The 57,671-nt window shown below is 37.8% G+C and carries 54 protein-coding genes and 3 tRNA genes (1 of these 57 running past the window's edge); 25 read left to right on the top strand and 32 right to left on the bottom strand.

Translation table 11 applies throughout. The features are described 5' to 3' along the window. The 7 genes from ACKGJN_RS15105 to ACKGJN_RS15075 form a co-directional block, all read right to left on the bottom strand. Window positions 1–624 carry the 5' portion of a phosphoribosylanthranilate isomerase gene (locus ACKGJN_RS15105; RefSeq protein ID WP_409540385.1) on the bottom strand. Its footprint begins 96 nt before the window's first position, so the window shows 624 of its 720 coding nt (coding positions 1–624); the start codon lies at window positions 622–624; its stop codon lies off the left edge, out of view. A 9-nt stretch (window positions 625–633) separates the two neighbouring features. Further along, on the bottom strand, window positions 634–1,419 hold the full coding sequence (gene trpC / locus ACKGJN_RS15100; protein WP_409540384.1) for an indole-3-glycerol phosphate synthase TrpC: 786 nt from the start codon (window positions 1,417–1,419) through the stop codon (window positions 634–636). Between the two features lie 43 nt (window positions 1,420–1,462). Next, window positions 1,463–2,455, bottom strand: a complete 993-nt coding sequence (gene trpD / locus ACKGJN_RS15095; protein WP_409540383.1) for an anthranilate phosphoribosyltransferase — start codon at window positions 2,453–2,455, stop codon at window positions 1,463–1,465. A gap of 51 nt (window positions 2,456–2,506) precedes the next feature. Further along, window positions 2,507–3,181 carry an anthranilate synthase component II gene (locus ACKGJN_RS15090; RefSeq protein WP_409540382.1) on the bottom strand — a complete coding sequence of 225 codons (675 nt, stop codon included), beginning with the start codon at window positions 3,179–3,181 and terminating at the stop codon, window positions 2,507–2,509. Window positions 3,182–3,243: 62 nt separating this feature from the next. Then, window positions 3,244–4,638, bottom strand: coding sequence for an anthranilate synthase component I family protein (locus ACKGJN_RS15085; protein ID WP_409540381.1), 1,395 nt, complete (start codon window positions 4,636–4,638; stop codon window positions 3,244–3,246). A gap of 186 nt (window positions 4,639–4,824) precedes the next feature. Beyond that, window positions 4,825–5,394, bottom strand: a complete 570-nt coding sequence (locus tag ACKGJN_RS15080; protein ID WP_409540380.1) for a YceI family protein — start codon at window positions 5,392–5,394, stop codon at window positions 4,825–4,827. Between the two features lie 82 nt (window positions 5,395–5,476). Then, entirely contained in the window at window positions 5,477–5,956 is a 480-nt protein-coding gene (locus tag ACKGJN_RS15075) for a MarR family winged helix-turn-helix transcriptional regulator (protein WP_409540379.1), read from the bottom strand. A 271-nt stretch (window positions 5,957–6,227) separates the two neighbouring features. Here ACKGJN_RS15075 and ACKGJN_RS15070 point away from each other — a divergent pair, with 271 nt between their 5' ends. The 3 genes from ACKGJN_RS15070 to ACKGJN_RS15060 all read left to right on the top strand — a co-directional run bounded on the left by ACKGJN_RS15070 (window position 6,228) and on the right by ACKGJN_RS15060 (window position 9,243). Continuing rightward, entirely contained in the window at window positions 6,228–6,542 is a 315-nt protein-coding gene (locus ACKGJN_RS15070; RefSeq protein WP_409540378.1) for a rhodanese-like domain-containing protein, read from the top strand. A 433-nt stretch (window positions 6,543–6,975) separates the two neighbouring features. Continuing rightward, a complete protein-coding gene (locus tag ACKGJN_RS15065; RefSeq protein WP_409540377.1) occupies window positions 6,976–8,226 on the top strand; it encodes a S8 family peptidase in 1,251 nt (416 codons plus the stop codon). A gap of 294 nt (window positions 8,227–8,520) precedes the next feature. Further along, a complete protein-coding gene (locus ACKGJN_RS15060) occupies window positions 8,521–9,243 on the top strand; it encodes a hypothetical protein (protein ID WP_409540376.1) in 723 nt (240 codons plus the stop codon). A 56-nt stretch (window positions 9,244–9,299) separates the two neighbouring features. On the opposite strand, the gene ACKGJN_RS15055 is transcribed toward ACKGJN_RS15060, so the two are convergent. Genes ACKGJN_RS15055 through pepT form a run of 3 tightly spaced genes read right to left on the bottom strand, consistent with a single transcriptional unit; the run spans window position 9,300 to window position 11,144 of the window. Continuing rightward, the gene (locus tag ACKGJN_RS15055; RefSeq protein WP_409540482.1) at window positions 9,300–9,473 is read right to left on the bottom strand and encodes a YdeI/OmpD-associated family protein; all 174 of its coding nucleotides are present in this window, start codon (window positions 9,471–9,473) and stop codon (window positions 9,300–9,302) included. A 14-nt stretch (window positions 9,474–9,487) separates the two neighbouring features. Then, window positions 9,488–9,895, bottom strand: a complete 408-nt coding sequence (locus ACKGJN_RS15050; protein ID WP_409540375.1) for a DUF1801 domain-containing protein — start codon at window positions 9,893–9,895, stop codon at window positions 9,488–9,490. Between the two features lies 1 nt (window position 9,896). Then, entirely contained in the window at window positions 9,897–11,144 is a 1,248-nt protein-coding gene (gene pepT, locus ACKGJN_RS15045) for a peptidase T (protein ID WP_409540374.1), read from the bottom strand. A gap of 135 nt (window positions 11,145–11,279) precedes the next feature. Here pepT and ACKGJN_RS15040 point away from each other — a divergent pair, with 135 nt between their 5' ends. The 4 genes from ACKGJN_RS15040 to ACKGJN_RS15025 all read left to right on the top strand — a co-directional run bounded on the left by ACKGJN_RS15040 (window position 11,280) and on the right by ACKGJN_RS15025 (window position 17,004). Beyond that, the gene (locus tag ACKGJN_RS15040; RefSeq protein WP_409540373.1) at window positions 11,280–14,153 is read left to right on the top strand and encodes a TonB-dependent receptor; all 2,874 of its coding nucleotides are present in this window, start codon (window positions 11,280–11,282) and stop codon (window positions 14,151–14,153) included. A 184-nt stretch (window positions 14,154–14,337) separates the two neighbouring features. Further along, entirely contained in the window at window positions 14,338–15,360 is a 1,023-nt protein-coding gene (locus ACKGJN_RS15035; RefSeq protein ID WP_409540372.1) for a quinone-dependent dihydroorotate dehydrogenase, read from the top strand. A gap of 66 nt (window positions 15,361–15,426) precedes the next feature. Continuing rightward, window positions 15,427–16,044: a LysE family translocator gene (locus tag ACKGJN_RS15030; RefSeq protein WP_409540371.1), complete on the top strand. Its 618-nt coding sequence runs from the start codon at window positions 15,427–15,429 to the stop codon at window positions 16,042–16,044. Window positions 16,045–16,140: 96 nt separating this feature from the next. Continuing rightward, entirely contained in the window at window positions 16,141–17,004 is an 864-nt protein-coding gene (locus ACKGJN_RS15025; RefSeq protein WP_409540370.1) for a hydroxymethylglutaryl-CoA lyase, read from the top strand. Window positions 17,005–17,118: 114 nt separating this feature from the next. Here the strand turns inward: ACKGJN_RS15025 and ACKGJN_RS15020 are convergent, their stop codons facing one another. After that, window positions 17,119–19,353 (bottom strand): TonB-dependent receptor family protein, encoded by a 2,235-nt coding sequence (locus tag ACKGJN_RS15020; protein WP_409540369.1) that lies wholly within the window; start codon window positions 19,351–19,353, stop codon window positions 17,119–17,121. A gap of 306 nt (window positions 19,354–19,659) precedes the next feature. Between ACKGJN_RS15020 and ACKGJN_RS15015 the strand changes: the two genes are divergently transcribed. The 4 genes from ACKGJN_RS15015 to guaB all read left to right on the top strand — a co-directional run bounded on the left by ACKGJN_RS15015 (window position 19,660) and on the right by guaB (window position 24,895). Beyond that, the gene (locus ACKGJN_RS15015) at window positions 19,660–20,703 is read left to right on the top strand and encodes a Fe(3+) ABC transporter substrate-binding protein (protein WP_409540368.1); all 1,044 of its coding nucleotides are present in this window, start codon (window positions 19,660–19,662) and stop codon (window positions 20,701–20,703) included. Next, complete coding sequence (locus tag ACKGJN_RS15010; RefSeq protein WP_409540367.1) at window positions 20,684–22,345, top strand: ABC transporter permease; 1,662 nt, start codon at window positions 20,684–20,686, stop codon at window positions 22,343–22,345. Before ACKGJN_RS15015 ends, ACKGJN_RS15010 begins: the two co-directional genes overlap by 20 nt. A gap of 9 nt (window positions 22,346–22,354) precedes the next feature. Beyond that, window positions 22,355–23,341, top strand: a complete 987-nt coding sequence (locus tag ACKGJN_RS15005; RefSeq protein WP_409540366.1) for an ABC transporter ATP-binding protein — start codon at window positions 22,355–22,357, stop codon at window positions 23,339–23,341. Window positions 23,342–23,422: 81 nt separating this feature from the next. Continuing rightward, on the top strand, window positions 23,423–24,895 hold the full coding sequence (gene guaB / locus ACKGJN_RS15000; protein WP_409540365.1) for an IMP dehydrogenase: 1,473 nt from the start codon (window positions 23,423–23,425) through the stop codon (window positions 24,893–24,895). 70 nt (window positions 24,896–24,965) lie between these two features. Here guaB and ACKGJN_RS14995 read toward each other — a convergent pair whose 3' ends face one another. The 3 genes from ACKGJN_RS14995 to ACKGJN_RS14985 form a co-directional block, all read right to left on the bottom strand. Then, entirely contained in the window at window positions 24,966–25,475 is a 510-nt protein-coding gene (locus ACKGJN_RS14995; RefSeq protein ID WP_409540364.1) for an OmpH/Skp family outer membrane protein, read from the bottom strand. A gap of 82 nt (window positions 25,476–25,557) precedes the next feature. After that, window positions 25,558–25,797: a hypothetical protein gene (locus tag ACKGJN_RS14990; protein ID WP_409540363.1), complete on the bottom strand. Its 240-nt coding sequence runs from the start codon at window positions 25,795–25,797 to the stop codon at window positions 25,558–25,560. 12 nt (window positions 25,798–25,809) lie between these two features. Further along, window positions 25,810–26,256, bottom strand: coding sequence for an SRPBCC family protein (locus ACKGJN_RS14985; RefSeq protein ID WP_409540362.1), 447 nt, complete (start codon window positions 26,254–26,256; stop codon window positions 25,810–25,812). Between the two features lie 183 nt (window positions 26,257–26,439). Between ACKGJN_RS14985 and ACKGJN_RS14980 the strand changes: the two genes are divergently transcribed. From ACKGJN_RS14980 to ACKGJN_RS14955, 6 genes are all read left to right on the top strand, one after another. Next, entirely contained in the window at window positions 26,440–27,303 is an 864-nt protein-coding gene (locus ACKGJN_RS14980; protein WP_409540361.1) for a peptidyl-prolyl cis-trans isomerase, read from the top strand. Beyond that, the gene (locus tag ACKGJN_RS14975) at window positions 27,266–28,723 is read left to right on the top strand and encodes a peptidylprolyl isomerase (protein WP_409540360.1); all 1,458 of its coding nucleotides are present in this window, start codon (window positions 27,266–27,268) and stop codon (window positions 28,721–28,723) included. Before ACKGJN_RS14980 ends, ACKGJN_RS14975 begins: the two co-directional genes overlap by 38 nt. 10 nt (window positions 28,724–28,733) lie before the next feature. After that, window positions 28,734–29,687 carry an AAA family ATPase gene (locus ACKGJN_RS14970; protein ID WP_409540359.1) on the top strand — a complete coding sequence of 318 codons (954 nt, stop codon included), beginning with the start codon at window positions 28,734–28,736 and terminating at the stop codon, window positions 29,685–29,687. 341 nt (window positions 29,688–30,028) lie between these two features. Further along, on the top strand, window positions 30,029–32,293 hold the full coding sequence (locus tag ACKGJN_RS14965) for an aconitate hydratase (protein ID WP_409540358.1): 2,265 nt from the start codon (window positions 30,029–30,031) through the stop codon (window positions 32,291–32,293). A gap of 482 nt (window positions 32,294–32,775) precedes the next feature. Continuing rightward, window positions 32,776–33,531, top strand: a complete 756-nt coding sequence (locus ACKGJN_RS14960; protein WP_409540357.1) for an XRE family transcriptional regulator — start codon at window positions 32,776–32,778, stop codon at window positions 33,529–33,531. Window positions 33,532–33,593: 62 nt separating this feature from the next. Then, on the top strand, window positions 33,594–34,178 hold the full coding sequence (locus ACKGJN_RS14955) for a TlpA family protein disulfide reductase (RefSeq protein ID WP_409540356.1): 585 nt from the start codon (window positions 33,594–33,596) through the stop codon (window positions 34,176–34,178). A gap of 120 nt (window positions 34,179–34,298) precedes the next feature. Here ACKGJN_RS14955 and ACKGJN_RS14950 read toward each other — a convergent pair whose 3' ends face one another. The 8 genes from ACKGJN_RS14950 to ACKGJN_RS14915 all read right to left on the bottom strand — a co-directional run bounded on the left by ACKGJN_RS14950 (window position 34,299) and on the right by ACKGJN_RS14915 (window position 40,062). Further along, window positions 34,299–35,438, bottom strand: a complete 1,140-nt coding sequence (locus ACKGJN_RS14950) for a lycopene cyclase family protein (RefSeq protein ID WP_409540355.1) — start codon at window positions 35,436–35,438, stop codon at window positions 34,299–34,301. Window positions 35,439–35,451: 13 nt separating this feature from the next. Beyond that, window positions 35,452–35,901: a sterol desaturase family protein gene (locus tag ACKGJN_RS14945; protein ID WP_409540354.1), complete on the bottom strand. Its 450-nt coding sequence runs from the start codon at window positions 35,899–35,901 to the stop codon at window positions 35,452–35,454. Next, complete coding sequence (locus tag ACKGJN_RS14940; protein WP_409540353.1) at window positions 35,901–36,740, bottom strand: phytoene/squalene synthase family protein; 840 nt, start codon at window positions 36,738–36,740, stop codon at window positions 35,901–35,903. Before ACKGJN_RS14940 ends, ACKGJN_RS14945 begins: the two co-directional genes overlap by 1 nt. Beyond that, complete coding sequence (locus ACKGJN_RS14935) at window positions 36,737–38,200, bottom strand: phytoene desaturase family protein (RefSeq protein WP_409540352.1); 1,464 nt, start codon at window positions 38,198–38,200, stop codon at window positions 36,737–36,739. Before ACKGJN_RS14935 ends, ACKGJN_RS14940 begins: the two co-directional genes overlap by 4 nt. Then, window positions 38,200–39,099 carry a MerR family transcriptional regulator gene (locus ACKGJN_RS14930; protein ID WP_409540351.1) on the bottom strand — a complete coding sequence of 300 codons (900 nt, stop codon included), beginning with the start codon at window positions 39,097–39,099 and terminating at the stop codon, window positions 38,200–38,202. The genes ACKGJN_RS14935 and ACKGJN_RS14930 overlap by 1 nt, the downstream gene beginning before the upstream one ends. A gap of 336 nt (window positions 39,100–39,435) precedes the next feature. Then, a tRNA-Leu gene (locus ACKGJN_RS14925) sits at window positions 39,436–39,519 on the bottom strand. 264 nt (window positions 39,520–39,783) lie between these two features. Next, window positions 39,784–39,856 (bottom strand) — tRNA-Lys (locus ACKGJN_RS14920). A 133-nt stretch (window positions 39,857–39,989) separates the two neighbouring features. After that, window positions 39,990–40,062, bottom strand: a tRNA-Lys gene (locus ACKGJN_RS14915). 216 nt (window positions 40,063–40,278) lie between these two features. Here ACKGJN_RS14915 and ACKGJN_RS14910 point away from each other — a divergent pair. Then, on the top strand, window positions 40,279–40,800 hold the full coding sequence (locus tag ACKGJN_RS14910) for a shikimate kinase (protein ID WP_409540350.1): 522 nt from the start codon (window positions 40,279–40,281) through the stop codon (window positions 40,798–40,800). Here the strand turns inward: ACKGJN_RS14910 and ACKGJN_RS14905 are convergent. From ACKGJN_RS14905 to ACKGJN_RS14895, 3 genes are read right to left on the bottom strand one after another with little or no spacing between them, the layout of a single operon-like run. Further along, the gene (locus tag ACKGJN_RS14905) at window positions 40,792–41,292 is read right to left on the bottom strand and encodes a phosphoribosyltransferase family protein (RefSeq protein ID WP_409540349.1); all 501 of its coding nucleotides are present in this window, start codon (window positions 41,290–41,292) and stop codon (window positions 40,792–40,794) included. The two genes, ACKGJN_RS14910 and ACKGJN_RS14905, sit on opposite strands and share 9 nt — an antisense overlap. 5 nt (window positions 41,293–41,297) lie before the next feature. Then, on the bottom strand, window positions 41,298–41,894 hold the full coding sequence (locus ACKGJN_RS14900) for a methyltransferase domain-containing protein (RefSeq protein ID WP_409540348.1): 597 nt from the start codon (window positions 41,892–41,894) through the stop codon (window positions 41,298–41,300). Further along, window positions 41,866–42,291 (bottom strand): RNA-binding S4 domain-containing protein, encoded by a 426-nt coding sequence (locus ACKGJN_RS14895; RefSeq protein WP_409540347.1) that lies wholly within the window; start codon window positions 42,289–42,291, stop codon window positions 41,866–41,868. Before ACKGJN_RS14895 ends, ACKGJN_RS14900 begins: the two co-directional genes overlap by 29 nt. 79 nt (window positions 42,292–42,370) lie before the next feature. Between ACKGJN_RS14895 and ACKGJN_RS14890 the strand changes: the two genes are divergently transcribed. Beyond that, entirely contained in the window at window positions 42,371–43,300 is a 930-nt protein-coding gene (locus ACKGJN_RS14890) for an FKBP-type peptidyl-prolyl cis-trans isomerase (protein WP_409540346.1), read from the top strand. A gap of 76 nt (window positions 43,301–43,376) precedes the next feature. Here ACKGJN_RS14890 and ACKGJN_RS14885 read toward each other — a convergent pair whose 3' ends face one another. The 3 genes from ACKGJN_RS14885 to ACKGJN_RS14875 form a co-directional block, all read right to left on the bottom strand. Next, on the bottom strand, window positions 43,377–43,973 hold the full coding sequence (locus ACKGJN_RS14885; protein WP_409540345.1) for a porin family protein: 597 nt from the start codon (window positions 43,971–43,973) through the stop codon (window positions 43,377–43,379). Window positions 43,974–44,095: 122 nt separating this feature from the next. After that, window positions 44,096–45,049 carry a transketolase family protein gene (locus ACKGJN_RS14880; RefSeq protein ID WP_409540344.1) on the bottom strand — a complete coding sequence of 318 codons (954 nt, stop codon included), beginning with the start codon at window positions 45,047–45,049 and terminating at the stop codon, window positions 44,096–44,098. An 89-nt stretch (window positions 45,050–45,138) separates the two neighbouring features. Beyond that, complete coding sequence (locus ACKGJN_RS14875) at window positions 45,139–45,999, bottom strand: transketolase (RefSeq protein ID WP_409540481.1); 861 nt, start codon at window positions 45,997–45,999, stop codon at window positions 45,139–45,141. 157 nt (window positions 46,000–46,156) lie between these two features. On the opposite strand from ACKGJN_RS14875, the gene tgt reads away from it, so the two are divergent. From tgt to ACKGJN_RS14845, 6 genes are all read left to right on the top strand, one after another. After that, window positions 46,157–47,287 (top strand): tRNA guanosine(34) transglycosylase Tgt, encoded by a 1,131-nt coding sequence (gene tgt, locus ACKGJN_RS14870; protein WP_409540343.1) that lies wholly within the window; start codon window positions 46,157–46,159, stop codon window positions 47,285–47,287. 2 nt (window positions 47,288–47,289) lie between these two features. After that, on the top strand, window positions 47,290–48,366 hold the full coding sequence (locus ACKGJN_RS14865) for an LptF/LptG family permease (RefSeq protein ID WP_409540342.1): 1,077 nt from the start codon (window positions 47,290–47,292) through the stop codon (window positions 48,364–48,366). Continuing rightward, window positions 48,353–49,264: a DMT family transporter gene (locus ACKGJN_RS14860; RefSeq protein WP_409540341.1), complete on the top strand. Its 912-nt coding sequence runs from the start codon at window positions 48,353–48,355 to the stop codon at window positions 49,262–49,264. The genes ACKGJN_RS14865 and ACKGJN_RS14860 overlap by 14 nt, the downstream gene beginning before the upstream one ends. A gap of 59 nt (window positions 49,265–49,323) precedes the next feature. Continuing rightward, window positions 49,324–50,277 carry an acetyl-CoA carboxylase carboxyltransferase subunit alpha gene (locus ACKGJN_RS14855; RefSeq protein ID WP_409540340.1) on the top strand — a complete coding sequence of 318 codons (954 nt, stop codon included), beginning with the start codon at window positions 49,324–49,326 and terminating at the stop codon, window positions 50,275–50,277. 156 nt (window positions 50,278–50,433) lie between these two features. Further along, window positions 50,434–51,990: a replicative DNA helicase gene (gene dnaB / locus ACKGJN_RS14850; protein WP_409540339.1), complete on the top strand. Its 1,557-nt coding sequence runs from the start codon at window positions 50,434–50,436 to the stop codon at window positions 51,988–51,990. Window positions 51,991–52,108: 118 nt separating this feature from the next. Then, window positions 52,109–53,359: an asparagine synthetase B gene (locus ACKGJN_RS14845; protein WP_409540480.1), complete on the top strand. Its 1,251-nt coding sequence runs from the start codon at window positions 52,109–52,111 to the stop codon at window positions 53,357–53,359. 233 nt (window positions 53,360–53,592) lie between these two features. On the opposite strand, the gene rplT is transcribed toward ACKGJN_RS14845, so the two are convergent. From rplT to thrS, 4 genes are all read right to left on the bottom strand, one after another. Next, window positions 53,593–53,937 carry a 50S ribosomal protein L20 gene (rplT, locus tag ACKGJN_RS14840; RefSeq protein ID WP_409540338.1) on the bottom strand — a complete coding sequence of 115 codons (345 nt, stop codon included), beginning with the start codon at window positions 53,935–53,937 and terminating at the stop codon, window positions 53,593–53,595. Between the two features lie 122 nt (window positions 53,938–54,059). Next, the gene (gene rpmI, locus ACKGJN_RS14835; protein ID WP_409540337.1) at window positions 54,060–54,257 is read right to left on the bottom strand and encodes a 50S ribosomal protein L35; all 198 of its coding nucleotides are present in this window, start codon (window positions 54,255–54,257) and stop codon (window positions 54,060–54,062) included. Between the two features lie 27 nt (window positions 54,258–54,284). Next, the gene (infC, locus tag ACKGJN_RS14830) at window positions 54,285–54,800 is read right to left on the bottom strand and encodes a translation initiation factor IF-3 (protein WP_409540479.1); all 516 of its coding nucleotides are present in this window, start codon (window positions 54,798–54,800) and stop codon (window positions 54,285–54,287) included. A 58-nt stretch (window positions 54,801–54,858) separates the two neighbouring features. Continuing rightward, window positions 54,859–56,805, bottom strand: a complete 1,947-nt coding sequence (gene thrS, locus ACKGJN_RS14825) for a threonine--tRNA ligase (RefSeq protein WP_409540336.1) — start codon at window positions 56,803–56,805, stop codon at window positions 54,859–54,861. Window positions 56,806–57,671 lie beyond the last annotated feature (866 nt).

Raw genomic sequence — 57,671 nt, 5'->3', positions numbered from 1 at the left:
AAACTTGCTGTTTACGTCGATGGCATATAGCAAATCCTGTTTTCCTTTTTTTCGAAATTCAGCAATCAGGGATTTAATGCTTACCAGCTCTTCAATCCCTATTCCTCCGGATAGGAAAAAGGGTTTTTCTGAAGGGTATGCCTTTAAAATATCCCAGTTAAAAGCTATGCCATTTCCGCCTTTGTTTTTTCCTTTGGTATCAAACAAAAAGTAATCAACCTCATCTTCATATGGGAATAGGACCTCAAAATCGAATTCATCATTTACAGAAAAAACCTTGATGATCTCCACTTCTGAAGTTTCTTGAATTTTCTTTAATTCCGTTCTTAATTGAGTGCAAAACTGCGGATTTTCCTCTCCGTGCAGCTGAATAGCATGTAAATTATACCGACTTGCTTTTTCCAAAATAAAATTGGCAGAAGCATTTACAAAAACCCCCGTTTTCTTTGTTTCTGAAGAAATTTCCGGGATTTCATTTTCAAAATTCCTTGGAGATTTTCCATAGAAGATAAAACCCATGTAATCCGGTTTTAAGGAAGCAATTTCCAGAATATTTTCCTGAAATTTCATCCCGCATACTTTTAGTTTAGGTCTCTTTATCGCGCTGGATTTTGTATCGTTCATTCTGATTTATTAAGAATTTAAATCATTTATAAATGCCGAAGCACTTTTTCCAGGATCATTTGTTTTCATGAAATTTTCACCGATCAAAAATCCCTGAAATCCATAATTTTTTAAATCTTTTATCGCCTCTACACTGCTAATTCCGCTTTCTGAAACTTTTACAAATTCATTTGGTATCTTTTCTGAAAGTTCCTTGCTTATAGCCGTACTCACCTGGAAAGTCTTCAAATTCCTGTTGTTTACGCCCAGCATATCAAGACTTGGCATCAGCGATTTCTCAAGTTCCTCCAAATCATGGACTTCCAGTAATACATCCAGATTTAAACCCTTGGCAAATTGCGATAAATTCTTTATTTGTTTTCTGCTCAAAACCGCAGCTATCAATAAGATCACATCTGCTCCGTGAGCTTTTGCTTCCAGAATTTGATATTCGTCGATGATAAATTCCTTTCTTAACAAAGGCATTCTTACAGCGGCCCTTGATAGAATAAGGTCGTCCAGCGATCCGCCGAAATATTTACCATCAGTAAGAACCGACATTCCACAAACACCTGCATCTTCATATCCCGTAGCAACATCCTGAACATTCAAATCCTGATTGATAACAGCTTTGGAAGGAGATCGTCGTTTGTGTTCTGCAATAATACCGGTGTTGCTGTTTTTTAAAGCGGTAGCCAACGAAATTGTTTCCCGGTCAAAAAGTGGATATTGGGATAGATACCTAGAGGAGATCAATTGCTTTTTTAGGGCAACCTCTTTATATTTATCGGCTATAATTTTATCTAAAATATTCATATAAGCTGGTTGTTTTTCCGACTCTCAAATCTGTTTAAACTCCTTATTTACTCAAATCCTGTAGTTTTTTTAAGGCCTTCAGTGCTTTTCCCGAAAGCAGCGATTCTTTTGCCTTTTCAAATCCCTCTTTTGGAGACAGGTTTTTTGCCGTTGCTATTGCCATTCCCGCATTTGCGCAAACTACATTTTGCTGGGCTTGTGTTCCTTTTCCATTTAAGATATTTAGAAATATTTCAGCGGAAGCTGCTATGGAATCTCCACCTGCGATCTCAAATTCTTTAAGTGGTTCCAATCCAAAATCGGATGCCTCCAAAATCCCTTCCGTAGTATTCGAAATGGTTTTTGTTGCTCCCGTTAAGGAAATTTCATCATAGCCGTCCAATGCGTGTAAAATGGTGAAATTCTTATCGGTATTCTGATAAAGATATCCATACATCCTTGCGAGCTCCAAACTGAAAACACCCACCAGCTGATTTTTAGGAAAAGCTGGATTTACCATAGGTCCAAGCATATTAAAAAAGGTCTTGACCGCCAGGGATTTTCTAATAGGAGCAACATTTTTCATCGCAGGATGGAATAGGGGAGCGTGCAAAACACAAATTCCTGCCTGGTCGATACTTTTTTCCAAAAAATCCCGGTCACTGCTGAATTTAATGCCTAAATGTTCCATCACATTTGAGCTTCCGCTAATCGAGGAAACTCCATAATTTCCGTGCTTTGCAACATGAATTCCTGCCCCGGCAGTTATAAAGGATGAAACCGTAGAAATATTAAAAGTGTCTTTTCCGTCACCTCCTGTACCGCACAGATCTATCGGGTTATAAGGACTAAGATCTATCGCTAGACAAAGGTCTAAAAGGGCATCCCGGAAACCTTCAAGTTCTTCTATAGTGATGCTTCGCATCATATAAACCGTTAAAAATGCAGCGATTTGACTTTCGTTATATTCTCCGTTGGAAATATTGACCAAAGCTTCCCGGGCCTCTTCTTTTGAGATGGTTTCGTGGTTGATGAGCCTGTTGAGTAATTGTTTCATATAAGTTTTCTTCGGATTCCTTTTGGTGAACGCCTTAATGAGGCAGTTTTTTTATTTGATTCTGGTTTTTGCTTCAGGGTTTTGAGTTTCTTTTTGTGGTGAAGGCATTGGAGCAGGAGTATTGATCCAATTCGCTATCATCTTTTTTCCATTTGGTGTTAAAACCGATTCCGGGTGAAACTGAACGCCTCTTACATCATATTCCCGATGGCGTAAGGACATTACCTGTCCCTTTTCATCATAAGAAGTGGCTTCAAGGCAATCGGGCAAGTTTTGATCCACTACCCAGGAATGATAGCGTCCTACTTCAAATTCACTTTCAAGTCCGTAGAATAATTCTTCGTCGGTTACCGTGGTTTTTATGGAAGTAGCGATTCCATGATAAACCGATTCCAGGTTGATGAGTTTTCCGCCGAAAACTTCACCTATTGCCTGTTGACCAAGACAAACCCCTAAAATACTTTTTGTGGGCGCATATTTTTCTACAATGGCTTTTAAAAGTCCGGCTTCATCGGGAATCCCGGGACCGGGAGAAAGCAGGATCTTGTCAAATTGCTCAACAAATTCCAGGTCTAATTCATCATTTCTCCGCACCGTTACCACGCAATCGAATTCTTCAAGATAATGAACAAGATTGTACACAAAGGAATCGTAATTATCTATCACCAACACGTTAACCGGGTTTACCTGAGGTTTAGATGCTATTTTTTTAGATTTAGTATTCATTTTTCTTTCTACTTAATTTCACGTATCATTTCCCTCATTTAGAGGCGCTGCAGAAGGCTTTATTATATTTCTTCTGCAAGTTCCAGGGCTTTCGTTAAAGCTCCTAATTTGTTATAGACTTCCTGTAATTCGTTATCTTCATTGGATTCTGAAACAATTCCTGCCCCTGCCTGATAATGCAGATAATGGTTTTTGCTCACAAAAGACCGGATGATGATGGCATGATTGAAATTTCCGTCAAAATCCATAAATCCAATGGCCCCGCCATACGCGCTTCGGTTCACATTTTCATACTTTTCAATAAGGCTCATCGCGCTGTGTTTTGGCGCGCCGCTCAATGTTCCGGCGGGAAAAGTATCGGCTACAACCTGCATGGCAGCGGTGTTTTTATCCTTGGTTCCCGTTACTTTGCTCACGAGATGGATTACATGAGAGAAAAACTGGATCTCTTTGTATTTTTCAACTTTTACATGGCTGCTATGGCGGCTAAGGTCATTTCTGGCCAGGTCCACAAGCATGACATGTTCTGCATTTTCCTTTTTATCTGATGAAAGTTCTTTTGCGAGTTCAGCATCCTGTTCATCATTTCCGGTGCGTTTAAAGGTGCCTGCAATAGGATGTATTTCTGCCTGATCGCCTTTTACCACCAATTGCGCTTCGGGAGAACTTCCGAAGATCTTGAAATTTCCATAATCAAAATAGAATAGGTAGGGGGAGGGGTTTACATTTCTCAATGCCCGGTACACATTGAATTCATCCCCTTTAAAAGCCTGGGAAAACCTTCGGGACAACACGAGTTGAAATACATCTCCGCGCTGACAATGGTTTTTGCCCAGTTTCACATTTTCTTTGAATTCTTTATCCGTTAAATTTGAAACCGGTTCTTGTTGTCTTTTGAAATTATAGGTGGCAAAATTCTTCACCTTCAGCAATTGTTCTATTTCCGCGAGTCTGTTTTTGGAATCGTATGTGTGATCAAAAATATAAGCTTCGTTATTAAAATGATTTACCGCAATGATGTTTTGATATACAGCATAATAAATATCCGGAATTTGAAGATCTCCTGTCTTTTTTTCGATTTTAATATTTTCAAAATATTTCACTCCATCATACGCGATGTACCCAAAAAGTCCATTGTTTATAAATTTGAAACCTGAATTTTCGGTTTTAAATCGCTTTGAAAATTCCTGAATCTTGTTGGGAATATTTATTTCAGAAGAAATTTTGGTCTTTTGGATACTTCCGTCAGGAAAAGACTCTGTAATAATTTCATTTTCAATTTTAATCGAAGCGATTGGATTGCAACAGATGTATGAAAAACTATTGTCACTTGCATGGTAATCACTGCTCTCCAAAAGCAGACTATTAGGGTACTTGTCCCTGATTTTGAGGTAGACACTTACCGGAGTGATGGTATCTGCAAGAAGTTTTTTAAAAGTGGTGGTTAATTGATACATTTTTCTGATTTATGGAATGAAAAAAGGCTTGTCGTGAGACAAGCCTTTGTATATTATTTTATACGAGTGCAGTGTTACTTCACGTTGTGTTGACGTAAGTTGTTCCACCACCAGGTATGTACTGTATTATTTTTCATCTAGCCAAATATACTTATGATATTTTAAATAACAAAAGTTTTTTGGGTTTTAAAATTTTAAATCTACAGCAAGATCAAAATTGTCATAGATTGTTTTATCTCCTAAATTGTCGAAAAAACTTCCAGATCCATAACGCACATCGTATTTTGATCTGTCAATACTTAATGAGGTAGAAGCAGAATTTTCTTTCCAGTTAAGATCAAAAGTTACTTTGTTTGTTTTGTTCTTAATAGTTAAATCTCCAACAGCTCCATAGACTCCATCTGCTTTTTTAGAGATACTGGTTATTACAAGTTTGGACGTTGGATATTTTTCTACTCCGAAAAAATCATCCGACTTTAAATGACCTTCAAGTTTGCCTTTATTTTCTCCTGAAAGGTCCGTACTTATTAGTGAGGTCATATCCATTACAAATTCCCCACCAACTGGGTTACCGTCTTCCACTATAAAATGTCCTTCCTTTAGCTGAATGGTCCCAGTATGTGAACCCGTTACTTTTTCACCTTTCCAGGTCACTTTACTTTCTTTAATGTTGACCTCTTTGTTAAGAGAGGTAAAGGCTAAAGTTGTTAAAATTACTAAGGATGCAGCAGCACCTTTTAAAATTCTGTTTTTCATGATAATTCTCTTTTAATGGTTTATAAAATATTAAATAACTCTTTTTTACTTAAACGGCATGCGGAAGTTGATCTTCCTTACTTTAGTGTCTTAATTGTTGCAGAAACTCAGTCATTTTTTCCATCTCATCAGGTTGTAGCTTATTGGTAATTGCCTTTTCGGCATTGTCTACCACTGGATCTATTTTGGTTAAAAGATTCATCCCCTGTTGTGTAATAGTTATTTCAACCTTACGCCTGTTTTCCTCGCAAATCACCCGTTCTACAAGTTCTTTCAGGATTAATTTATCCACCAGCCTGGTCGTATTACTCATCTTGCTCACCATTCGTTCCTGTATTGTGCTAAGATTGGCAGGCTTTCCTTTTTGACCTCTTAATATTCTCAATACATTAAATTGCGGAATGCTGATGTCGAATGGTTTTAAGGTTTCCCCAATCTGATCATTTATCTGGTTGGCTGTGTAAAGCAAACTAATAAGCAACCTTTTTGAGGCAGGCAGCCGGCCGGAGGTTTTTATTTGATTTTCAATATTCATTTGTACATACAACATTTGTATAAACAAATATACTATGTTTAATTTGATGTGACTTTAAAGTTTTGTTAAATTTTAGATTTTCATAATAAGTAGGGAATACAATATCAATGTTTGGTTTTAAGGAAGCTTTTTTTAGATTCAGTGGGATTTTTCTCAATAGATATATTGTGAGCTTGCTTCAAGGTGATTAATTTTCCTTAACCCGATCTATTTTTAACTATTTTTTGGATTTCTTCCAAAGTTGGATTGCCTTATATTTACCATTATTAAAAATCATTGAACATTTTAAAGTCACATTATGAAAAATCTAACTCAGGAACAATGGAAAGAATCTTTGAAAAAAGATGAAAATGCCTGTATATTGGATGTAAGAACAGAAGAAGAATTTATTGAAGGCTATATTCCAGAAGCCACCAATTTGGATATATACAAAGGGCAGAAATTTATAGATGAGCTTGGGAAGCTGGAAAAATCCAAGAACTATTTTGTGTATTGCCGCTCCGGTGCCCGAAGTGCCCAAGCTTGTGCGCTTATGAATCAACAAGGAATTGAGAATGCTTATAATTTGATGGGTGGGATAGCCGAATGGGACGGTGAAATAATTCACCAATAGTCGTAATCCCAACTTCAAGTTAAAAAATATTTTCTACGATAAGAAGTTTCAAAAGCTTTTGGAAAAATATAATGCTTAGGCTGTAGCGAATTATTCTACTTCCGGCAGGCATAGTTAAAGTCAAAAAATCGGTTTAAAAAGCCTGCTTTTTAAACCGATTTTCGTTTTTTGAATGAGGAAACAGGAGGACAATAACTTTTCTGCCCCAAAAAATAATTGAATACGAATAGTTTTTTTCTTACTGAATGTTGAAAAATTAGATTTAAACTAAACTTTAACATATCTTTTGTAAGGTACAGTATATTTTGGATAGCAGGGATTTTCTTACAAGATTTTAGAGTACGATTATATAAATAGGTTCTGGTGATTATTATTATGTCATATTTAAGTTTAGATTTGAGAAACAATAAACAATTTAACTAAAACTTATTTTATGATGTTAAAATTAAACTTAAAAATGGGTGCTGCTGCAATAGTGGCCTCTGCATTTCTTTTCTCCTGTACGCAGGATGAAAAAAAATCTCAGGAAGAAGCAGCCTTTACAGAGCTTGATTCCAATTTTGATTCTCAGGCTATAGATGGCCAGTATATTGTAGTTTACCGCGACAACGAGATTGAAGATGTAGGATCCAAATATCCTGAAAATTATGCAAAAGCTCAGGAAGCTATGGCACAACAAACCAAAAGAATCCTTGCAGACGCTTCAATTTCGAATGCTGAAATTGTAAATGTTTACAGTAGAACGGTAAATGGAGCCACCTTAAAACTATCAAAAGCTCAGGTGGAGCAATTAAGAGGAAAAAAAGAAGTAAAATACATTGAACAGGATAGGATAGTAATGTTCGCTCCTCCCTGTGGAACTCCAAACGGTGGTCCTTGTGATGGCGGTGGCGGCGGTGGCGGAGAAACCGGCACGCAGGAGACTCCATATGGTATTACACGTGTGAACGGAGTTGCTAACTATACAGGTACATCTGTTGCCTGGGTTGTTGATACTGGAATAGACCTGGATCACGCAGATCTTAACGTAGATGCTTCCAGAGGTTTTAATGCTTTCACTTCCGGTCGGGACGCAAAATCTGCAGACGATGGTAATGGACATGGAACTCACGTTGCAGGTACTATAGCCGCAATCAATAATGATTTTGGAGTAATAGGTGTTGCGCCTGGTGCTACTGTAATCCCTGTAAAGGTTTTGGATAGTCGCGGAAGCGGTTCATATTCTGGTGTAATTGCAGGTGTAGATCATGTAGGTGCAAATGGAAATAGCGGAGATGTAGCGAATTTGAGTTTAGGAGGCCCTGTTTCTCAGGCTTTGGATGATGCGGTTCTTGCAGCTTCTAATAAAGGAATTAAATTTGCTTTAGCGGCTGGAAACGAAAGTACTGATGCTAATAACAGTTCACCGGCAAGAGTTAACGGAACTAATATTGTCACTATTTCGGCAATGAATTCAAGTGATAATTGGGCTAGTTTCTCAAATTATGGGAATCCTCCCGTGGATTATGCAGCTCCGGGTGTATCTGTAAAATCTACCTGGAAAGATGGAGGTTATAATACAATAAGTGGTACTTCAATGGCTTCTCCACATGCTGCAGGTGTCTTATTATTAGGTGCTGCCAGTACGGGCGGGTTTGTTAATAATGATCCTGATGGTGAGCCAGATGCTATTATAGTTCATTAATAATAGAATCTTTACAACTTAAAAGGTTGTTTTAAATGTGATTGTAAATTGTTTGTACTATTTTGTTTAGACTCATTTTTTGAGATTAAACCTGAAATGGTATACTAATTCGGAAACTCCGTAATAGTGGCAATTAATCAAGACATTTAAGGCAATCTTTTTTTTAATTATACAAATTGAATCTATTCAATATAATTTTTTTGATTAACAGGCGTTAAAAGCTTAGGAAACACCCTTGATTTATTTTTTAAAATAATATATTTACCCCAGTCATCGATTTGAAAAATTCCATTTATGAATAAAAAATTGCTACCCCTCCTTATATGCTACATTGCTGTTAATGTTTCTCTACTACATGCTCAGGAATTTTCTATAGGTTTAAAAGGAGGAATCAATAAGACATACGGAGGAGAAATTACAGGGATTGATTCAGGTATTCCGGCCGAATATACAAGCGCAACTTTCACGGCAGAGGGTGAAATTGGTTTTCATGGAGGAATTTGGACTCAAATAAATTTCGGTAAGTTCTTTATCAGGCCAGAGATCGTTTATTCAAAACTGGAATCAAGATTTGATTTTCCCCAGGGGCCAACATTATATGAAGTGGAGGAATTAAGTGTTCCCGTCTTGGTGGGGTATAATATTTTTGGTCCTCTTGACATTTATGCTGGTGCTGCATATAAAAATATAATGGATGCAACAATTGAAAGATTAGAACCGTTAAATGATCCACCTCAGGTAGTGGTTCAAAACACCCCTTTCTCTGCCCAAATTGGTGCGAAAGTGCAATTTGGAAGTTTCGGTCTGGATGTTCGTTATGACCGTTCTTTGTCATCAAAAGAAAGTCAGGGCACAATCGATTTTGAGTCCAACAGCGCTGATTTTGATGTTCCGGTAATGAACAGAGCGGTAATAGAAGACGCCAGGCTTGATCAAATAATTGTAAGTTTAACGGTAAAATTATTCGATACTGCAAATAAGGATAGGAGAAGAAGAGGTGGAAACTGCTATTTCTAGATAAAAGATTTATTATAAAAGGAAAAAGGGACGATAAATTTCGTCCCTTTTTCCTTTTAACAATTTTTATATTTATCGTTTAAACCCATACCAACCTTAATCATTGGAATTATTTTTTCAATTCGTTTTTGCTTGGTTTCATCCCTCTTTGCCTCTATAATATATTCTGAATATTCTCTTTGCTTTCCGGGGCTTAGGCCAGAAAATGCATTTCTTAAATCCTTGTCTATATCAAATTGATCTGTTAGTTGTGAAGGAATGATGAGCTCCTTTTTAGATTTAGTTTTATAATCTTCCCTTCTTTAGAGAGTTCAATGCTTTCGCTGATATATTTGGAAAGTACTTCAATTTGAATATCAGAATCCTTATCAAATCTAATTTGTCGAAGCGCACTGGTTTTGCCTTCCTGCGCATTTCCCAGCAATTCTGTATTGTTTTGCAGCAATGCTCCCTGAAACAACCATAATGCATAATGATTTTTAAATGCCCCCATTCCTATTAGATTTTTCCCCTCCAGGGTGTATACAGGACCTCCCCATTTGATCGTTTCGGTTAATGGAAAGGAGTTTAGTAATTGTCTAAGCAGCTTCAGTTGAACAGTCCAGGCGGAATGTGCATTAATGTATTGATCTACTGTGTTGATTTCAGCCATTTTATCGTTTCTTATATTTTTCAGAAGTGATCTCTGCTATTTTAACAATTACAGCAACAGCTTTTTGAATGCTCTCGACAGGAACATACTCATATCTCCCGTGAAAATTATGTCCGCCGGCAAAAATATTAGGACAGGGAAGGCCCATATAGCTGAGTTGCGCTCCATCTGTTCCACCGCGAATAGGCTTTATGATAGGTATAATATTTAATGCTTTCATGGCTTCTTCAGCAATATCCACAATGTGCATCACCGGTTCCACCATTTCCCTCATATTGGAATACTGATCTTTGATCTCAATTTTAATAACTTCTCTCTCGTGCTGTGAATTGATTTCTGAAGTAAGATTCTGGATCATCTCTTTTCTGGCTTCAAAATGGTCTTTATCGTGATCCCTTATGATGTATTCCAGTTTTGTTTCTTCTACATCGCCGTGTATATCAGAAAGGTGAAAGAATCCTTGCCTGCCTTCCGTGTGTTCAGGTGTTTCCAATCTGGGTAAAGAGTTGATAAAATCCTGTGCGATGTACATGCTATTAATCATTTTATCCTTGGCATATCCTGGATGAACCATTTTACCTTTTATATAAATTTTCGCAGATGCGGCATTAAAATTTTCAAATTCCAGTTCACCAACCTGGCTTCCATCCATGGTATAGGCCCATTTTGCTCCAAATTTCTCCACATCAAATTTATGAGCCCCTCTCCCTATTTCCTCGTCTGGGGTAAATCCTACCCTTATTTTACCGTGCGGGATCTGCGGATTATTGATGAGGTATTCCATCGCCGAGATGATTTCTGTAATTCCTGCCTTATCATCGGCTCCCAGAAGCGTTGTGCCATCTGTTGTTATTAGGGTTTGTCCTTTGTATTGCAAAAGATCTTCAAAATAATCGGGAGAAAGCACAATATCCAGTTCTTTGTTAAGTACAATATCCTTTCCGTCATAATTTTTTATTATTTGCGGATTCACATCAGTTCCGGAAAAATCTGGGGAAGTATCAAAATGCGAAATAAACCCAATAACGGGGACCTCATGAGCAATATTGGCAGGTAATGTGGCCATGATATAAGCATTGTCATCTATATCAACATCCTGCATTCCTATTTGTTTTAACTCCTCCGCAAGTTGATTAGCCAGGATCCATTGTTTTTTTGTGCTTGGGGTTTCTTCAGAATCAGGATCGCTTTGAGTGTCGATTTTAACATAGCTAACAAATCGTTTTATGAGTGCATCCTTGGATATCATATTCTAATTTTTTACTAGTTTATATTGTAAGAATCACAAAAAAAGCTATTTACAACCGATTTTTGGGTTTGTAGATAGTTTTTTCACATAATTTTAAGTTAGCTTTAGCACAACTAATTTAAAAAATGTAAAGTTATGAAGAATTTTTACGTAATGATCTGCTTATTGTTTGTTGGATGGCACGCTCAGGGCCAAATCCAGCAAGTCTCTGGAACTGTGATAGATGAGCAATCTCAACTACTTCCGGGGGTCTCTGTAGCTATAAAAGGCACCAACAAGGGAACTATAACAGATTTTGATGGAAACTATTCCCTGGAGGCAAATTTAGGACAAACCCTTGTGTTTTCATTTGTGGGATATGATGCCAGGGAAGTTGTTATAGATCGTGCCGAAATTAATGTAACTATGGTTTCCGGAATGGCATTAAGTGAGGTGGTTTTGATCGGGTCCAGAAATATGAACCGAACCGTAGTAGAATCTACCGTGCCTATTGATGTTCTTGATATAAAAGAATTATCCTCGGCTGTACCACAGGTAAACCTGAATCAGATGTTGAATTATGTGGCACCTTCATTTTCATCCAATACACAAACCATTTCCGATGGTACAGATCATATAGATCCGGCCTCCCTTAGAGGACTTGGACCAGATCAGGTCTTGGTTCTTATCAATGGAAAGAGAAGACATAATTCTTCTTTGGTAAACGTGAATGGAACTTTTGGTAGAGGAAGTGTAGGAACCGATTTAAATGCCATTCCTGCTGCCGCTATTTCCAGAATAGAAGTTTTAAGGGATGGGGCAGCAGCTCAATATGGATCTGATGCTATCGCGGGAGTGATCAATATTGTTTTGAAAAACGATGTAAATGAACTAAATTTTGATGTTACAACGGGAGCCAATTTTTCTAAAAATGCCAACGACCAAACCGGCGGGGTAGATGGAGAAACGGTAAACGTGGCTGCAAGTTATGGAATTCCGTTAGGTGATAATGGCGGATTTATAAATTTTGCCGGAGATTTTGATTTCAGGGAAGATTACAGCCGGATGAAGGAATGGGAAGGATCTATTTTTAATGCCTATAATGGAATAGAAAGAGTTGCTGCGGCTTCAGGAGCAGATATTTCATCCTTAACAAACACTCAAATTCAGCAATTTGCTCAAAATGTGGCTTATTTTAGCTCCGAATTTAGAGATGACATAAATAATGCACCAGATAGAGCGGCCTTGCAAGGATTATTGGGCGCAGATTTTACAGAAGCGGAGCTGAATGCAAGAGGCCAGGATAGGAGTGACTACAATATGAGAGTAGGGCAATCTGCACTTCGAGGTGGTAGGTTTTTCGCAAATTTCTCATTGCCTTTAGATGATGCCGGTACTGAGATTTATTCCTTTGCGGGAATAAGTTCCAGAACAGGGAATTCTGCCGGTTTCTATAGATTACCAAACCAGAGCAGGACCTATACCCCCATATTTATAGATGGTTTTTTACCGGAGATCAATTCCAAAATAAACGACCAATCACTTGCGGCAGGGATTAAAGGCATGATAGGAGACTGGAATCTTGATTTTAGCAACACTTATGGAAAAAACGAATTTCTTTATATGATCTCTAATACCTCCAACGCATCATTGCAAAAGGCCAGTCCTACAACTTTTGATGCCGGTGGCTTCTCTTTTGCCCAAAACACCACAAACCTTGATATCTCAAATTTTTATCAGGATTTATTTGAAGGTGTCAATATTGCGTTCGGTGCGGAATATCGAATGGAAAAATATGATATCGTAGCTGGAGAAAGAGCTTCCTATGAGCAATATACAGAGCAAGGCGATGTAATTACACGTTCAGACCAGGTTCCGGCCAAGGATTTCTTTGGAAATTCCAGGCCCGGAGGATCCCAGGTTTTTCCTGGATTTAGCCCTAAAAATGAACTCGCCCGTGAACGCAGCAGTATTGCCGGTTATTTTGATGTTGAAGCCGATCTAACCGAGCAATTTTTACTTACGTTCGCAACCCGGTTTGAAGACTATTCCGATTTTGGATCAACCATAAATTTCAAAGTGTCTTCCCGCTATAAATTAAACGATAATATCAATATAAGAGGTGCTGTAAACACAGGGTTTAGGGCTCCATCCTTACACCAGTTAAACTTTAATTCAACCTCTACAATTTTTGATAACGAGGGGAATCCTCAGGAAGTAGGTACGTTTGCTAACGATAGTAGACCTGCACAACTTTTAGGTATCCCACAGTTAAAAGAAGAAACATCTAAAAGTGTAAGTCTTGGATTTACCGCTAAAATTCCTGATGCTAATCTTTCCCTGACTGCCGATGGGTACTTTGTTGCCATAGATGACAGGGTGGTTTATACCGGGCAATTTCAAGGACCCGGGACAGGAACAGAACTGGATATTTTATTATCTCAGGCAAATGCTACAGCTGCTTCCTTTTTTGCCAATGCCATAGATACAGAATCCAAGGGAATTGATGTAGTGCTAACCCATAATGCCATTTTTGGAAATGGCTTTCGTTTGAAATCAGATCTTGCGGGAACTTTTTCTAAAACCAAACAGGTGGGAGATATTAAGGCTTCACCCCAATTAGAGCGTGCCGGAAAAGTAGGAATTTATTTTCCTGAAGACAGCCGGGTATATTTGGAAGAGGCCGTTCCAAGAACCAAGGTGAACCTTACTAATAATCTCTTTGCAGGGAAATATAATGTGTTTTTAAGGAATGTGTACTTTGGGGAAGTAACCGAAGCTGTTACAACGCGTGAAAATCAGCAGGTTTTTTCTAATAAAATTGTCACCGACCTTTCTGTTGGATATAAAGCTACCGATGCTCTAACTTTAACCGTAGGAGCAAATAATATCCTGGATATATATCCTGATAGAGCTGCTGCTGAATTCAATAACCGAAGTGATGGTAGGTTCGATTGGTCCAGAAGAGCGCAACAATTTGGAATAGGTGGAAGATTCTTATTCGCAAGAGTGAGTTTTACACTTAAATAATAAAAATATAATATATTAAAAGGGCAGTCTTCGGACTGCCCTTTTTTTGTTTAAATCAAAAACCTCGGGGAACTTGCCCATCCGTCAGGCGGGTTAGACCATCAATGAGGCATTAAATTTAATCCACAGGTTTAAAAGAATCTCATTTCCTAAATTAATCTATTTTTGTAGAAATTCCAGTTGTATGTATAAATCTTTGATCAGGCCATTATTTTTTAAATTTGATCCCGAAAAAGTTCACTATTTCACCTTCGACCTATTAAGGATTCTTTTTAAAATCCCGGGTATTTCCGTATTGATAAAAAAACAATTCCGTATGGAAGATATACGCCTGGAACGGGAGGTTTTCGGATTAAAATTTAAAAATCCGGTAGGTCTGGCTGCCGGCTTCGATAAAGATGCCAGGCTTTTTAATGAGTTGGATGCATTGGGTTTTGGGTTTGTAGAAATTGGAACGGTAACTCCAAAACCACAACCCGGAAATGAAAAGAAAAGATTGTTTAGATTAAAGGAAGACGAAGCCATTATCAACAGGATGGGTTTCAATAATGAAGGTGTAGAAGCCGCTGTCGCCAGACTGCGATCCAATAAAAATGTATTGATAGGCGGAAACATCGGGAAAAACAAGATCACTCCGAATGAGGAAGCAGTAAACGATTATCTCATTTGTTTTAATGCCCTGTTCGACTTTGTAGATTATTTTGTGGTGAATGTAAGTTCGCCAAATACTCCTAATTTAAGAGAGCTTCAGGATAAAAAACCCCTTACAGATCTTTTGAATACCCTTCAGAACAGGAATATGGAGATGAAAGTTCAAAAGCCAATCCTGCTTAAAATCGCACCCGATCTTACCGATTCCCAACTTCTTGATATCATTGATATTATTAAGGAAACCCGTATCGCCGGAGTAATCGCAACAAATACTACCATTTCCCGGGAAGGATTGAAGTCCGGTAACAAAAATGAAATGGGTGGATTAAGCGGCAAACCTTTAAAAAACCGTGCCACCCAGGTGATCAAATTCCTTTCAGAAAAAAGCGGTAAAGCTTTTCCTATTATTGGAGTAGGAGGGATACATTCCGCAGAAGATGCCATTGAAAAGCTAAATGCCGGTGCAAGCCTCGTCCAGCTATATACCGGATTTATTTATGAAGGACCTGGCTTGATAAGGAAAATAAATAAGAAAATTCTGGAGGAAAAGAATTGAAATTTATAATTTTCAAAATTCAGAGATCAAAGTTTTGCTAACTCTTAAATCACAATCACCACCTGAATGCTAGAACAGCTTATTCCCTTTTTAACGGCCTCCATCTTACTAACACTTTCCCCCGGTCCCGATATAGTGTTTGTGTTGGTGCAAGGAATGTCCAAAGGCAAAAAGGCAGGAATAATTACAACTTTAGGCTTAGCCTCTGGAATAATAGTGCATACTAGTTTGGTGGCTTTTGGAGTTTCGGCGATTATAAAACAATCGGAAACCTTATTCCTGTTGATTAAAATTTTTGGAGCCTTATACTTGTTTTACCTCGCTTTTAGGGTCTTTAGAAGCGATTCCGGATTTTCACTAACATCCAAATCGGTTGTAGTTGACAAAAAACGGCATTTGTTTAAGCAGGGATTTATTATGAATGTGCTTAATCCAAAAGTTACTATTTTCTTCCTGGCATTTTTTCCTGGGTTTTTATGGGATCCGGAAGGAAATACCGTTTTTCAGTTTTATGTTTTGGGGCTGTTGTTTATGCTACAAACCATTATCATATTTGGACTTGTTGCCATTCTCGCCGGGAAAATTTCACTATTTCTTAATAAACATCCTTCGTCAGGAATGGTATTAAAATGGATTCAGATTGTTGTTTTTGTAGGGATTGGGATTTTTATTTTGCTTCCTTAAAGGCACATGAAATAATATTTTCTTTAGAACCTTTTATTAAGGATAGAGCATTACTTCCCCTTTGGGGGTTAGGGGGCTTTTACTATCTTTGGAGCTATGGATAAAATCAAGCTTATAGAATGCCCCAGAGATGCTATGCAAGGCATTAAAACCTTTATTCCTACCCAGAAGAAAATACAATTTATCCAGGCCATTTTAAGATGTGGATTTGATACCATAGATTTTGGAAGTTTTGTTTCCCCCAAGGCGATCCCGCAAATGGCAGATACTGCAGAGGTGCTTGCAGGTCTTAATCTTTTGGCTACTCAAAGCAAACTTTTAGCCATTATAGCAAATACACGGGGAGCCCAGGACGCTGCACAACATCCTGAAATTCACTATTTGGGGTATCCATTTTCTATTTCTGAAAATTTTCAGATGCGGAACACGCATAAAACAATAGCAGAATCGGTTGAAACGCTTCAGGAGATCCTTGACATTGCAAATGCAAATGAAAAAGAAGTGGTGGCCTATCTTTCCATGGGATTTGGGAATCCGTACGGAGATCCATGGAGTGTTGAAATAGTTGGGGAATGGACAGAAAAATTATCCGGAATGGGAGTGAAGATATTATCGCTTTCAGATACTATAGGGAGTTCAACCCCGGAGGTAATTCATTACCTTTTTTCAAATTTGATCCCAAAATATCCTGAAATCGAATTTGGTGCACATTTGCATACTACACCAACCACCTGGCACGAAAAAATAGATGCTGCTTATAAAGCGGGCTGCCGGAGATATGATGGCGCAATCCAGGGGTTTGGAGGTTGTCCTATGGCAAAAGATGAATTGACCGGCAACATGCCTACCGAAAAAATGGTTTCTTATTTCACTTCCAAAAAGGCAGAAACCAACATTAAAATGACCAGTTTCGAATCGGCTTATAATGAGGCTACCAAAATATTTGGTGCCTATCATTAGTTCAAACCTATAAGCGCGAACTAAAATTATTAAGTAATAAAGTCAAAAAAGCCACGGATTTCATCTTGAAATCCGTGGCTTTTTTGACTTTATAAACTCTTTATTAGCGAATATTTAAAATTGAAAGTTTAATCCAAGATATGCTCCAAAAGGATGTCCGGGTCTTAATCCTGAGGGTACTCTTGCCACTGCATATTCATTATCCAGGGCATTTATCACATTTCCGGAAAGGCTTAGCTTTGAGGTTAGATGATATTTTGCTGCAACATCGAGGATGAAATTGGAATCAACGCGTTGGTCATCAGGGACAGCACCGCTTCCTGCCATAGTCCTGAATTCCCCCATATATCTTCCGTTTAAATTCACACTGAATTTTGAATGCTCCAATCCAATTCCTGCATTGAACTGATGATTTGGAATATAGGGTATTTCATCCCCTGCATTAATTTCTCCCCAAATGCCCTCTCCACTTGCAAAGTTGTTTTGAAACTCTGTATGTGTATAAGTGTAGGTGAAATTCAATGGCAATCTAAACTGGCTGCTACTTCTTTCTAAAAGATCATAATTCAAAAGAAATTCAATTCCTTTAACCTCTACTTCTCCAGCATTGAACTGTTCCAAAGTCCCCGTTCCACCTGTCGCTGCAAGGTCACTTCCCAAAAGGTTGCTGTAATCATTATAAAAACCTACCAGTTCTCCTTTCAAACCGGCGATATTGAATCTGGAACCAAGCTCATAATTAATACTCTCTTCAGGATCTTCACCCGTGCTGTTTCCTGGAGGTGAGAAACCCTTATGAACCCCTCCAAATACAGAAACTCTGTTGTCAAACCTGTAGTTAAATCCAATACCCGGGATAAATATATCCACCTTATTCTCTTTCGTTTTTAGATCTGCTCCAGAGCGGTTTACATCATTTTTACCAAAATCTTCCTGACCTAAAGTGATGTTTTCATAGCGAATTCCTGGGGTGAATGTCCAGTTATCAAATTTTATTTTATACATCGCAAAAGTAGCAAATGCTTTTGCATTACTTATCCTGTTTGCATCCGTTCCGGGAGTTCCTGCAGTGGTTAAATTCATAATTCCATTATTCATGTTGTAAGCATCAACCCACTGGAAACGATCTTCCTCATCATAATGATACCTAAAACCAACTTCAATATCGTGAAACACATTTCCGGCCATCCAGTGGTAATCCAATTTGGTTTGGACACCTTTAGAAACATATTCCCTGTTGTTATTTTTTACATTCAGCGCATTTGCTCCGGAATTGATTTGCCCGGTAACTATGTCAAATGCATCCGGGAAATTTAATGGATTATCAAGAAGGCTGGAAATACCCACTTTTCCTTCTGAAGAAGAAACAACATCATTTAATTTATACCAGTTCCGGCTGAAATTATTTAAATATCCGCTTGTGGTTACTCTGAAATAATCACCGAAATTCATGGTATGGGTAGCCATAAATTGAAGGTGATCTGCATTCATCTGGTCTTTTTGTGAACCTGAATACCTTCTGAAGGGATTTTCTTTGAAATCATTTTCGGTTAAACCCAAATAAGTTTCATCAGAGGTTTCATCTGAATATTGAAATTTCAATTCTAAGGCTTGTCCAAATTTAGCATCAGGATTTGTGTTTACCCTGAATTTTGCTACGATATCGTCCTTATTAAATCCGGTATCCCCGCCAGAATCCAGGTCTTTAAATCCATCGGAACTATAATTTTGATATTCGACAAGATATCCAATGTTTTTATGGGAATTCCCCGCTTTTGCGTGCAGGTTAGAGGTATTAAAACTTCCATAATTAGCAAACAGGGAACCGGAAAAATCTGTTGGAATTTGTGAGGAAATAAAATTGATAGCACCTCCGGTGGTATTCGGGCCGTATTGCACCTGACTGCTTCCCTTTAAAATCTCTACGGCTTCCATTCTGGCTACCGAAGGGAAATAATAGGCCGCAGGAGCACTGTAAGGTGCCGGCGCGATTAATACTCCGTCTTCCATCAGGGTTATCTTCGAACTGCGCTCTGGAGAGGTTCCTCTTAAGCTTATGTTGGGACGAAGTCCAAATCCATCCTCTTCGTAAAAATTTACCCCGGGAACCTGGCTTAGAATGCGATTTATGTTTGTATATCGGTGTTCTTTTAATTCTTTAGAAGAAAGGTAATATGCAGAACCGGTTCGGTTTTCTGCTTCAAATTTACCACCTAAAAGAACTTTCGCGGAAATAATCACCTCATTTAAGGTTTCAACAGAATCTTTAGCTTTTTTAACTGTTTGTTCTTGTGCCTGGATAGTGATTGATGCCATTCCTAAAATGGCAACGAATAAAAATCGTCTCATAGTTCTTGTTTTGAAAATTTTAATTTAGATTGATTTTAGATAACGGCGCAAAAGTAAATCGCTTTTAGGTTTCAGGCAAGCTTATTTAGACTTAATTTAAATAAAAAATAGAAACTATTTCATAATTAAAGGATTAGGGATGAATTTTATGTTTTGTTGAGTACTATTGGGCTTGTAGCATCTTATTCAAATTTTCTTACAGGAAAAAAACTTTTTAAAAATTACATTTTTGCGGTCATTATTTAGATTTTTTAATTTAAACCTATTCTAAATAGTTATATTTGCGTTTCTAAAAAAAACAAGAAAATGAAAAAGGTTATATTTTTAATTGCACTTGTAGCATTTAGTGCCTGTAAAAATGACAACAATAAAACAGGAACATCATTAGAAGGTGAAGACAATGTAGTGAATGTTTACACCCACAGGCATTATGCCGCCGATCAGGCTTTATTTAAACAATTTGAAGAAACCACTCGTATAAAGGTTAATGTAATTAATGCCAGTGCAGATGAGTTGATTCAAAAAATGTCAATAGAAGGAGCTCAATCTCCGGCAGATGTATTGATAACTGTGGATGCGGGAAGGTTAACCCGCGCAAAGGATCAAAATTTATTGCAACCTATTGAGTCGGATATCTTAAACCGAATCATTGCACCTCACCTGAAAGATTTTGAAAATTATTGGTTTGGTTTAACTAAAAGAGCGCGGATTATGGTATATGCAAAGGACAGGGTAGACAGTAGCGATCTCTCTACCTATGAAGATCTTGCAATGGATAAATGGAAGGGGAGGATACTTATTCGTTCTTCCGAAAATATTTACAATCAATCGCTTCTTGCTTCACTTATTGTGAATAACGGGGAGGATGAAGCCAGGAATTGGACAGAGTCAATTGTTGAAAATATGGCCCGTAGCCCAAAAGGGAACGACCGCGATCAGGTTAAAGCCGTTGTGGGAGGGGAAGGAGATATTGCTATCGTAAACACGTATTATATTGGGAATATGCTAAATTCAGAAAACCCGGAAGAGGTTAAGGCGGCAGAAGCTGTTGGAATATTTTTCCCAAATCAGAATGGACGTGGGGCTCATATCAATGTGAGCGGAGCGGGAGTTGCACGTTATGCTCCAAATAAAGAGAATGCGATTAAATTTATAGAATTCCTTATTTCCAAGGAGGCACAGGAAGTATTTGCCAATTCAAATTATGAATATCCGGTAAATCCAATTGTTAAACCAGCACCACTTTTGCAGGAATGGGGTGAATTTAAAGAAGATTCTTTAAGGCTCTCCAAACTTGGTGAGTTCAACAAAAAAGCGGTATTGATTTTTGATGAAGCAGGCTGGAAGTAAAAACATTTTTTCTTTTAAATATAGACTACAACGATTAAAGCGGGATAGTAATAAGTGGGCCATACTCACTTTACTTATACTGTTTCTAATTGTTTTGCCTATTGTTTCCATAGGTGTTAAACTTTTCTCTGGTCCCGGAGAGACCTGGGGCCATATTGTGGACAATTTGCTTCTGGATTATATTGGAAATTCTCTGTTTCTTATATTTGCTTGTGGCGCAATTGTGTTGCTTTTTGGTGTTTCAACAGCCTGGCTTGTGGCAAGATTTGAATTTCCTTTAAGAAAACAAATGGAATGGTTGCTTATTCTACCCCTTGCTATTCCGGGGTATATTGTTGCCTATGCTTATGCCGGTATCTTTGATTACGGCGGGACACTTCAGTTAATTCTGGAAGCTGCAGGATTGGAATTTGTTCGGTTTGATATTATGAACAGGAGCGGTTTGGCCTTTGTTCTTGGAATATCCCTTTTTCCGTATGTTTATGTTAGTTCAAGAGCCTTTTTTTTAAACCAGGCCAATAATCTTATGGAAGCATCAGAAATGCTTGGCGTGGGGCCGGTAAAAACTTTCTTTAAATTAATGCTTCCAATGGCCAGGCCCGCAATTGTAGCGGGACTCATCCTGGTATTGATGGAAGTTTTAAATGATTACGGTGCTGCAAAATATTTTGGAGTGAATACTTTTACCACAGGGATTTTTAGATCCTGGTTTTCACTTGAAGAACCGGAAACCGCCGTGTATCTTTCAGCGCTTTTAATAGTGATAGTTTTCAGTTTAATTCTTCTTGAAAAATTTCAGAGGAGAAAATTGCGTTTCAACAGCAATCGGGATAACAATATGCGCCTTAACAGGAAAAAGGTAAGTTCAAAAATGCAACTCGTCATTTTTTTAGTGGTTTTACTGCCTGTTCTACTTGGATTTTTACTTCCTGTTGCCCAATTGATCTATTGGGCAACGCTTACCTATGAAAACGTTTTTAATCTTTCTTTCCTTACGATTTCGGTTCAAAGTTTTGGAATCGCATTTTTAACCGCATTGGTATCTGTGATAATCGCTGTAATTTTAATATTTTTCTCCAAATGGAGCCGACTTGGCTTCATTAAAAATATAGCCAAACTGGGTATTCTGGGATATGCCATTCCGGGTGCTGTGGTTGCAATAGGAATCATGATCCCAACAATTTTTATCGATAGATGGCTTATAGACGTAATGGATTATCTATTTAATGTTGAAATGGGGCTCATTCTTACAGGAACTCTTGTAGCCCTTATTTACGCATATGTGGTGCGTTTTCTTGCGGTGGCTTACAACCCTATAGAGTCTACAGCGCTTAAGGTGAGCAATGCCATTCCCGATTCCTCCAATATGCTGGGAGTAGGAAACCTCCGTACTTTTTTTAAGATAGAATTTCCGCTTATAAGAACAGGAATTGCAAGTGCATTTATCCTTGTGTTTGTTGATGTTTTAAAAGAATTACCTTTAACATTAATTCTCAAACCCTTTCATGTGAATACGCTCGCGGTGAAAGCATATGAATATGCGAGCGACGAAATGGTTATGGAAGCCGCTATTCCGTCCTTATTTATTATAGTTACCGTGATGCTTCCTGTTATATTTTTGAATAGATTACTTATTAAATAATAGTTGTTTATGCTCGAGATCGAATCGCTTTCAAAAAGCTTTGACAAAGGAAAAAGTTTTGCATTGAAGAATGTTTCTTTTCATCTAAAAGAAGGAGATGTTTGTGCTTTGGTTGGAGAAAGCGGAAGCGGTAAAACGACTTTGGTTCGGCTTATCGCAGGTTTGGAGACACCAGAAGCGGGGATTATTAGGCTTAATGGGGAAACGGTTTCTTCCCTGAATAATTTCGTGCCACCGGAAAAACGTAAAGTAGGTCTTGTATTTCAGGATTATGCACTCTTTCCTCACATGACATTATTTAAAAATGTCCTTTATGGAATTTCAAAGGATAAAAATAAAAACGAAAGGGCCCAGGAAGTCTTAGATCTTGTAGGTTTGGGAGGAATGAAAGATCGCTATCCGCATCAGCTTTCCGGAGGGCAACAGCAACGGGTTGCATTGGCCAGAGCGTTGGCACCAAATCCTTCTTTGCTTATTTTAGACGAACCTTTCAGCAATCTGGATGCGATGTTGAGGATGCAGCTTCGAAATGAGATTTTCGAAATTGTTAAAGCAACCGGGGTTACTGCCATTTTTGTCACTCATGACACTCAGGATGCATTAGCTGTGGCAGATGAGATTCTAATCCTTCAGAATGGTGAATTAATTCAGAAGGATGAGGCGGCAAACTTATATACAAAACCAAATTCCATTTATGTGGCTTCCTTGTTTGGAAACACAATTCAGCTAAGTAATGAACTTCAGTCGGCATTTCAGTGTCCACTTAATCCTGCATGTTCTCACGCCATTCGAAATGAGAATTTTGCCATTAATGAAGAATGTGAACATGTGACCCATGCCCGGGTGATAAAAAGAACGTTTTTAGGCCATGACACCCAGTTATTGCTGAAGCTTGACAGCGGTCAGAAAATTTCGGTACTCACCAAAGACAGGAATGTAGCCGATCTCATTATGATAGGTTTCAATTCCAAAGATGTTTTGGAGTTCAATAGCTAATCAGATTAATTGAATTGAAAAGTAAGTTCCGCAATTGCATTAATTTTTGTATATTTGCACGCAATTAAATCTTTAATTGCTATGATTGCACATGAATCCAAAATTTTAGGGGAAGCACTAACTTACGATGACGTATTATTGGTTCCGGCCTATTCTGAAATATTGCCCAGGGAAGTAAGTATTCGTTCCAAATTCACAAGAAATATTCCTATTAATGTTCCAATTGTATCCGCAGCTATGGATACAGTGACCGAGAGTAAAATGGCGATTGCCATGGCGCGGGAAGGTGGAATTGGTGTTTTGCATAAAAACATGTCTATTGAAGAACAGGCCATGAAAGTGCGAAAGGTAAAACGTGCAGAAAGCGGAATGATCATAGATCCGGTAACGCTGCCAATTACTGCTACTGTGCAGGATGCCAAAAGCAATATGAAGGAGCACAGTATTGGAGGAATTCCAATTATTGATAAAGACGGGAAATTACTTGGAATAGTTACCAACAGGGATTTACGTTTTGAAAAAGAAAGCAACAGGCCTATTTCTGAAGTTATGACTTCAAAAAACCTGGTAACGGTTTCTGAAGGTACTTCTCTTGAAGAGGCTGAAGGAATCCTTCAGCAATATAAAATTGAAAAGCTTCCGGTAGTAAATTCTGAAGATGTACTTGTAGGATTAATAACCTTCAGGGATATTACCAAACTTACCCAAAAGCCGGTAGCCAATAAAGATTCATACGGAAGATTACGCGTAGCTGCAGCACTTGGAGTTACTGCCGATATCGTTGAGCGGGCTTCGGCTCTAGTAATCGCCGGTGTAGATGCCGTAGTAATCGATACAGCCCACGGCCATACCAAAGGAGTGGTTGAGGTATTAAAAAAAATAAAATCAAAGTTCCCGGATCTTGATGTAATTGTTGGAAATATTGCTACCGGGGCAGCAGCCAAATATTTGGTGGAAGCAGGAGCCGATGCTGTAAAAGTAGGGATAGGACCGGGTTCAATTTGTACCACCAGGGTTGTTGCCGGGGTAGGTTTCCCTCAGTTCTCTGCGGTATTGGAAGTTGCAGCCGCAATTAAGGGTAGTGGCGTTCCTGTAATTGCCGATGGAGGAATTCGGTACACAGGAGATATTCCCAAAGCCATCGCTGCCGGTGCAGATTGTGTGATGTTGGGATCCCTTCTTGCCGGAACTAAAGAATCCCCCGGTGAAACTATAATTTTTGAAGGAAGAAAATTTAAATCCTATCGGGGAATGGGATCTGTAGAGGCGATGAAACAAGGTTCTAAAGACAGGTATTTTCAGGATGTGGAAGATGATATCAGGAAACTGGTTCCCGAAGGAATTGTTGGAAGGGTACCTTATAAGGGAGACCTGGAAGAAAGCATATTTCAGTTTATTGGCGGATTAAGAGCCGGAATGGGGTACTGCGGAGCAAAAGACATCGCAACACTTCAGGAAAAGGGGAAGTTTATTAAAATTACCTCTTCCGGAATTCATGAAAGTCATCCGCATGATGTGGCGATCACCAATGAATCACCAAATTACAGCAGATAAAATTTTGTAAACATAAAAAAAGCCGGTAAAGGAAATTTCTTTTACCGGCTTTTCAGTTATGTGTAGGTAGTTATTCTTTTACGGTTATACCCATTTTTTTCATCACAGACTCCGTAATATCATATTTTTCATCGGCATAGGCAAGTCCGTTTGCACTTGTGTTTAAAATTTGGGTATAACCTTGTTCCGATATGATAGCTTTCATCGCCTCATCAATTTGCAAATAGAGTGGTTGGGTAAGTTCATTATTTCTCATTTGCATAAGGACTGAAGCTTTTTGTCTGAAATTTTTAATTTCATTTTCAAGAGTTATAATTTCATCTTCTTTGCTTTTCTTTTCTTCTTCAGTAAATGTAGCAACGTTTGCCTGGTAAGCGGCAACCAATTCTTCATAGTTCTTTATTGTGGATTGTAAATTCTCCTGAAGCTCTGTATTGTAGGTTTTCATGTCTTCCTGAACCTGCACCATTTCCGGCATTTGTTGTAGGATGAAATCTGCATCTATAGTGCCTACCTTTGTTTGTGCATGTAAAGAAGTTCCTGTAATAAGAATTGCAAGTACTAAAATAATATTTTTCATGTTTGTTTGATTTTCAGCAAATATATAAGAGCAAATTAAATAAACAGAAGATTTTTTATTGAAAAAATAAATTTTAGGTATATTAGGTATATAAGGTAGCGCGATGAGGTTTTAAAATGTCTCTATATTTTTTCATATCATTTTCCGGCACCACCCAAAAAGCTGAAGAATGCATCTCTGAAATTTGCTCTGTTCCGGTGATGCTAAGCAGATCCAATCCTTCAGTTTTTATAAAATCCTTTAAATGAATTTCGTGATGTTCAGCGGTTTTGTTAGCGCCTGGTCCTCTAAAATCCCATATTAGTTTTATTTGTCTTTCCATATTTTCTAATTGTTACTTTACACTTTTCCCTTCTTCGGCAAAAGTTTTAAAATCTTTCATGAATTGAAAGGATTGTTTTTTAAAAGTTCCGGGCATTAATTTTCCTATTAATTTCATAAACCCTGAAAACCGGAATTCACTATAGGAGACCCAGCGGGTTGAAGTGTTGGATTCCTCTTCGAAATAATTTTTCTGAATATTATAAACCCCTTTTGTTTCATAGGTTGTATGAAGCTCTTTTGGAAGGTTACTTTTGATAATAGTTTCAATCATTTCAATTTCCCGTCCGTTCATATTATAAGCAAGTTTGCTGCAAGCCCCTTCTTCACCTGGATTTCCGGAAATGTGTTGATAGGAAATAAAGCCTTTTTGCCAAAATTTAAAGTTTTCTGGGTTTTCCATTTTGCTTATTACTTCTTCCCTGGGAAGCTGGATAATAATTTCATGACTGTACTTCATAATGGTTCCATTTTTGTTAAGATCCAAGGTAGTTAAGAAATTTAAGACTTTTTATAATTTCTTTAATTTGAAATCGTTTAAGCTTATAATTTGTGGGAGGTTAAGGAATTCTTATTTTTGCCGCACTATTAGCTGTTTAGGTTTTTATAAGCATTCGCGAATAGTTTTAATTTTATCGATTTAATGGGAAACTTTCAATTTAAATTTATAATACCCCTGGTTATACCTTTATTTTTTTCAGGTTGCGAATATTTTAAAGAACCGGAGGAACGTGAAATCGTGGCCAGGGTAAATGAAAGTTATCTTTACAAAGAAGATATCCAGGCATTAATTGGTGAAGATACCTCGCCTGAAGATAGCACCCTCATAGTTTCCAATTTTATTACCCGCTGGGCCACTCAGCAATTATTGATAGATAAGGCCAGGTATAATTTGAGTCAGACCCAACAACAGGAGTTTGATGAACTGGTAAAAAATTATAAAAATGAACTGTATACAAAAGCCTATGCCGATGCTTTGGTAGCAAAGCAACTTGATACTTCATTTAATCAGGATGAAATCGAAAGCTATTATCAGGAACACCTGGAAAATTTCAGGTTGAATGAAGATTTGGTGAAATTGCGATTTATAAATCTTGATAAGAACAGCCTTGATTTTCAGGAAATGAAGAAGAAGTTCGTCCGGTTTAATGAAGAGGATAAAATAGATCTGGATAAAACAGCCCTTCAGTTTAAGGGATATTCTTTTAATGATTCTGTTTGGGTAAGCACCCGTTCGGTTTATGACAGAATTGGCCCTTTAAACGATGGGAACAAATCCCAATTATTAAAAAAATCCAATTTTCTTCAGCTCGAAGATTCATTAGAAGTATATTTGGTGTATGTAAACGATGTTTTGTTAAGAAATGATCAGGCTCCCCTGGAATATGCTACTTCCACGATCAAGCAGATCATCCTTAACAGGCGAAAAGCCGATTTGGTTAAAGAATTAGAAAAAGATATAACAAGAGATGCAATTGAAAACAAAACATTTGAAATTTATAATTAACAGCACCGCTGTTTTATTTATGGTATTTGCCCTGGGAAATTCTGGATTTGCCCAGGAGGTTATTGTAACAGATAGTACGGCAATACAACCTAAAACTGAAATAGCAGAAGTTAAAGTTCTTCCCGGAAAAGGGGAAAGGGTTAAAGTGGATGGGATCGCAGCCGTGGTTGGAGGCTTTGTAGTTTTAGACAGCGATATAGAACTTATGTACAAAGATCTTAAAAGCCAGGGGGTTTCTACTGCCGATGTTACCGACTGCCAGTTAGCCGGTAGTTTGCTGGAAAATAAACTTTATGCACATCATGCCATTCAGGATAGTATTATTGTTGCCGATGCCGAGATAGGAAATATGGTAGACCAGCAGATATCTCAAATGGTAGGGCAAATTGGTTCTATCGAAAAGGTGCTGAATTTTTATAAAAGAGATTCTGAGGATGGTTTTAGAAAGGAATTATTTGATATCAATAAGCAACGGGAATTATCAACAAGAATGCAACAAAAAATCGTTGAAGATGTAGAAATCACTCCGGATGAAGTAAGAGCTTATTTTGAGAACATCCCGGAAGAAGAGCGGCCGTTTTTTGGAGACGAGGTGGAAATAGCCCAAATAGTTATTAAACCTGAGATCCCTCAGACTGAGAAGCAAAAAGTTATAGACCGACTGAATGATTTTCGGGATGATGTTATTGATAATGGAGCCAGTTTTTCTACAAAAGCGGTGCTTTATTCACAAGATCCAGGATCGGCGGCAGATGGCGGAAAAATGATAATTACGCGTAAAGATGGGCTGGATAAGGACTTTAAAGATACCGCATTTAGTTTGCAGGAAGGTGAAGTAAGTGAGCCTTTTGCTTCCATGTTTGGTTACCATATTATTAAGGTGGAACGGGTTATTGGACAAAATCTGGAAATAAGACATATTCTGTTAATTCCTGATGTAACAAGTGCAACTGTAGAAAACGCTAAAAAGGAAATTGACAGTATAAGATTTCAAATTGTAAATAAGGAGATCACCTTTGAAAAAGCGGCTGAAAAATTTTCAGATGAGGAACAAACTGCCGCAAACAAAGGGAAACTTATAAACCCAACCACTGGCGATACCAGGTTTGAATTAACCAAAATAGATCCCGAAATTTATGATCAGGTGGTCAATTTAGAAGAAGGAGAAGTTTCACTTATACTTTCTGAACAGGATAGAACGGGGAGGTTATTTTATAAATTGATCACTGTTAATAAACGATACCCAGAGCACAAGGCCAATTTTGCACAGGATTATATGAAGATCAAAGACCTGGCATTAAGACAAAAACAACTGAATGTCATCTCAGATTGGATGGAAGAAAAAATTGCAGATACCTATATAAAAATTAACGGAAAATTCCGTAATTGTGATTATAGTAGTAACTGGTTAAAAAAATAAAGAAGTTCAAATGTCTGATGTAGCCGCAGTAGGATCTCTCGTTGAAAAGCACAAACAGCTTAAGCAGGAAATTGCAAAAGTAATTGTTGGGCAGGAGGAAGTGGTGAATCAAATTTTACTCTCCATCTATTCCGGCGGTCATGCGTTGTTGATAGGTGTTCCGGGTTTGGCAAAAACCCTGATGGTAAATACAATCGCACAGGCCTTAGGGCTCAATTTTAAAAGGATCCAATTCACTCCGGATTTAATGCCGAGCGATATATTGGGATCAGAAATTTTAGACGAAAACCGACACTTTAAGTTTATTAAAGGGCCGGTTTTTGCAAATATCATCCTTGCAGATGAAATCAATCGTACTCCTCCAAAAACCCAGGCGGCCATGTTGGAGGCCATGCAGGAACGGGCAGTAACGGTTGCGGGAAATCACTATAAATTAAGTCAGCCTTATTTTGTGCTGGCAACCCAAAATCCTATTGAGCAGGAGGGAACCTATCCCTTGCCGGAAGCTCAACTGGACAGATTTATGTTCGCTATTCATTTGGATTATCCATCTTTTGAGGAAGAAGTGGATGTGGTGAAGAAAACGACTTCTGGTTTTGATGTTCAGGTGAATCCTATGTTCACTGCGAGTGACATTGTTGAGATCCAGCAATTGATACGCCGGGTTCCGGTGCCTGATAATGTGGTGCAATACGCTGTTAACCTGGTTGGGAAAACCCGGCCGCAAGGTAATACCGCTCCAGAGATCATCAAAAACTATGTAGATTGGGGAGCTGGGCCAAGAGCTTCACAAAATCTCGTTTTAGCGGCAAAAGCACACGCTATAATCAATGGGAAATTCTCTCCCGATATTGAAAATATTCAGGCTGTAGCTATTGGAATTCTTCGGCACAGGATCATTAAAAATTATAAAGCTGAAGCAGAGGGAGTTTCTGAAGAACAAATCATCCGGAAGCTTTTTTAGCTGAAGCATTTTATAATAATTCAGAAATTTAATCAGTACCAATAATTACAAGAATACGCTCTTTCCGTTATCTCCCCATTCTCCGGTTTTCTATTTATTTTAGAAGAAATCTATCAAAAAAATTACAGGAATCCAACTTCATAAATTGTTAAAAACATTCTCCTTTTGTCAAATTCTAAAAATAAGGAGGTTATTTTGATTTTTACCTAATATTCTATACTCAGAATTGATTAGTCTTAAACTATTGTTACAAAATACCGAAATATGGTTCTGATTTTTAATTTCGGATCGAAATTCGTAATTTTGCGAGACTTTTTTAGAACAAAAAACCCCTTATAAATATGGCATACGATATTGATATGATTAAAAAGGTCTATAGTCAAATGGCCGACCGAGTTAATAAAGCACGTGAAATTGTTGGAAAACCTTTAACCCTTTCAGAAAAAATACTTTACTCTCATTTATGGGATGGAGAAACCAAAGAGGTCTTTACCAGAGGTAAGGATTATGTAGATTTTGCACCAGATAGGATTGCCTGTCAGGATGCAACTGCTCAAATGGCTTTGTTGCAATTTATGCAGGCCGGTAAGAAAACGGTAGCGGTTCCAACCACAGTTCATTGTGATCACCTTATTCAGGCAAAAATGGGCGCTGCAATAGATCTTCAGGCAGCCAATAAGAGCAGCTCTGAAGTTTTTGATTTTCTTGAGTCGGTATCAAATAAATATGGAATAGGATTCTGGAAGCCAGGCGCAGGTATTATTCATCAGGTAGTTTTGGAGAATTACGCATTTCCTGGCGGTATGATGATAGGAACAGATTCTCATACGGTAAATGCCGGTGGGCTGGGAATGGTAGCCATTGGAGTAGGTGGTGCAGATGCTGTTGATGTTATGGCCGGAATGGCCTGGGAGCTGAAATTTCCGAAACTTATTGGGGTGAAACTAACCGGAAAACTTTCGGGATGGACCTCTGCAAAAGACGTGATTTTAAAAGTTGCAGGAATTCTTACCGTAAAAGGTGGAACAGGAGCAATTATTGAATATTTTGGTGAAGGCGCCACTTCTATGTCCTGTACAGGAAAAGGAACCATTTGTAATATGGGAGCTGAAGTAGGAGCAACGACTTCCACTTTTGGATATGACGATTCTATGGAGCGTTACCTGAATGCTACAAACAGAGCAGATGTTGCCCAGGCTGCGAATGAGGTAAGAGAACACCTTACCGGTGATGATGAAGTATATGTAAATCCGGAGCACTATTTTGATGAGGTAATTGAAATTAATCTTTCTGAATTAAAACCTCATTTAAATGGACCTTTTACGCCGGATCTTGCAACGCCAATTTCTGAAATGGCGGTAAAAGCAAAGGAAAATGACTGGCCAATAAATGTTGACTGGGGTTTAATAGGCTCCTGTACCAATTCATCTTATGAAGATCTTACGCGTGCAGCTTCTATAGCAAAGCAGGCGGTAGATAAAAGGGTAAAAGCAAAATCTGATTTCGGTATCAATCCCGGTTCAGAAACGATTCGTTTCACCGCACAGCGTGACGGTTTGTTGCAAATATTTGAACAACTTGATGCTACAATTTTCACAAATGCCTGTGGACCTTGTATTGGTCAATGGGACAGAAGTGACCGCAAAGGAGATGAAAAAAATACGATCGTGCACTCTTTCAATAGAAACTTTTCCAAACGTGCCGATGGAAATCCAAACACACACGCTTTTGTAGGTTCCCCGGAAATGGTTGCTGCTATTGCAATTTCAGGAAGGTTGGATTTTGACCCTACAAGGGATAAATTGTTAAACGAAGACGGAGAAGAAGTAATGTTGGATGAGCCAACAGGTATTGAACTTCCTCCAAAAGGATTTGATGTAGAGGATCCTGGTTATGTAGCTCCATCTGAAAATGGAAATGTGGAAGTTAAGGTAGCTACAGATAGTGAGCGGTTACAGTTATTGGAACCTTTTGATGCCTGGGAAGGTGATAACTTAATGGGCGCAAGGTTGCTTATTAAGGCCTTTGGAAAATGTACTACAGATCATATTTCTATGGCCGGACCCTGGTTGAGATACCGTGGACATCTGGATAATATTTCCAATAACATGCTAATTGGTGCCATAAATGCTTTCAATAAGAAAACCAATTTCGTTAAAAATCAAATCAATGGCGAATATGATGGTGTTCCTGCAGTAGCGAGAGCTTACAAAGCAGCAGGAATCCCTACGGTAGTTGTTGGAGACCATAATTACGGGGAAGGTTCTTCCCGTGAGCACGCAGCCATGGAGCCACGGCATTTGGGCGTAAGAGTGGTATTGGTGAAATCTTTCGCCCGTATCCACGAAACAAACCTGAAAAAACAGGGAATGTTGGGGATAACCTTCCAAAATGAAAGCGATTACGATTTAATCCAGGAGGATGATACCTTTAATTTTATAGACCTTGAAAACTTTGCGCCAGATACTCCTTTAACCATAGAGGTGGTTCACGCAGATGGAAGTAAAGATGTGATTAAAACAAACCACACCTATAACCAGCCTCAAATTGAATGGTATAAGCATGGATCTGCCTTAAACCTTATCAAAAAGGAAAACGGAGCTTAGAAACCAAATTATATTCTATTTTAAAACCTCCGAAATTTCGGGGGTTTTTCTTTTAATCCCTCATTGAGGGTTTAATTCCCCCTGGCCTGCCCGAATCATTCAGACGGGTTTGCCTCGGATTTTTTAAAGTAATTTTCAATTCATACCTCGTGGGCTTGCCCCGAGGTTTTGCTTCCTACAACGGAGTTTTATTCCTTGATACCTTCCAGCTAAACGGAATTCCTTGTAAACCCCTGGAGGCTATTTTCCGTCGGAACAAAATGGGTTTAAAATATTCCTCAAAATCCAGATATAGTGATTATTTATCACCTAAATAATTGATTTCAACTTCTTTTCTTGAAAATTATACTGCTTGATTAACAGTTTGTTAACTTTTGTTTATACTGACACCAAGGCTTTTACTATTTGTAATTATAAAAGAAACAATCGTTGAATATATACCCGACCTTTGTAATGCTAATTATCCACCAATAAACTCCAATATGCTCAACAGGATAGACTTAGGAAACAGACTGAAACAGTTACGAAAAACTAAACAATATTCTCAACAGTTTGTAGCAGAAAATCTTTTCATCACTCAGGCCGCGTATTCTTTAATAGAAAACTCTCAAAATGGTATTATCGCCGAACATGTAGTTGGTTTGAGTAATCTCTACGAAGTAACCACAGATTATATTTTAAAGGGAGATAAGCATTTAATTCGAATATCTCCTTCCAACGGGTTTGTGCCCTATGTAAAAATAAAGGCACATGCAGGCTATGTAAAAAACTTATCGAAAGAAATTTCTCCAGGTGATTATGAATGGTACCGGATTCCCGGTTTTAATGCTACCCTGGAACATCGTCTTTTTGAAGCTGAAGGAGAAAGCATGATCCCTACCCTATTTCCTGGAGATATTATAATTACCCAAACGCAAAATAATTGGGATCAAATCCTGGATGGTTCTCTTATTTTAATTGTAACAAATGAGTCCTTGCTTATCAAAAGATTTAAGAAATCTAATGAGCAGGATGTTTTTATTTTTGAAAATGATAATCCTGAAGCTGGCGAAGAGCTTATTTTTTCAAAAGATGAAATAAAGGAAATAATGATGATTTGCGGAAAAATAAGCAATGTGTTAGTACCTCATCATCATAATGGCGCCAATGGGAAAATTAAAACAATGGAGGAATCCATAGAATTTCTTAAAAAGGAACTTCTTTCAATCACCGAAAAACTAAGTATAAAAGAGAGTTAAAACATTTGCTTTCTTGCGCCCTGTCGGTAATTTTCTTTTCTTTACTATTTAATAGTAAAATAATGAAGCTCTTTAAAAATCAGTGGTTTAATATAATTATTGTTGTAATTATCCTTGCGATGATAATCCCGGGGACGCGGAAACCAATACAGATATTTGTCAATAAACTGATTGCTTTTAGCCCTTCAGTCACTTCAGAAGAAGACAGGACCGCTATTGCAGATTATAACTGGGCTTTAGAGAAGAATAATAAGGACCGCCTGGATTTTTCGACATTAGAAGGAAAAGTGGTTCTGGTTAACTTTTGGGCTACCTGGTGCCCTCCCTGTATTGCAGAAATGCCTAGTTTTCAATTGCTATATGAAGATTATGGTGATAAAATTGATTTTCTGTTCGTCTCTTCTGAAGATCATGAAACAGTTCGAGGATTTTTGTATAGAAAGAATTACACCTTGCCTGCTTTTCGGCCGCTTAGCGAAGCACCGGAACCACTAAACGGAAAGACACTTCCTACCACCTTTTTAATCGATAAAAGCGGTAATATTGTGATTAGGAAAGTTGGAGCGGCAGATTGGAACAGTGAGAATGTTAGAAAAACCATCGATGAGCTTCTGGCTGAAAAAATCAGCGTGAAATTAGCATTATAGAAACAAGGTGCAAACACCGAATAAGATATGCGAATTACATCTGACCAATAAAAAAATACAAAACACATATGAAAACCAATTGATAAATTCCAATTGGATTTTTTCCGGATGAATGGGAATTTAAAATATTTTCCTGAAAAAGGATTTTATAAATTCAAGATGAAAAAGAGAAATCATAATTTTTAGCTCTTCTGAAAATACCGTTTCTTCATCCAGGTATTTAAAAATTTCCTGAGGGGTATTTTTAGTGTAAAATTTACTGAAGATATCCTCTCCCAATTCATTATTTTTCTGAAGCACATTCAGAAAAATACCATCATACCAATTAAAACGTTTATTTATTAAATCCTTAGAAGGTTTTTTGCCTGCATGAATATTCTCAATGATTTGCGCCACCTTTTTTTCAGTATGCTTAAAAGAATATCCGGTAGAGCCTTTAACCCAGGAGCCTCCGGTCCCAATTTTGGTGATCTCAGGGGTACTTTCCAAATGAAATGGATAATCGGTCATGGGAATAACTCCTTTTTCAGATTCTGTGATCTTATAATTTTCGATCTTGAGAATATTTTCAATATAATTTTTCAGGTATTTATCATAAACGGCCTCTTCGGTTAAAAAGGGAGTGAAAAAGGTGAATTCTACCAGAGCTTTATTTTCTGAAAGAGGTAAAACATACGTGAAACTTGTACTTTTCTTGAATTTCAGCCGATAATCCATCATAGTGAATACAGACTTGTCAAATTGAGGATTTTCAGTTTCAATTACCCATCCTTTAAAATGCTGAAATATTGTTGAAGATTTGGGATCGTCAAGGTATTCGGAAGAAATTCTGCTATCAAAAAAATGTGTGGCCGTATAGCCTCTTTTTAGCCCTTCGGCCTTCATTTTAACAGGATCAATATTTATGATCTCATCTTCAATAAAATGAAAATCTCCGGTTGCTTCCAGTTCTTTTTTGGCTTTTGAATAAAAATCAACAGACCGGATCATTTTATAAGTATAAGGAGAAAGATTCAGGGTTTTATTTGTGGTGGAAGAAATAAATTTTGCCTTATCCCAGTGTTTAGTAACCAGGTCATCCCATTTTCCTGCTCCCTGTTCCCAAAAACACCAGGTCTTATTGGCAGGATTGTTTAGATTATGATCTATGATCGCAATGGATTTCCCCTTAAAAAATAAATCTCTGCTGAATTCCAATGCAAGCTGAAGGCCTGCTAACCCGCCCCCTACGATAACATAATAATAATTACTGCTCCACATGTAGTGGTTTTTTTTACTTTTTAAAATATTTTAATGGAACCCAAAGCATTCCGAAGCATTCTCCATCACCTTTCCCAAGATGTTTATGATGCATTTTATGTGCCCGGCGAACTCCCTTTGCATACCTGTTATTCGCATTTCTGAAGATCTTGAACCGTTGGTGTATAAAAATATCATGTACTGTAAAATAGGCAATTCCATAGGCAAGAATTCCCAATCCAATTGGTAATGCAATCCAAACGTCTTCATACCTCCATAGAAGAAAAAATCCTATGCTAACCACGGCGTAAAACACGAAAAACAAGTCGTTGCGTTCCCACCAGTGCTTATGGTCTTTTTTATGATGATCTGCATGGAGATTCCATAAGAACCCATGCATCACATATTTATGGGTGAACCACGCCATCCCTTCCATCATCAAAAATGTGGCTACAAAAACCACGATCCAGAGTAGTGTTTCCATTATAAAATATTTAATCTGTACGAAATATAAGATTTAGCAAGTAACCCGGCTTTTTGATAGTTTGGCACACTAATTCGTTTGTTTTTTATCTCCAGCGAAGGTACTTTTTTTAGTTTGTTTAGCAATTTACTATAGTAAATATAAGCGGTATAAACACCAAATTTAGCTTCGACAGGCAATTTTGAAATTCCCTGTAATCCCGAATGAAAATCGGCTTCAATCTCTGCTATTATTTTCTGTTTGCTCGCTTCATCAAGTGCATCCAGATTGGTATCCGGAAAATAACTTCGGCTTAAATCCTCATAATCTTCTTTAAGATCTCTCAGGAAATTCACTTTTTGAAAGGCAGAACCCAAACTCATTGCAGATTCGCGAAGTTCGTCATACTTTTTTTGGTTTCCGTTTACAAAAACCTTCAGACACATTAGGCCAACCACATCTGCACTTCCATAAATGTATTCTTTATAATCCTCCTGGGTGAGATAGGTGGATTTATGCAAATCTAACCTCATACTCTTTAAAAAGGCCTTATAAAGGGTGGGATCAATATCATATTTATGAACCGTTTCCTGAAAAGAATTAAGGATAGGGTTAAGACTTATTTTCATTTCGATCGCTTTGAAAAGATTGGCTGAAAATTCGTCCAAAAGCAATTCTTTATCATAATCATGAAAGGAATCTACAATTTCATCTGCAAAACGCACAAATCCATAAATATTATAAATATCCTGACGGATAGAGGGTGCCAGCATTTTTGTTGCTAATGAAAATGAAGTACTGTAGGCATTGGTTACTGCTTTACTGCAGGTCCTTGAAACCGTGTCGAAAATTGATTTCATAATTGTTCTTTTTGAATGAGTCCTGATACTAACTTACCGGATATTAATGAAGGCGGAACGCCTGGTCCCGGCACGGTAAGTTGACCGGTGAAAAATAATCCCTCCACTTTACTGCTTTTTAGTTTGGGTCTTAAAAATGCAGTTTGTAAAAGTGTGTTTGCCATTCCATACGCATTTCCTTTATAGCTGTTGTAATCTTTTATAAAATCATTTACACAAAAGGATTCTTTAAATAGTATGTTTTCACGAACCTTCTGGTTTGTGAGTTTTTCAAACCGGTCCATTATAAGTTCAAAATAGTGCTCCCTAAGTTTTTCATTGTCTTCCAGTCCCGGGGCAATTGGAACAAGGAAAAATCCATTTTCACAGTTTTCAGGAGCCGAACCCGGATCGGTTACTGAAGTGAAATTTGCATAAAACAAAGGTTTTTCTGGCCATTTTGGTTCATCATAGATTTCTTTTGCATGGGCATCAAAATCAACATCAAAGAACAAATTATGATGGTGGATGTTTTTCAGCTTTTTGTCAAATCCAATATAAAACAAAAGCGAAGACGGTGCAAAGGTTTTTTTATCCCAGTAGGATTCTGAATACTGCCTGTATTTTGGATCCAGTAAAGTTTCACTGTGATGATAATCTGCACCGCTTACAACTATATCTGTTGCAATTTCTTTCCCATCGATGGTAAGAGAAGATACCATTTTTTTGAATACGTTGATCTTTTCAACAGCCGAGTTGGTTCTAATATTTACACCCAGTGATTTTGCAAGGGATTCCATTCCTTCAATGACTTTATACATACCACCTTTGGGATGCCAGGTTCCAAGTCCAAAGTCGGCATAATTCATAAAACTATAGAAGGACGGAGTATCGCTGGGTTTTGCTCCAAGGAACAGTACAGGGAATTCCAATAACTGGATTAATTTTTTATTCTTGAACTCTTTACGTACATCTCTTGAAATTGTACTGAAAAATTGCCCTATCTTTTTGATAGTTTCCGGGGTCACCAATTCCAATGGTGAAACTCCTGGACGATATACCAGATCCTTGATGGCGATTTCATAATTGCTTTGAGCCTGCGCTACAAATTTCTTGAGTTGTTTAGAACTGCCGGGCTCTTCTTTTTCAAACGCGGCATAAATTTTTTCGAGCGTATCTTCAATAAGCATGTTTTCATCATTTCCGAAGAAAACCTTGTAAGCCGGATTTAGTTTATCCAAATGATAATAATCGGAAGCAGATTTATTAAAATCGCCAAAAAAGCGTTCAAAAACATCCGGCATCCAATACCAAGATGGGCCCATATCAAAAATGAAACCTTCCTTTATTAATTGCCGGGCTCTGCCTCCAATACTGTCGTTTTTCTCATAGATGGTCACATCAAATCCTTCCTTTGCAAGGTAACAGGATGCTGCAAGGGATGCGAATCCAGATCCAATTATGCTTACTTTTTTACTCATTATAACGTTAATTGGTTGGCGAATTCAGGAATGGATTTATAGATATGGATGTTTTCCTGCTGGTTTATTGGATCTGCCGCCTGAATTCTGGCACCAAACAAACTCAGTTCAAGTTTTTTATCAAAGCAAAGTTCTCTTTCAAATTCCCCAATAAATTCCGAAAGGTCTTTTGGAGCAATAGTAAGATAACTGATGAATTTTGGGTTTCGATGAATTTCTAAAATGTATTTCATATCGGCCATTGGCATGCTGGGACCTAAATAAATAGTTTTCTTTTTATGTAAATTCAATTCATAATTAAGATATAAAATTCCGAGGTCATGAATTTCATTTTCCGGTAAAAAAAGTACAAACAATTCATCATTATCATAGGTGCTGCCATTTTCCAAAAGCGCAATATTGAGATATAATTTCTGTTTAATCAAGCCTACCAGGAAATGTTCGTGTACCGGATTAATGGTGTCTGTTTGCCAAAGCAATCCAATTTCCTCCAGCAATGGAAGGAAAATATGATGGAAAATTTCCCTGAAGTTCTTGGATTCTAAAAGTTTGTTATAGGTATGGTTAAAGAGAACCTGATCAAAATTGATCATTGCAATTTTAAAAGAATTGATCGCCCTACTTTGCTCACTTGAACTGGCTGCAACTTCTTTTACCATTTTCCCTACCTCCTCATTTGTAAGCTTCGCGATCCTGGATATTTTATATCCGTGTCCATTCAAAAATGTAACATTTAATATTTTCTGTAGGTTGCTAAGATCGTAAGTCCGGATATTGGTGTCGGTTCGGTCGGGGGTAAGGATGTTGTAACGTTTTTCCCAAATCCTGATCGTGTGGGCTTTTATGCCACTAAGATGTTCAAGATCTTTAATGCTGAAGTTTTGTTTTAAGTGTTCCATAATTGTTTAAACAAGATAGACAAAACTAAACAAAATTAATAGTTGTTAATTATATTAAAATGTTAAATGTTTAATTTATAAAGTAAATGTTTAAACAAAACATTGGTTTGATACGGGTAGTGGAGCTTTTTATTATTGGTAAAATGCTGATATTCAATACTTTTTATTGTCAAAAAATGGAAGGGATAAATGAAAAGAACAAGCTTTAAATATCTTATAAATCTCAGAAGTTGTGATGCAGGTGATTTTGTAGTGCAATTTTTGACAAAAGTTTACGTGAATGTAAACAACCTACTTTGAAGTTACGTGTAAAAGTGGAGTAAGAAAAGAATAAAGTACCCGGAGCGGGACTTGAACCCGCACGCCCTAATGGACACATGGCCCTCAACCATGCCTGTCTACCAATTCCAGCACCCGGGCAAATGCGCTATTAGAAATTGAATTTCCAAAAGGCTGTTAAAAAAATAATTCCGAATTTAATCAGAAATTAAAGAACTTAAAAATATTGATTTTACCGTAGATTCCTTCCCTTTATCAAGGAAAGATCTTTAACCTGATTAATCAATATTTCAATTTGTGATCTGGCCGGGGCTTCCTTCGATTTCGTATCACTATGTAATACTTCACTCAGGATATCCCGATAGCTATCGGGACTCGCCCAAACGAGATTCTAACTGAAATTTGTGATCTGGCTGGGGCTCGAACCCAGGACCCTCTCCTTAAAAGGGAGATGCTCTACCAACTGAGCTACCAAATCGTTATTTTTTTTCTGAACTTATTTATAGGATCTGACTGGGGCTTCCTTTGATTTTGTATTACGATGTGATACTTCACACCGGATATCCCGATAGCTATCGGGACTCGCCCGAACGAGATTCTAACTTATTATGTGATCTGGCTGGGGCTCGAACCCAGGACCCTCTCCTTAAAAGGGAGATGCTCTACCAACTGAGCTACCAAATCCAGTGTTGCATTATTTCTTAAATGCGGGTGCAAATATACCATCATTAATTTATTTTTCAAGAGGAATTTAATATAAATTTGCAAATGTTTTAATTTAAATTCTAAACCTCTCTTTTTCAGTATAGAATGGGATTTAGAGTTTACACCAAAAGTATTATAGGAAGCACATTTAGATAAAATTATTAAAAATCACTACGAAATTTATATAATACAAATATGAAAATATTTCTTTGCGGCTACATGGGGTCCGGTAAATCGGCGGTGGCAAAACGACTGGCAGAAAAACTAATGTTACCGCTTATCGATATCGATGACCAGATTGCATTAATAGAGAATAAATCGGTTCCGGAGCTTTTTAAAAGCAAAGGGGAGCTTTATTTCAGAAAAAGGGAAAATCAGGTTCTGCAGGATGTGTTGGAAGATCCTGTTTCTTTATTGATTTCCTTGGGTGGTGGAACTCCTTGTTATGCCAATAACCTTGAAATGATCCTCAGTGGAAAGGATTCAATACTAATTTATTTAAAGGCTTCTGTTGAATTTCTAACCAAACGTCTTTCTTCAGAAAAGGCTACGAGGCCACTAATTAGTCACCTTGAAAGCGAGGAAGACCTTGAGGATTTTATTAGAAAGCACCTGTTTGAGCGCAGCTATTATTACAATCAGGCCAAATTAAAGATAAATATAGAAGGCAGGGATGTCGATAGTATTGTGGATGAAATCATCGAAAATTTAAAGTAACTCTACCGTGTCTTTTCCTTTTGAAAAATGTACCTGAACCATTTCATTGAACGAGGTAGATAACGAGATCCCTTTGAAATCTGCTTTTACAGGAAATTTTTTATGACTCCGGTCTACAAGGACTGCGGTTTTAAACTGTTTTAAAGGTACTTCAAGGAAGTGTTTTACGCCATAAATCAAGGTAGTTCCAGAATTTAGTACATCATCTGTAAGCACGATGGATTTATTTATATATGCTGAAGATGGCAAGGAGGTTTTAACTGCTTTTAACGGATTTTTCTTATCTAATTTCACCTCACAAAGTTCAATTTTCAGGTCTGAAATTTCTTCCAGTGCCGTTTTCAATCTTTTGGCAAACAAAAAGCCGCTTTTGGAGATTCCCGCAAGAATAAGGTCGGTTTCATTCACATTGCTCTCATAAATTTGGTAAGCAATACGTTTTATTTTGTGCTCTATTTGCTGATTGTTCAGAATGATATTTGATGCTGGCATGGTTTTTAGTTTTTTTTAAAGATAAAAAACAATTCATTTCCCTGTCTTGGGGGAATAGAATTACGGCAATTTTCTAAAAGTTCAATATTAAATTCCGGACTAAAATAAGTTAAATATTCTTCTTTATTTCCTCCAAAAGGCGGTCCCTCTTTTTCAAACTCAATATTAAAAAACAAACCCACAAGTTTGCCGTTATTTTTCAACAGGGAATTCATCTTTCTTGCATAAAGATTTCTTTGCTCCCTGGGCAATGCACAAAAAAAAGTTTGTTCAAGGATGAGATCAAAAGTATCCTGAAACTTGAAAAAGTCTATATTGTGTAAATTTGCCTCCGGAAAAAAAGGAACACGCAGCCTTAAATTTTGAAGAGGTTCTTTGGCAATATCAAGCACATGCACATCCTCAAATCCCTTTGAAACTAAATATTCCGCTTCATAGGCATTTCCGGCACCTGGAATCAGGATCTTTAAAGTTTTGTCCTCTAGCTGGTCTATAAATTCTTTCAAAGGCGGGGAAATCCTGTTCAGGTCCCAACCGGTTTTATCTTCCCTGTATCGGGAAGCCCAATATGCTTCATTTAAATTCATTCTTTTTTTCTTCATCTGGAGCTGGGTCTTCTGTTTTTTCATTTTTCGGACTTTCTACCCAGTCGTCAATATCCCTTCTGTCTTTCTTTGTTGGTCTTCCAGATCCCTTTTTTCGGTAATAATCTCTGGAATATTTTAAAAGTTCCATTTTGTTAAAAGCCTCTTTTGGGGTAATGTCATTCACATATAAACCGGCTATTTTAGCTCCCACCCTGCTTGTGGGCAGGTCTAAAACTTCAATTTCATAATCGATTTGATTTTTGCGAACCCTTATTTTATCGGATATATAAACCTCGCGGGAAGCTTTTACATTGGCTCCCCCAATTTTCACTTTCCCCTGTCTGCATGCCTCGGTAGCCAAACTTCTGGTTTTAAAATAGCGCACACACCATAAAAACTTATCCACTCTCATAATCTGAATCTTAAAACTAACTAAATCTTAAGCAAAAATACAAGATTATTGTATCTTGCGGCCTTAAATTTAATTAAGTATGAGATTGACCAGATTGTTAATTATAAGTGTGCTGTTAAGCACATTTTTTATAGCCTGCAAAAGTGATGATGAAAACGAACGGGTACAGATTCCTCCAAGAGATCAGGGAGAACAGGCTATTGCAGATGATGAAGCCATTATTTCTTATTTAAAAACACATTATTATAACAAGAAGGATTTTGACAATCCTTCAGAAAGCTTTGATTACAAAATCAGGTTTGATACTATTTCCGAAGAGAATTCTGATAGAACTCCATTAATGGAATCAAATTTATTGTCTTCAGAAATTGTTACCAGGAATGAAGTAGATTATACTATTTATATTTTAAAAATTCGGGAAGGAGTAGGGGCGCACCCTACCTTTGCAGATTCTACCTTTCAAAATTATAAGGGGGAATTATTGAACAGAACCGTTTTTGATAATACAGTAAACCCTGTATGGTTCGATCACCCGGGTACCTTGACACAAGACAACCCCGGAATTGCAGTAAAGGGACTAACACGAGCATTAACCCAATTTGGAGAAGCTTCTGGATTTACGGTGAACGCTGATAATACGGTTTCCTGGAGTAACGATTTTGGAATAGGAGCTGTTTTTGTGCCTTCAGGCCTTGCATACTTCGCCAGTGGTACAACAACAATTCCTGCTTACAGCCCGCTTATTTTTAGTTTTCAGTTATACAGGGTAAATGAGGCTGATCACGATGGAGATGGAATCCCTTCTTATATGGAGGATATTGATGGAGATGGAATTTTAAGCAATGATGATTCTGATGGGAATACTATTCCCGATTATCTGGATAACGATGATGATGGCGATGGAAGCCTTACAAGGGATGAAATTATTATTAATGAGGACGGAAGTATTGAATTTCCAGATACCAGCGGAAATGGAATTCCGGATTATCTGGATCCGGATACCTTTTAGACAGTATACCAGAATTTTTGAAACACAAAAAATGCCGCGAAGTTCGCGGCATTTTTTATGAATTTAATCGGTTAGGTTACTTCAAATTATAAGAAACACCTAAAATCCATTGAGAAGGTCGGGAATCTATTCTGAAATTATTATCTGCCGCTGTATCCCCAAAAGCATTATTTTCTTTAAAAGCTCCTTCATATCTAAGGTCAACTCCTATTCTGCCTAAGTTTATTCCAGCTCCTAATTGATATCCCATCGAGATTTCATTTTCTACCTCGGATATTTCAAAGGAAGCGTTTTCCAACTTGTTGTCCAATATGTATTGAAAGGAAGGACCGGCTTTGATATTTATAGGTCCTATAAGATTTATTCCCAGCAGGATGGGAGCATCTATTTTTTCAATTTTATAATTGAAAGTATTATATTCTGTGTTTAGGTTGGTGTAAACCAATTCTGGCTGAAGGAAAATTCCTAAGAATTCCAGTTTTCCGAAGATTCCCAGGTGATATCCGGTTTTATTATTACCATCCTCAATGGAAGAGGCTTCTCCTGCTGCCTGAGAGTAATTCTCGTATTCTCCTGTGGCGCCATAATTTAATCCTCCTTTTATCCCATAAGTAGATTGTGCAATTGCCGTACCTCCAAATAAAATGAGGGCTGCTAAAATCATTTTTTTCATAAGTGTCATGTTTATGTTTGCTGTTTATAACGCAGTTAATGTGCCATTTATTCTGAATAAAAAATCAAAAACCCTTCAAACACTGAGTTTGAAGGGTTTGAGTATATGATTTTTTCCTGATTTTATTTTCGGCCTATCACTTTTTCCGAAGCCTTTACAATCGCTTCGGCATTGAGTCCATATTTTTCCATCAATAGTTCCGGAGTACCGCTTTCTCCAAAAGTATCCTGTGTTGCCACAAATTCCTGAGGAGTTGGATGATTCATCGTTAATGTTCGGGCGACGCTTTCCCCAAGGCCACCAAGGAAGTTGTGTTCTTCAGCGGTAACCACACATCCGGTTTTTTTAACCGATTGTAAAATTGCCGCTTCATCCAATGGTTTAATTGTATGAATGTTGATCACTTCAGCGCTTATGCCTTTTTCCTCCAGTTGTTCTGCAGCCTGTAAAGCTTCCCAAACCAAATGTCCGGTTGCAATAATGGTAACGTCTTTACCTTTGGTTAAATTTACCGCTTTCCCAATTTCGAATTTCTGATCTGCAGCGGTGAAATTTGCCACTTTTGGTCTTCCAAATCTTAAATAAACAGGTCCGTGATGCTCTGCAATTGCAATGGTTGCCGCTTTGGTTTGATTGAAATCACAGGTGTTGATAACGGTCATTCCAGGTAACATCTTCATCAATCCTATGTCTTCCAGGATTTGGTGTGTTGCCCCATCTTCACCTAAAGTAAGACCTGCGTGAGAAGCACATATCTTTACATTTTTATCTGAATATGCTACACTCTGACGGATTTGGTCATACACTCTTCCCGTAGAGAAATTTGCAAAAGTCCCGGTGAAAGGGATTTTTCCGCCTATGGTCATTCCGGCTGCAATTCCAATCATATTTGCCTCGGCAATTCCAATCTGGAAAAAACGCTCGGGATGATTTTTTTTAAATTCGTCCATTTTTAAAGATCCGGTAAGATCGGCACAAAGGGCTACAACATTTTCATTGGTTTTTCCAAGTTCTGCCAATCCCTCTCCAAAGCCTGAACGGGTATCTTTATTTCCTGTATTTGTATATTTTTTCATTGTAATTTTTTATTTATGATTTCATCAAGGAATTCGAATTGACCAAGAATCCTTTGTTCTTGTTAATCGATCTACTATCTCAATTCTATTTAATAATCCCCTAAGGTTTCCGGGTTTTGTGAAAGTGCTTCTTTCAATTGCTCATCATTTGGAGCTACACCGTGCCATTTATGGGTGTGCATCATAAAATCTACTCCATGTCCCATTACCGTGGTCATTAAAACACACACCGGTTTTCCTTTTCCGGTACGACTTTTTGCTTCTTTCAATCCATCTAACACCTCAGTGAGGTTATTGCCTTCTTTTATCTCCACAACGTCCCAGCCAAACGCCTGGAATTTTGCTTTCAGGTTGCCCATTGGCAAAACCTGTTCTGTAGATCCGTCGATTTGTTGTCCGTTTAAATCTATGGTAGAGATCAAATTGTCCACCTTTTTTGCTGAAGCATACATAATAGCTTCCCAGTTTTGTCCTTCCTGTAATTCTCCATCCCCGTGAAGCGTATAAACAAGATGAGAATCCTTATTCAGTTTTTTAGCTTCAGCGGCACCAATCGCCACACTCATGCCCTGGCCCAAAGAACCGGATGCGATACGAATTCCGGGCAATCCTTCGTGGGTTGTAGGATGACCTTGTAAGCGGGAATTTATAAGGCGAAATGTATTGAGTTCTTCTATCGGAAAATAACCGCTTCTAGCCAGTACACTGTAAAAAACAGGGGAAATATGACCATTTGATAAAAAGAAAAGGTCTTCACCTATTCCATCCATACTAAAATCGTTGTTGTGTTCCATAACCTCCTGATAAAGCGCTGCAAAAAACTCGGCACAGCCTAATGAACCTCCAGGATGACCGGAATTCACTTTGTGGACCTGTCTTACGATGTCTCGTCTTACCTGGGTAACGAAATTCTCTAATTGTTGTGTGTCTGGCATTGTTATGTTGTTAATTTTTTGAATGTTGCAAAAATAAGTTTTTATATACTGATGTCAAAGCCGGAATTAACCGTTTATCAACGAAATGAGATATTTAACTAACAATTTTTAATTTTAGCGGACTTTTAATTGTGGTTTAGTTAAGTATCTTTGCCGCTACTTAAATCATACTATGAATTTTGAACTTTTAACTACCGATCCCGGTAGTAAAGCACGGGCAGGAAAACTTACCACAGATCACGGCGTTATTGAAACTCCCATTTTTATGCCTGTGGGTACGGTGGGATCTGTGAAAGGCGTTCATCAAAAAGAATTAAAAGAAGAGATTAATCCAGATGTAATCCTGGGAAATACTTATCACCTTTATTTAAGGCCTAATACCGAGATTTTGAAAAAGGCCGGCGGACTTCATAAATTTATTAACTGGGACAGGAATATACTTACCGATAGCGGAGGCTACCAGGTATATTCTCTTTCCGATAACCGGAAGATCAAGGAAGAAGGAGTGAAATTTAAATCGCATATAGATGGTTCCTTTCATACCTTCACCCCTGAAAATGTAATGGAAATTCAGCGGGTTATTGGGGCAGATATTATTATGGCCTTTGATGAATGTACTCCGTACCCTTGTGATTATCGATATGCAAAAAGATCTATGCACATGACACATCGATGGTTGGACCGATGTATTTCTCACCTGGATAAAACACCGTACCAATACGATTATACACAGTCCTTTTTTCCAATAGTTCAGGGAAGTACCTATAAAGATCTTCGGAAACAATCTGCAGAATATATCGCTTCCGTTGGGGCTGAAGGAAACGCGATTGGAGGCCTTTCAGTAGGGGAACCTGCAGATGAAATGTATGCGATGACCGAAGTGGTGACGGAGATCCTTCCGGAGGATAAACCAAGATATTTAATGGGAGTTGGAACACCAATCAATATATTGGAAAATATCGCATTGGGAATTGATATGTTTGATTGTGTGATGCCCACGAGGAATGCAAGGAACGGAATGCTATTTACAGCTCACGGGACTATCAATATCAAGAATAAAAAATGGCACGACGACTTTTCTCAAATAGATGATATGGACATTACCTGGGTAGATACAGAATATAGCAAAGCTTATTTACGTCATCTTTTTACGGTGAATGAAATGCTGGGCAAACAAATTGCAACTATTCACAATCTTGGTTTTTACCTGTGGTTGGTTCGTGAAGCCAGAAAACATATCTTAGCTGGTGATTTTTCTTCCTGGAAAAATATGATGGTAAAGCAAATGGATAAGCGCCTGTAAATTTGAAAATATTTGACTGGTACATATTAAAACGATATTTAGGAACATTTTTCCTGATGCTTGTGCTGTTTATACCGATAGGCATAACCGTAAATCTTGCTGAAAAAATTGGAAAGATTCTGGATAACGAGGTTCCATTTATGGAAGTAGCTTTATATTATTGGGATTTCACCATTTATTTTGCAAATCTTCTTTTTCCATTATTCCTGTTTCTTTCTGTAATCTGGTTTACCTCTAAACTGGCCAATAATACGGAAATAGTTGCATTTTTGAGTAGTGGAGTTTCCTATTGGCGGTTTTTGAGGCCATACCTTATAGGCGCTACCATTGTTTGCTTGGGAGCACTGGTTCTTAGTATGTACATGGCACCTAAAGCGAGTAAAGGTTTTAATGAATTTAAATATGAATATTTAAAAAAGGGAACTGAAGTTCAGGAAACAATCGATGTCTACAGGCAAATAAATGATTCGGAATATATTTATGCCAGCAATTTTCAGCCAAAAACAAAGGTCGCAAGGAATTTTACCCTGGAACATTTTGAAGGAAATAAAATGATCTTTAAGCTTAGTGCTTCCCGACTTCAGTATAATGAAGAGGACAGCATCTATAATTTATCCAATGTGGATAAAAGGATCATAGGGGAAAATGGGGATGAGATTTTTCACTACCGGCAGCTTGATACGGTTTTACCTTTCGAATTTGATGCGCTTACCCCGGTAAATTATATCGCAGAAACATTGAATTATAATGAATTAAACACCTTTATTGAACAGGAAAGGCGCAGGGGGTCTGCCAATTTAAACCGTTATTTGGTTGTGGCTTACAAACGCTGGAGTTTACCCGTTTCTGCCTTTATACTCACTATTATTGCCGTAGCTGTTTCATCGGTTAAACGCCGCGGAGGAATGGGGGTTAGCCTGGCACTGGGAATTTCTCTTGCTTTTGTTTTCATTTTCTTTGATAAAGTGTTTGGTACTATTGCCGAACAATCCACGTTTTCGCCACTTCTCGCAGTTTGGCTTCCCAATATTACTTTTGGGATTCTGGCTGTTTATCTTCTGTTTAATGCTAAACGATAAGCTTAAAAGTTATCTGCATTTTCATTTAATCGTATTTATATGGGGCTTTACCGCCGTTCTTGGCGCACTCATATCTTTGGACGCGGTACCGCTGGTTTGGTATAGAATGCTTCTTGCCAGTGGATTTATTCTTATATGGATAAAATGGAAAAAGAAGGACCTTAAAGTTACTCCAAGGCAATTGATGGTACTCATAATTGCCGGATTGGTAATCGCTTTACACTGGTTAACTTTCTTTGGAGCCATTAAAGTTTCTAATGTGTCAATTACATTGGCTTTGCTTTCTACAGGTGCATTTTTCACTTCTATTTTAGAGCCTATATTCTACAAAAGAAAATTTGTTGGCTACGAGATAATTTTTGGATTAATCGTTATTCTCGGGCTATACATTATTTTTAAGGTGGAAACCGAATACTTTTTAGGGATTGTGCTTGCTTTGATTTCGGCATTTATGGGAGCTGTATTCACCATGATCAATGGAAAATTAATAAAATACAATGCGCCATCGGTAATTTCATTTTATGAATTAACTACCGGGGCGGTAGCCATAGGCGTTTATCTTTTAATAATGACCTGGATAAGTGAAGGAACTGCTGGGTTTGGACCGGGGTTTTTTAAGCTCTCCTCCCAGGACTGGATGTATCTGTTAATACTGGCTTCCATTTGTACGGCCTATGCTTTTATCGCTTCTGTGGCTGTGATGAAACATCTTAGCCCATATACAATCATGCTTACTATAAATCTGGAACCGGTTTACGGTATTATACTGGCATTTTTAATCTTCGGAAATAAAGAACAAATGAATCCGCAGTTTTACTATGGTGCGGCAATAATCCTTACAACCGTTATCCTTAACGGATATCTCAAAACAAAACGGAAAATTAATAAGTTTTCTTAGGAACTCTTCCTTTTAAAGTTTGTTATATTTGTAGGCTAATAAAAATACGGCACCTTCATATGGAATATTTAGATTTTGAATTACCCATTAAAGAGTTGGAAGAACAGTACCAGAAAGCCTGTAATATAGGTTCCGAAAGCAAAGTTGATGTAACGGCTACCTGTAAACAAATAGAAAAGAAATTGGCAGAGACCAAAAAGAAAATCTATAAGGATCTTACAGCCTGGCAGCGTGTTCAACTTTCCCGTCATCCAAACAGGCCCTATACTCTGGATTATATCAACGCTATTTGTGGAAATACATTTTTAGAACTGCACGGAGATCGAACGGTGAAGGATGATAAGGCCATGATAGGTGGTTTGGGAAAAATAGGAGATCAAAGCTTTATGCTAATTGGACAGCAAAAAGGTTTTAATACCAAAACCAGGCAATACCGCAATTTTGGAATGGCAAATCCTGAAGGGTATCGCAAAGCCTTAAGACTTATGAAGTCTGCTGAAAAATTCGGGGTTCCTGTTGTTACTCTTGTAGACACACCCGGTGCTTATCCAGGCCTGGAAGCAGAGGAACGGGGACAAGGGGAAGCCATAGCAAGGAATATTATGGAAATGACACGTCTTAAAGTGCCAATAATTGTAGTAATTATAGGTGAGGGTGCCAGTGGTGGAGCCCTTGGAATAGGGGTAGGAGATAAGGTCCTTATGTTGGAAAACACCTGGTATTCTGTAATTTCTCCTGAATCCTGCTCTTCTATTTTATGGAGAAGTTGGGAATATAAAGAGATTGCTGCAGAAGCATTGAAACTGACTGCCAAGGACATGAAAAAACAGAAATTAATAGACGAAATAGTCAAAGAACCTATAGGCGGAGCACATAGCAATAGAGAGGAAACTTTTGAAGCTGTAAAAAAAGCGATTATTTCTTCTTATGATGAATTTAAAAACTTATCACCAACAGAATTGGTGAATAAGAGAATAGATAAATACCTTGACATGGGAGTTTATAAATCCTAAATCAAGGTATAGCATCATTTAAAAAATATCCGGGGTGTGAACTTCGGATTTTTTTGGCCTTATCAACAAAAAAATCAACTTATCAACAAGTGAATTGTTCATGACTTGTTCATTAAGTTGAAAAAGCTTTCAACAGGAATTCTTTACTTTCGTACTATGGAAAAAGTTACAGCCCCCCAAAATCTAAAATATAGTTCTAATAATGTTATCAATCTTGAAAAAGGAAAAATACCGCCACAAGCGGTTGATTTAGAGGAAGTTGTACTTGGGGCTATGATGATCGATAAAAAGGGGGTCGATGAAATTATCGATATCCTTCAGCCAGATGCTTTTTACAAAACAGCGCATAAACACATCTACGAAGCCATACGCACCCTGTTTGATAATACCGAGGCAATTGACTTATTAACTGTTTCAAATCAACTTCGGAAAGAGGGGAAACTCGATAAGGTGGGAGGGGAATATTACCTTGTCCAACTCACCCAAAAAGTAGCCTCTTCGGCACATATTGAATTCCATGCCCGTATCATTCTGCAGAAATTTATTCAACGAAGCCTGATAAAAATTTCAACTGAAATTATCGAAGAATCCTACGACGAGTCAACCGATGTTTTTGATCTTTTGGATAAGGCTGAATCTAAATTATACGAGGTAACCCAGGGGAATATAAAGCGATCTACAGAGACTGCACATAGTTTGGTGATCCAGGCGAAAATCCGGATCCAGGAAATTTCCAATAAAGAAGGTTTAAGTGGGGTTCCTTCCGGTTTTGATAAACTGGATAAACTAACTTCCGGATGGCAACCAAGTGATTTGGTGATTATTGCAGCCCGTCCGGGGATGGGAAAAACGGCCTTAACCTTGTCTATGGCCAGAAATATGGCAGTTGGCCACAATATACCTGTTGCTTTTTTCTCTCTTGAGATGTCTGCTGTGCAGTTAATCACGAGGTTAATCTCTTCAGAAACCGGGCTGTCTTCAGAAAAATTAAGAACGGGTGATCTTAAAACCCATGAGTGGGAGCAATTAAATGTGAAGGTGAAAGATCTTGAAAAGGCTCCTTTATTCATCGATGATACCCCTTCCTTATCCATTTTTGATCTAAGGGCAAAAGCAAGACGTTTATCCTCTCAACACGGAATAAAACTTATAGTGGTAGATTATTTGCAATTGATGACAGCCGGAAGCTCTGTAAAAGGAGGGAACAGGGAACAGGAAATTTCAACAATTTCCCGTAACTTAAAAGCGCTTGCAAAAGAATTGGCCATACCGGTAATCGCACTTTCGCAATTGTCCCGGGCAGTAGAAACCAGGGGAGGAAGCAAGCGTCCTTTATTGAGTGATTTAAGGGAATCTGGAGCGATAGAGCAGGATGCCGATATAGTTTCATTTATTTACAGGCCGGAATATTATAAAATAGACGAATGGGATGATGAAGAGCGTTCTCCTACTGAAGGGCAAGGGGAATTTATTGTGGCAAAACACCGTAATGGTGGTTTGGAAAGTATTCGTCTTAAATTTGTTGGTCATTTAGGTAAATTTGATAATTTAGATGACTTTGATTCCCCTTTTGAATTTCACTCAAAGATGAACGAGGCCGCAAATGACGATTCTTTCAAGACTCCAAATTTGCCTAATCCAAGTGCAGATGAAGCTTTTGGAAGCTCGATGAACAATGATCTTGACAATGATGATAATGACGTACCTTTTTAAAAATGTAAAAACAAACACTACATTTTCCTTTTTTGAGGAAACACTTGGGGATGCAGATAATAAGTTAGAAAACTTCAGAAAATTTATCGATACAAAATATAAAAAGAGTGTAAGGACGATGGTCTTTATGCTCTTTTTGTTTGCAGGAACTTTTCAGTTTCAGGCTTCTGTAATTCTAATACCAATGGATGCCAAAGGGCAGACCAATCATTTAAAGGCTTATGGAATTACTTATTACGCCCTGGAAAACAATCTTAATGTCCAATGGCTTCTGAATTATCGCGGAGGTTCTTTTTTGATTTCAGATACAGAAGCTTTAAGAAGGGAGTGCCAAATTAGAGGGGTTTCTTTTGAAGTATTAAGCAATGGAAAAGCAGAAGGTATTCTGGAAGAAATTCAGATTCCATCAAGGAATATGGATGCGGTAGTACTTGAAAAAGCACCTAAAATTGCGGTTTATGCTCCGCAGGGAAATAAGCCATGGGACGATGCGGTCACTATGGTTTTAACCTATGCTGAAATCCCTTACGAAACTATTTATGATACGGAGGTGCTGGGAGATGCATTGCTGCTATATGACTGGTTGCATTTGCATCACGAGGATTTTACCGGGCAGTACGGTAAATTTTACAGGAATTACAGGACTACTCCCTGGTACATTCAGGAAAAGGCCGAAGCGGAAGCGCTCGCTTCAAAACTCGGGTTTAATAAAGTTTCAGAAGAAAAACTGGCAGTGGCACTTAAGGTCAGGAATTATGTGGTTGGAGGTGGATTTATGTTCGCTATGTGCAGTGCTACCGATAGTTTTGATATAGCACTTGCCGCAGAGGGGGTGGACATTGCAGAACCGATGTTTGATGGAGACCCCAGTGAGCCGGGCTATCAATCTAAGATCGATTTTGATAAAACTTTTGCATTTACAGATTTCACCCTGGAACGAAGTCCTATGGTATATGAATTTTCTTCTATTGATATGACCGAGAAGCGCAGGATACCTTTTGAAAGTGATTACTTTACACTGATGGAATTTTCAGCAAAATGGGATCCAATTCCAACAATGCTCAATCAAAATCATACGGTTCTGGTAAAAGGATTTATGGGACAAACTACAGCCTTTGATCCAGCTACACTCAAACCAACGGTTTTAGTGCTTGGTGAAAATAAGTTTAACAGTGAAGCGCGTTATATTCATGGAATAAAAGGGAGAGGGTTTTTTACCTTTTATGGAGGGCACGATCCCGAGGATTATCAGCATAGGGTAGGAGACCCTAAAACCGAACTGGAACTTCATCCAAATTCCCCTGGTTACCGTTTAATACTGAACAATGTTCTGTTCCCTGCCGCGAAGAAGAAAAAGCAAAAAACTTAGACACGTAAAGTGCCTGAAATCTTATTTGAAGAATAAAATCTGATAGTAATTCCTACCCGTGTTTTAAATCACTAATTCTAATTCGTCCCGCTCGGGCGTGTTTCCGTCGAAATTCTGAATTTTATTTCCCAGGCAAAGCTCGTGAACTTGAGGAAGGAAATTAGATTTATGCAAAGAAAAATCCCGCTTTTTCAAGCAGGATTTTTAATAAGAACGTTAATCTTGTATTTAAATTATTTTACTTTTTCAACTACAGCTTTAAACGCATCTGGGTGGTTCATAGCTAAATCGGCTAAAACTTTTCTGTTCAAATCGATATTTGCACCTTTTACTTTACCCATAAATTGAGAATAAGACATTCCGTGTAATCTGGCACCTGCATTAATACGGGTAATCCAAAGAGAACGGAAATTTCTTTTCTTGGTTTTTCTGTCTCTGTAAGCGTATAACATCGCTTTGTCCACCGCGTTTTTTGCTACTGTCCAAACGTTTTTACGACGTCCAAAGTAACCTTTTGCTTGCTTTAAAACCTTTTTTCTTCTGGCTCTTTTGGCAACTGAATTTACTGATCTTGGCATATTTTTTACATTTTTTTGTAGTAGGCGGTCAAATTGACTCTTGTTATACTAGATTATAATTAAATCTATTTGCCTAACTCCAGGGTTTTTAAATTGTTTAAACCATCAAAGGTTCAATTGGTTTATTTTAAACGCAATTGAAGTTTGATATTGCTTTTATCTGCATCATGTACCAAAGTACTGTGCGTTAAAGCTAACTTACGTTTTTTCGACTTCTTTGTTAAGATGTGGCTTTTGTAAGCGTGCTTCCTCTTAATTTTACCGGTACCCGTAAGCTTGAAACGCTTCTTGGCACTGGATTTCGTTTTCATTTTAGGCATGCTCTTGTGATTTTATAATTAACGTTCTTATTTACTTTTTCTTGGAGATATGAACATGGTCATTCTTTTACCTTCCAGTTTTGGCATTTGTTCCACCTTGCCGATTTCTTCTAAATCCTGAGCTAGTCGCAGCAGTAAAATTTGACCTTGCTCTTTAAAAACAATGGAGCGTCCTTTGAAAAACACAAATGCCTTTAACTTGGCACCATCCTTTAAGAATTTCTCTGCATTCTTCTTTTTAAAGTCATAATCGTGATCATCGGTTTGAGGGCCAAATCGAATTTCCTTCACCACAACTTTACTGGCTTTAGCCTTTAATTCTTTTTCCCTTTTTTTCTGCTCATAAAGGAACTTTTTGTAGTCCATTACTTTGGCTACAGGTGGGGCGGCATTCGGAGAAATTTCAACAAGATCCAATCCCTGTTCTTCTGCGATTTCTAATGCTTTTCTGGTAGGATAAACCCCCATCTCAACATTATCACCTACAAGCCTAACTTCATCAGCCCTAATTTTAGCGTTGATGCGGTGTTGGTCTTCTTTAATCTCTCTAAGCGGTCGCTTCGATCTTTTTCTTCGTATTGCTATGGCTATATATTTTTAATTAAACTTTAAACGCTTTTAGCGTCATTTTTATCTCGTTGTTTATCAATTCTGAAAAGGCTTCAACAGTCATTACACCTATATCGCCTTCCCCGTGTTTTCGTACAGAAACTGTACCATCTTCTGCTTCCTGTTCCCCTACGATTAACATATATGGGATTTTACTCATTTCAGCATCCCGAATCTTTTTACCAATGGTATCATTTCGGTGATTCGCCAGGGCGCGAATTTCGTTATTTTCCAGCAAAGTTAAAACTTTTTGTGAGTATTTTTCATATTTCTCGCTGAGAGAGAGTATAATAGCCTGTTCAGGCATTAACCAGAGTGGGAAATTACCCCCTGTATTCTCTAAAAGTACTGCAATAAAGCGTTCCATGCTGCCAAAAGGAGCACGGTGAATCATTACAGGCCGGTGCATTTCATTGTCACTTCCTTTATATGTAAGGTCAAATCTTTCTGGTAAATTATAATCTACCTGGATTGTGCCAAGTTGCCAGCTTCTGCCAAGTGCATCTTTTACCATAAAATCCAGTTTTGGTCCATAAAAGGCAGCTTCCCCGGTTTCAACAACATAATCAAGTCCTTTTTCATCGGCGGCTGAAATTATGGCACGTTCTGCTTTATCCCATACTTCGTCATTCCCTATATACTTCTCCTTATTGTTAGGATCCCTTAGGGAAACCTGTGCGGTAAAATCATCAAATCCCAAGGATTCAAATACATATAAAGTAAGATCTATAACTTTTTTGAATTCAGAATCCAATTGATCCGGAGTACAAAAAATATGTGCATCATCCTGGGTGAACCCGCGAACCCGGGTTAGTCCGTGAAGTTCTCCGCTTTGCTCATATCGGTAGACCGTTCCAAATTCAGCAAAACGTTTCGGCAAATCCCGGTAACTCCATGGAGATGCATTATAAATTTCGCAGTGATGTGGACAGTTCATTGGTTTCAGCAAAAACTCTTCGCCCTCATGAGGTGTTTTAATGGCCTGAAAGCTATCTGCCCCATACTTCTCATAATGTCCCGAAGTTACATAAAGTTCCTTTTGACCTATATGTGGAGTGATCACCATTTCGTATCCGGCTGTTTTTTGTGCTTTTTTCAGGAAATTTTCAAGTCGCTCCCGTAGTGCTGCTCCTTTTGGTAACCAAAGTGGTAGCCCCTGACCAACTTTTGAGGAAAAAGTGAAAAGCTCCAGTTCTTTTCCCAGTTTTCTGTGATCCCGTTTCTTTGCTTCTTCCAAAAGTTCCAGGTATTCTTTGAGGTCCTTTTGTTTTGGAAAAGAAATGCCGTACAATCTGGTTAACTGAGGGTTTTTTTCATCTCCACGCCAATAGGCGCCGGCAGCGCTTGTTAATTTGATAGCTTTTATAATCCCGGTGTTTGGAATGTGACCCCCACGGCATAAATCGGTGAAAGTGTCATGGTCGCAAAAAGTGATCGTCCCATCCTCCAGATTTTCAATAAGTTCTACTTTAAATGGGTTGTTCTGTTTTTTATAAAATTCCAGGGCATTCTCTTTTGATGCGGCACGCATTTTAAAATCGTGTTTCCCCCGTGCAATCTCCAACATTTTATCTTCAATCTTTTTGAAATCGTTTTCAGAGATTTTCTGTTCCCCAAAATCAATATCATAATAAAAGCCATTTTCAATAGCAGGTCCTATAGTGAGTTTGGATCCTGGATACAATTCCTCAATGGCCTGAGCCATCACATGGGAAGAAGAATGCCAGAATGCTTTTTTACCCTCTTTATCATTCCAGGTATATAATATTAAGCTGCCATCTGTATTAAGGGGTGTGGTTGTTTCAACAATGGCATCATTGAATTTAGCCGAAATTACATTTCGTGCAAAACCTTCACTTATACTTTTAGCAACCTCCATAGGAGTGGCATTGCTCTCAAATTCTTTAACAGTACCATCCGGCAAGCTTATTTTTATCATCTTTCATTTAATTGTTTGGCAAAGATAAGATGTTAAAGGCGGTTGCACAATATACTCTTATATATTATCAGAAATCTTATTCTTAATGTTTCGCAGCCTTCAAGGCAAGTGGGCAGGCTATTCAGGCTGTATTTTGGATTTATAAGGGGTTTTTAGCTGATGGTATGATAAAAGTGAGGTTTTACATATTATATAAAGGAGTCTCAGGAAGTGACAAGGAAATTATCATTCCTATCCCTAAAACAGTTTGCTCATAATTTTATTTAAGGACAAAAAGGATCAATTACTGATGAAATGGGAAATGTGTCACTATAAGGGGATGCTTTATTGAAATTAATTCAGGAGTTAAATATTTAAAAATCAAAGCTATGTAATAGGTTGTTGAATTTAGATGTAAAAACTTTAGTGATTCCCTTGTAGGGGAATAATTCCTGATTATATTTGCAGCCGCTTAGGCGGAAACGTACAAGCATACGTTCTTTAAATTTTGTGAAATTAGATTTGTTTTGAATCAAAAAAAGGTTGTATTTTTGTAACCCGTTTTTTTATTATTCGGAATATATTTATTTTCAAAATAATTTTGCTGTTTGTTGAAAAAGCGTTGTATATTTGCAGCCGCTTTGAGATGAAGGCGACGTTCTTAAAGATGTTGATTTGATTGCTGATTTGGTTTAAATTTCGGAAGAAACAAGATCAAAAAAACTTAAAAATAAGTTTGGCGGTTAAAGAAAAAGCGTTGTATATTTGCAGCCGCTTACAGAATAAGAAGTTCACACACACATACTGAAAAGAAATCCCGGGGTAGGGTGCAAAGCAAAAGAGGTTCGACTCCTTTTATTTCGACAAGTAATCCATTAGATGTTCCT

Origin of the sequence: Gillisia xinjiangensis, from assembly GCF_046298265.1 — a bacterium.
Lineage (GTDB): Bacteria > Bacteroidota > Bacteroidia > Flavobacteriales > Flavobacteriaceae > Gillisia > Gillisia xinjiangensis.
Note: the sequence above shows the minus strand (reverse complement) of the source record. Positions and strands in the feature narration are given on the sequence as shown.

What these genes read in the sequence shown, in the direction of transcription:
- ACKGJN_RS15040 (WP_409540373.1), top strand. Translation starts at nt 11,280, where the DNA reads ATGAAGAATTTTTACGTAATGATCTGCTTATTGTTTGTTGGATGGCAC.
- ACKGJN_RS15005 (WP_409540366.1), top strand. Translation starts at nt 22,355, where the DNA reads ATGCTCGAGATCGAATCGCTTTCAAAAAGCTTTGACAAAGGAAAAAGT.
- ACKGJN_RS14950 (WP_409540355.1), bottom strand. Translation starts at nt 35,438, where the DNA reads ATGTGGAGCAGTAATTATTATTATGTTATCGTAGGGGGCGGGTTAGCA.
- ACKGJN_RS14945 (WP_409540354.1), bottom strand. Translation starts at nt 35,901, where the DNA reads ATGGAAACACTACTCTGGATCGTGGTTTTTGTAGCCACATTTTTGATG.
- ACKGJN_RS15065 (WP_409540377.1), top strand. Translation starts at nt 6,976, where the DNA reads ATGATGTTAAAATTAAACTTAAAAATGGGTGCTGCTGCAATAGTGGCC.
- ACKGJN_RS15080 (WP_409540380.1), bottom strand. Translation starts at nt 5,394, where the DNA reads ATGAAAAACAGAATTTTAAAAGGTGCTGCTGCATCCTTAGTAATTTTA.
- tgt (WP_409540343.1), top strand. Translation starts at nt 46,157, where the DNA reads ATGAATTTTGAACTTTTAACTACCGATCCCGGTAGTAAAGCACGGGCA.
- ACKGJN_RS14975 (WP_409540360.1), top strand. Translation starts at nt 27,266, where the DNA reads ATGCAATTGAAAACAAAACATTTGAAATTTATAATTAACAGCACCGCT.
- ACKGJN_RS14855 (WP_409540340.1), top strand. Translation starts at nt 49,324, where the DNA reads ATGGAATATTTAGATTTTGAATTACCCATTAAAGAGTTGGAAGAACAG.
- ACKGJN_RS14955 (WP_409540356.1), top strand. Translation starts at nt 33,594, where the DNA reads ATGAAGCTCTTTAAAAATCAGTGGTTTAATATAATTATTGTTGTAATT.
- dnaB (WP_409540339.1), top strand. Translation starts at nt 50,434, where the DNA reads ATGGAAAAAGTTACAGCCCCCCAAAATCTAAAATATAGTTCTAATAAT.
- ACKGJN_RS14860 (WP_409540341.1), top strand. Translation starts at nt 48,353, where the DNA reads ATGCTAAACGATAAGCTTAAAAGTTATCTGCATTTTCATTTAATCGTA.
- trpC (WP_409540384.1), bottom strand. Translation starts at nt 1,419, where the DNA reads ATGAATATTTTAGATAAAATTATAGCCGATAAATATAAAGAGGTTGCC.
- trpD (WP_409540383.1), bottom strand. Translation starts at nt 2,455, where the DNA reads ATGAAACAATTACTCAACAGGCTCATCAACCACGAAACCATCTCAAAA.
- ACKGJN_RS14845 (WP_409540480.1), top strand. Translation starts at nt 52,109, where the DNA reads ATGGTCTTTATGCTCTTTTTGTTTGCAGGAACTTTTCAGTTTCAGGCT.
- ACKGJN_RS14970 (WP_409540359.1), top strand. Translation starts at nt 28,734, where the DNA reads ATGTCTGATGTAGCCGCAGTAGGATCTCTCGTTGAAAAGCACAAACAG.
- ACKGJN_RS14905 (WP_409540349.1), bottom strand. Translation starts at nt 41,292, where the DNA reads ATGCCAGCATCAAATATCATTCTGAACAATCAGCAAATAGAGCACAAA.
- pepT (WP_409540374.1), bottom strand. Translation starts at nt 11,144, where the DNA reads ATGATATCCAAGGATGCACTCATAAAACGATTTGTTAGCTATGTTAAA.
- thrS (WP_409540336.1), bottom strand. Translation starts at nt 56,805, where the DNA reads ATGATAAAAATAAGCTTGCCGGATGGTACTGTTAAAGAATTTGAGAGC.
- ACKGJN_RS14980 (WP_409540361.1), top strand. Translation starts at nt 26,440, where the DNA reads ATGGGAAACTTTCAATTTAAATTTATAATACCCCTGGTTATACCTTTA.
- ACKGJN_RS15025 (WP_409540370.1), top strand. Translation starts at nt 16,141, where the DNA reads ATGGATAAAATCAAGCTTATAGAATGCCCCAGAGATGCTATGCAAGGC.
- ACKGJN_RS15015 (WP_409540368.1), top strand. Translation starts at nt 19,660, where the DNA reads ATGAAAAAGGTTATATTTTTAATTGCACTTGTAGCATTTAGTGCCTGT.
- ACKGJN_RS14890 (WP_409540346.1), top strand. Translation starts at nt 42,371, where the DNA reads ATGAGATTGACCAGATTGTTAATTATAAGTGTGCTGTTAAGCACATTT.
- ACKGJN_RS14965 (WP_409540358.1), top strand. Translation starts at nt 30,029, where the DNA reads ATGGCATACGATATTGATATGATTAAAAAGGTCTATAGTCAAATGGCC.
- ACKGJN_RS15070 (WP_409540378.1), top strand. Translation starts at nt 6,228, where the DNA reads ATGAAAAATCTAACTCAGGAACAATGGAAAGAATCTTTGAAAAAAGAT.
- ACKGJN_RS14935 (WP_409540352.1), bottom strand. Translation starts at nt 38,200, where the DNA reads ATGAGTAAAAAAGTAAGCATAATTGGATCTGGATTCGCATCCCTTGCA.
- ACKGJN_RS14940 (WP_409540353.1), bottom strand. Translation starts at nt 36,740, where the DNA reads ATGAAATCAATTTTCGACACGGTTTCAAGGACCTGCAGTAAAGCAGTA.
- guaB (WP_409540365.1), top strand. Translation starts at nt 23,423, where the DNA reads ATGATTGCACATGAATCCAAAATTTTAGGGGAAGCACTAACTTACGAT.
- ACKGJN_RS14895 (WP_409540347.1), bottom strand. Translation starts at nt 42,291, where the DNA reads ATGAGAGTGGATAAGTTTTTATGGTGTGTGCGCTATTTTAAAACCAGA.
- rplT (WP_409540338.1), bottom strand. Translation starts at nt 53,937, where the DNA reads ATGCCAAGATCAGTAAATTCAGTTGCCAAAAGAGCCAGAAGAAAAAAG.
- ACKGJN_RS15035 (WP_409540372.1), top strand. Translation starts at nt 14,338, where the DNA reads ATGTATAAATCTTTGATCAGGCCATTATTTTTTAAATTTGATCCCGAA.
- ACKGJN_RS14960 (WP_409540357.1), top strand. Translation starts at nt 32,776, where the DNA reads ATGCTCAACAGGATAGACTTAGGAAACAGACTGAAACAGTTACGAAAA.
- ACKGJN_RS15010 (WP_409540367.1), top strand. Translation starts at nt 20,684, where the DNA reads ATGAAGCAGGCTGGAAGTAAAAACATTTTTTCTTTTAAATATAGACTA.
- ACKGJN_RS14930 (WP_409540351.1), bottom strand. Translation starts at nt 39,099, where the DNA reads ATGGAACACTTAAAACAAAACTTCAGCATTAAAGATCTTGAACATCTT.
- ACKGJN_RS15085 (WP_409540381.1), bottom strand. Translation starts at nt 4,638, where the DNA reads ATGTATCAATTAACCACCACTTTTAAAAAACTTCTTGCAGATACCATC.
- ACKGJN_RS14985 (WP_409540362.1), bottom strand. Translation starts at nt 26,256, where the DNA reads ATGAAGTACAGTCATGAAATTATTATCCAGCTTCCCAGGGAAGAAGTA.
- ACKGJN_RS14900 (WP_409540348.1), bottom strand. Translation starts at nt 41,894, where the DNA reads ATGAAGAAAAAAAGAATGAATTTAAATGAAGCATATTGGGCTTCCCGA.
- ACKGJN_RS14995 (WP_409540364.1), bottom strand. Translation starts at nt 25,475, where the DNA reads ATGAAAAATATTATTTTAGTACTTGCAATTCTTATTACAGGAACTTCT.
- ACKGJN_RS15030 (WP_409540371.1), top strand. Translation starts at nt 15,427, where the DNA reads ATGCTAGAACAGCTTATTCCCTTTTTAACGGCCTCCATCTTACTAACA.
- ACKGJN_RS14910 (WP_409540350.1), top strand. Translation starts at nt 40,279, where the DNA reads ATGAAAATATTTCTTTGCGGCTACATGGGGTCCGGTAAATCGGCGGTG.
- ACKGJN_RS15060 (WP_409540376.1), top strand. Translation starts at nt 8,521, where the DNA reads ATGAATAAAAAATTGCTACCCCTCCTTATATGCTACATTGCTGTTAAT.
- rpmI (WP_409540337.1), bottom strand. Translation starts at nt 54,257, where the DNA reads ATGCCTAAAATGAAAACGAAATCCAGTGCCAAGAAGCGTTTCAAGCTT.
- ACKGJN_RS15050 (WP_409540375.1), bottom strand. Translation starts at nt 9,895, where the DNA reads ATGGCTGAAATCAACACAGTAGATCAATACATTAATGCACATTCCGCC.
- ACKGJN_RS14880 (WP_409540344.1), bottom strand. Translation starts at nt 45,049, where the DNA reads ATGAAAAAATATACAAATACAGGAAATAAAGATACCCGTTCAGGCTTT.
- ACKGJN_RS15020 (WP_409540369.1), bottom strand. Translation starts at nt 19,353, where the DNA reads ATGAGACGATTTTTATTCGTTGCCATTTTAGGAATGGCATCAATCACT.
- ACKGJN_RS14990 (WP_409540363.1), bottom strand. Translation starts at nt 25,797, where the DNA reads ATGGAAAGACAAATAAAACTAATATGGGATTTTAGAGGACCAGGCGCT.
- ACKGJN_RS15090 (WP_409540382.1), bottom strand. Translation starts at nt 3,181, where the DNA reads ATGAATACTAAATCTAAAAAAATAGCATCTAAACCTCAGGTAAACCCG.
- ACKGJN_RS14885 (WP_409540345.1), bottom strand. Translation starts at nt 43,973, where the DNA reads ATGAAAAAAATGATTTTAGCAGCCCTCATTTTATTTGGAGGTACGGCA.